The organism is Rudaea cellulosilytica DSM 22992, from assembly GCF_000378125.1.
GTDB classification, from domain to species: Bacteria; Pseudomonadota; Gammaproteobacteria; order Xanthomonadales; family Rhodanobacteraceae; genus Rudaea; species Rudaea cellulosilytica.
In genome coordinates, this window is record NZ_KB899244.1 from 286,915 (window position 1) to 343,243 (window position 56,329).

At 64.0% G+C, this 56,329-nt stretch carries 55 protein-coding genes and 1 pseudogene (2 of these 56 running past the window's edge); 15 read left to right on the forward strand and 41 right to left on the reverse strand.

The genetic code is table 11. The features are described 5' to 3' along the window. The 4 genes from F455_RS0117850 to F455_RS0117865 all read right to left on the reverse strand — a co-directional run. Positions 1–41: the beginning of a proteasome-type protease gene (locus F455_RS0117850; RefSeq protein ID WP_211212349.1), read on the reverse strand. It extends 685 nt beyond the left edge of the window; the window shows 41 of its 726 coding nt (coding positions 1–41); it begins with the start codon at positions 39–41; its stop codon lies beyond the left edge, outside the window. A gap of 119 nt (positions 42–160) precedes the next feature. Next, positions 161–1,150 carry an alpha-E domain-containing protein gene (locus F455_RS21355; RefSeq protein ID WP_018974685.1) on the reverse strand — a complete coding sequence of 330 codons (990 nt, stop codon included), beginning with the start codon at positions 1,148–1,150 and terminating at the stop codon, positions 161–163. A gap of 148 nt (positions 1,151–1,298) precedes the next feature. After that, positions 1,299–2,711, reverse strand: a complete 1,413-nt coding sequence (locus F455_RS0117860; protein ID WP_018974686.1) for a circularly permuted type 2 ATP-grasp protein — start codon at positions 2,709–2,711, stop codon at positions 1,299–1,301. 165 nt (positions 2,712–2,876) lie between these two features. After that, positions 2,877–3,536 (reverse strand): PadR family transcriptional regulator, encoded by a 660-nt coding sequence (locus F455_RS0117865; RefSeq protein WP_018974687.1) that lies wholly within the window; start codon positions 3,534–3,536, stop codon positions 2,877–2,879. A gap of 108 nt (positions 3,537–3,644) precedes the next feature. Here F455_RS0117865 and F455_RS0117870 point away from each other — a divergent pair, with 108 nt between their 5' ends. Beyond that, positions 3,645–5,069 (forward strand): MFS transporter, encoded by a 1,425-nt coding sequence (locus F455_RS0117870; protein WP_018974688.1) that lies wholly within the window; start codon positions 3,645–3,647, stop codon positions 5,067–5,069. A 117-nt stretch (positions 5,070–5,186) separates the two neighbouring features. Here F455_RS0117870 and F455_RS0117875 read toward each other — a convergent pair whose 3' ends face one another. The 3 genes from F455_RS0117875 to F455_RS0117885 form a co-directional block, all read right to left on the reverse strand. Further along, entirely contained in the window at positions 5,187–5,453 is a 267-nt protein-coding gene (locus tag F455_RS0117875) for a DksA/TraR family C4-type zinc finger protein (RefSeq protein ID WP_020684102.1), read from the reverse strand. A gap of 92 nt (positions 5,454–5,545) precedes the next feature. Continuing rightward, positions 5,546–5,800, reverse strand: a complete 255-nt coding sequence (locus tag F455_RS0117880) for a DUF3297 family protein (RefSeq protein WP_018974690.1) — start codon at positions 5,798–5,800, stop codon at positions 5,546–5,548. Positions 5,801–5,819: 19 nt separating this feature from the next. Beyond that, complete coding sequence (locus F455_RS0117885) at positions 5,820–7,307, reverse strand: WS/DGAT/MGAT family O-acyltransferase (RefSeq protein ID WP_018974691.1); 1,488 nt, start codon at positions 7,305–7,307, stop codon at positions 5,820–5,822. A 125-nt stretch (positions 7,308–7,432) separates the two neighbouring features. On the opposite strand from F455_RS0117885, the gene F455_RS0117890 reads away from it, so the two are divergent. After that, the gene (locus F455_RS0117890; protein WP_018974692.1) at positions 7,433–8,584 is read left to right on the forward strand and encodes a cation:proton antiporter; all 1,152 of its coding nucleotides are present in this window, start codon (positions 7,433–7,435) and stop codon (positions 8,582–8,584) included. Between the two features lie 200 nt (positions 8,585–8,784). Here F455_RS0117890 and F455_RS0117895 read toward each other — a convergent pair whose 3' ends face one another. The 7 genes from F455_RS0117895 to F455_RS0117925 form a co-directional block, all read right to left on the reverse strand. Then, positions 8,785–9,423 carry a Pr6Pr family membrane protein gene (locus F455_RS0117895; protein WP_018974693.1) on the reverse strand — a complete coding sequence of 213 codons (639 nt, stop codon included), beginning with the start codon at positions 9,421–9,423 and terminating at the stop codon, positions 8,785–8,787. A gap of 43 nt (positions 9,424–9,466) precedes the next feature. Continuing rightward, a complete protein-coding gene (locus F455_RS0117900) occupies positions 9,467–9,718 on the reverse strand; it encodes a formate dehydrogenase subunit delta (RefSeq protein WP_018974694.1) in 252 nt (83 codons plus the stop codon). Next, entirely contained in the window at positions 9,715–10,599 is an 885-nt protein-coding gene (fdhD, locus tag F455_RS0117905) for a formate dehydrogenase accessory sulfurtransferase FdhD (RefSeq protein ID WP_018974695.1), read from the reverse strand. Before fdhD ends, F455_RS0117900 begins: the two co-directional genes overlap by 4 nt. Then, complete coding sequence (gene fdhF, locus F455_RS0117910) at positions 10,596–13,526, reverse strand: formate dehydrogenase subunit alpha (protein ID WP_018974696.1); 2,931 nt, start codon at positions 13,524–13,526, stop codon at positions 10,596–10,598. The genes fdhD and fdhF overlap by 4 nt, the downstream gene beginning before the upstream one ends. 58 nt (positions 13,527–13,584) lie before the next feature. Next, positions 13,585–15,117, reverse strand: a complete 1,533-nt coding sequence (locus F455_RS0117915) for a formate dehydrogenase beta subunit (protein ID WP_018974697.1) — start codon at positions 15,115–15,117, stop codon at positions 13,585–13,587. Further along, a complete protein-coding gene (locus F455_RS0117920) occupies positions 15,114–15,644 on the reverse strand; it encodes a formate dehydrogenase subunit gamma (protein WP_018974698.1) in 531 nt (176 codons plus the stop codon). Before F455_RS0117920 ends, F455_RS0117915 begins: the two co-directional genes overlap by 4 nt. 129 nt (positions 15,645–15,773) lie before the next feature. Beyond that, the gene (locus tag F455_RS0117925) at positions 15,774–17,435 is read right to left on the reverse strand and encodes an OFA family MFS transporter (protein WP_026293514.1); all 1,662 of its coding nucleotides are present in this window, start codon (positions 17,433–17,435) and stop codon (positions 15,774–15,776) included. A gap of 147 nt (positions 17,436–17,582) precedes the next feature. Here F455_RS0117925 and F455_RS0117930 point away from each other — a divergent pair, with 147 nt between their 5' ends. Next, positions 17,583–18,695 (forward strand): substrate-binding domain-containing protein, encoded by a 1,113-nt coding sequence (locus tag F455_RS0117930; RefSeq protein WP_018974700.1) that lies wholly within the window; start codon positions 17,583–17,585, stop codon positions 18,693–18,695. Between the two features lie 15 nt (positions 18,696–18,710). Here F455_RS0117930 and F455_RS0117935 read toward each other — a convergent pair whose 3' ends face one another. The 10 genes from F455_RS0117935 to F455_RS0117980 all read right to left on the reverse strand — a co-directional run bounded on the left by F455_RS0117935 (position 18,711) and on the right by F455_RS0117980 (position 31,807). Next, on the reverse strand, positions 18,711–19,724 hold the full coding sequence (locus F455_RS0117935; protein WP_018974701.1) for an AraC family transcriptional regulator: 1,014 nt from the start codon (positions 19,722–19,724) through the stop codon (positions 18,711–18,713). Positions 19,725–19,729: 5 nt separating this feature from the next. Then, positions 19,730–20,365, reverse strand: coding sequence for an SDR family NAD(P)-dependent oxidoreductase (locus tag F455_RS21360; RefSeq protein ID WP_018974702.1), 636 nt, complete (start codon positions 20,363–20,365; stop codon positions 19,730–19,732). 123 nt (positions 20,366–20,488) lie between these two features. Continuing rightward, positions 20,489–23,197: a magnesium-translocating P-type ATPase gene (gene mgtA / locus F455_RS0117945; RefSeq protein ID WP_018974703.1), complete on the reverse strand. Its 2,709-nt coding sequence runs from the start codon at positions 23,195–23,197 to the stop codon at positions 20,489–20,491. Positions 23,198–23,461: 264 nt separating this feature from the next. Then, positions 23,462–24,454, reverse strand: a complete 993-nt coding sequence (gene lpxK / locus F455_RS0117950) for a tetraacyldisaccharide 4'-kinase (RefSeq protein ID WP_018974704.1) — start codon at positions 24,452–24,454, stop codon at positions 23,462–23,464. Between the two features lie 52 nt (positions 24,455–24,506). After that, a complete protein-coding gene (gene msbA / locus F455_RS0117955) occupies positions 24,507–26,264 on the reverse strand; it encodes a lipid A export permease/ATP-binding protein MsbA (protein ID WP_018974705.1) in 1,758 nt (585 codons plus the stop codon). Then, positions 26,261–26,701 carry an ExbD/TolR family protein gene (locus F455_RS0117960; RefSeq protein WP_018974706.1) on the reverse strand — a complete coding sequence of 147 codons (441 nt, stop codon included), beginning with the start codon at positions 26,699–26,701 and terminating at the stop codon, positions 26,261–26,263. Before F455_RS0117960 ends, msbA begins: the two co-directional genes overlap by 4 nt. Next, positions 26,702–27,373, reverse strand: coding sequence for a MotA/TolQ/ExbB proton channel family protein (locus F455_RS0117965; protein ID WP_245540020.1), 672 nt, complete (start codon positions 27,371–27,373; stop codon positions 26,702–26,704). It lies immediately after the preceding gene. 122 nt (positions 27,374–27,495) lie between these two features. Then, complete coding sequence (locus F455_RS0117970) at positions 27,496–29,820, reverse strand: DNA internalization-related competence protein ComEC/Rec2 (protein ID WP_018974708.1); 2,325 nt, start codon at positions 29,818–29,820, stop codon at positions 27,496–27,498. A gap of 45 nt (positions 29,821–29,865) precedes the next feature. Next, positions 29,866–30,558, reverse strand: a complete 693-nt coding sequence (lolD, locus tag F455_RS0117975; protein ID WP_026293515.1) for a lipoprotein-releasing ABC transporter ATP-binding protein LolD — start codon at positions 30,556–30,558, stop codon at positions 29,866–29,868. Between the two features lie 4 nt (positions 30,559–30,562). Then, positions 30,563–31,807 (reverse strand): lipoprotein-releasing ABC transporter permease subunit, encoded by a 1,245-nt coding sequence (locus F455_RS0117980; protein ID WP_018974710.1) that lies wholly within the window; start codon positions 31,805–31,807, stop codon positions 30,563–30,565. A 362-nt stretch (positions 31,808–32,169) separates the two neighbouring features. Here F455_RS0117980 and F455_RS0117985 point away from each other — a divergent pair, with 362 nt between their 5' ends. Next, positions 32,170–32,748 (forward strand): porin family protein, encoded by a 579-nt coding sequence (locus F455_RS0117985; RefSeq protein ID WP_018974711.1) that lies wholly within the window; start codon positions 32,170–32,172, stop codon positions 32,746–32,748. Between the two features lie 151 nt (positions 32,749–32,899). On the opposite strand, the gene F455_RS0117990 is transcribed toward F455_RS0117985, so the two are convergent. The 8 genes from F455_RS0117990 to F455_RS23515 form a co-directional block, all read right to left on the reverse strand. Next, entirely contained in the window at positions 32,900–33,328 is a 429-nt protein-coding gene (locus F455_RS0117990) for a protein YgfX (RefSeq protein ID WP_018974712.1), read from the reverse strand. Next, entirely contained in the window at positions 33,300–33,500 is a 201-nt protein-coding gene (locus F455_RS0117995; protein ID WP_425413748.1) for an FAD assembly factor SdhE, read from the reverse strand. The genes F455_RS0117990 and F455_RS0117995 overlap by 29 nt, the downstream gene beginning before the upstream one ends. Positions 33,501–33,538: 38 nt before the next feature. Continuing rightward, on the reverse strand, positions 33,539–33,958 hold the full coding sequence (locus F455_RS0118000; RefSeq protein ID WP_018974714.1) for an MAPEG family protein: 420 nt from the start codon (positions 33,956–33,958) through the stop codon (positions 33,539–33,541). Positions 33,959–34,086: 128 nt separating this feature from the next. Then, complete coding sequence (locus tag F455_RS0118005; protein ID WP_018974715.1) at positions 34,087–34,872, reverse strand: succinate dehydrogenase iron-sulfur subunit; 786 nt, start codon at positions 34,870–34,872, stop codon at positions 34,087–34,089. A 56-nt stretch (positions 34,873–34,928) separates the two neighbouring features. Continuing rightward, on the reverse strand, positions 34,929–36,719 hold the full coding sequence (sdhA, locus tag F455_RS0118010; protein ID WP_018974716.1) for a succinate dehydrogenase flavoprotein subunit: 1,791 nt from the start codon (positions 36,717–36,719) through the stop codon (positions 34,929–34,931). Positions 36,720–36,741: 22 nt separating this feature from the next. Next, positions 36,742–37,128: a succinate dehydrogenase, hydrophobic membrane anchor protein gene (gene sdhD, locus F455_RS0118015; RefSeq protein WP_018974717.1), complete on the reverse strand. Its 387-nt coding sequence runs from the start codon at positions 37,126–37,128 to the stop codon at positions 36,742–36,744. Next, positions 37,125–37,520: a succinate dehydrogenase, cytochrome b556 subunit gene (gene sdhC / locus F455_RS0118020; protein WP_018974718.1), complete on the reverse strand. Its 396-nt coding sequence runs from the start codon at positions 37,518–37,520 to the stop codon at positions 37,125–37,127. The genes sdhD and sdhC overlap by 4 nt, the downstream gene beginning before the upstream one ends. Before the next feature lie 51 nt (positions 37,521–37,571). Next, positions 37,572–37,757 (reverse strand): DUF1674 domain-containing protein, encoded by a 186-nt coding sequence (locus tag F455_RS23515; RefSeq protein WP_245540021.1) that lies wholly within the window; start codon positions 37,755–37,757, stop codon positions 37,572–37,574. Between the two features lie 306 nt (positions 37,758–38,063). On the opposite strand from F455_RS23515, the gene ygfZ reads away from it, so the two are divergent. Further along, positions 38,064–38,939 (forward strand): CAF17-like 4Fe-4S cluster assembly/insertion protein YgfZ, encoded by an 876-nt coding sequence (gene ygfZ / locus F455_RS21365; protein ID WP_018974720.1) that lies wholly within the window; start codon positions 38,064–38,066, stop codon positions 38,937–38,939. A gap of 403 nt (positions 38,940–39,342) precedes the next feature. Beyond that, positions 39,343–39,780 carry a cell wall hydrolase gene (locus F455_RS0118035; protein WP_018974721.1) on the forward strand — a complete coding sequence of 146 codons (438 nt, stop codon included), beginning with the start codon at positions 39,343–39,345 and terminating at the stop codon, positions 39,778–39,780. A gap of 76 nt (positions 39,781–39,856) precedes the next feature. Here F455_RS0118035 and F455_RS0118040 read toward each other — a convergent pair whose 3' ends face one another. From F455_RS0118040 to F455_RS21370, 3 genes are all read right to left on the reverse strand, one after another. Next, entirely contained in the window at positions 39,857–40,351 is a 495-nt protein-coding gene (locus tag F455_RS0118040; protein WP_018974722.1) for an MgtC/SapB family protein, read from the reverse strand. Further along, positions 40,348–41,571: a DUF2252 domain-containing protein gene (locus F455_RS0118045; RefSeq protein WP_018974723.1), complete on the reverse strand. Its 1,224-nt coding sequence runs from the start codon at positions 41,569–41,571 to the stop codon at positions 40,348–40,350. Before F455_RS0118045 ends, F455_RS0118040 begins: the two co-directional genes overlap by 4 nt. A gap of 152 nt (positions 41,572–41,723) precedes the next feature. Next, positions 41,724–42,233: an outer membrane lipoprotein gene (locus F455_RS21370; protein ID WP_018974724.1), complete on the reverse strand. Its 510-nt coding sequence runs from the start codon at positions 42,231–42,233 to the stop codon at positions 41,724–41,726. Positions 42,234–42,414: 181 nt separating this feature from the next. Here F455_RS21370 and F455_RS0118055 point away from each other — a divergent pair, with 181 nt between their 5' ends. Together F455_RS0118055 and F455_RS0118060 are read left to right on the forward strand one after the other, a co-directional pair. Then, positions 42,415–43,620 carry a magnesium transporter gene (locus F455_RS0118055; RefSeq protein ID WP_018974725.1) on the forward strand — a complete coding sequence of 402 codons (1,206 nt, stop codon included), beginning with the start codon at positions 42,415–42,417 and terminating at the stop codon, positions 43,618–43,620. A gap of 23 nt (positions 43,621–43,643) precedes the next feature. Continuing rightward, complete coding sequence (locus F455_RS0118060) at positions 43,644–44,414, forward strand: TatD family hydrolase (protein ID WP_018974726.1); 771 nt, start codon at positions 43,644–43,646, stop codon at positions 44,412–44,414. A 58-nt stretch (positions 44,415–44,472) separates the two neighbouring features. On the opposite strand, the gene F455_RS0118065 is transcribed toward F455_RS0118060, so the two are convergent. Beyond that, the gene (locus F455_RS0118065) at positions 44,473–45,309 is read right to left on the reverse strand and encodes a tRNA threonylcarbamoyladenosine dehydratase (protein ID WP_018974727.1); all 837 of its coding nucleotides are present in this window, start codon (positions 45,307–45,309) and stop codon (positions 44,473–44,475) included. A gap of 120 nt (positions 45,310–45,429) precedes the next feature. Between F455_RS0118065 and F455_RS22270 the strand changes: the two genes are divergently transcribed. Beyond that, complete coding sequence (locus F455_RS22270; protein WP_018974728.1) at positions 45,430–45,828, forward strand: cytochrome c; 399 nt, start codon at positions 45,430–45,432, stop codon at positions 45,826–45,828. Positions 45,829–45,939: 111 nt separating this feature from the next. On the opposite strand, the gene F455_RS0118075 is transcribed toward F455_RS22270, so the two are convergent. Next, on the reverse strand, positions 45,940–46,812 hold the full coding sequence (locus F455_RS0118075) for a pirin family protein (RefSeq protein ID WP_018974729.1): 873 nt from the start codon (positions 46,810–46,812) through the stop codon (positions 45,940–45,942). Between the two features lie 146 nt (positions 46,813–46,958). Here F455_RS0118075 and F455_RS0118080 point away from each other — a divergent pair, with 146 nt between their 5' ends. Beyond that, on the forward strand, positions 46,959–47,828 hold the full coding sequence (locus F455_RS0118080; protein WP_018974730.1) for a pirin family protein: 870 nt from the start codon (positions 46,959–46,961) through the stop codon (positions 47,826–47,828). A 175-nt stretch (positions 47,829–48,003) separates the two neighbouring features. Here F455_RS0118080 and F455_RS0118085 read toward each other — a convergent pair whose 3' ends face one another. After that, positions 48,004–48,213 carry a cold-shock protein gene (locus F455_RS0118085; protein WP_018974731.1) on the reverse strand — a complete coding sequence of 70 codons (210 nt, stop codon included), beginning with the start codon at positions 48,211–48,213 and terminating at the stop codon, positions 48,004–48,006. Between the two features lie 406 nt (positions 48,214–48,619). Between F455_RS0118085 and F455_RS0118090 the strand changes: the two genes are divergently transcribed. Together F455_RS0118090 and F455_RS0118095 are read left to right on the forward strand one after the other, a co-directional pair. Next, entirely contained in the window at positions 48,620–49,705 is a 1,086-nt protein-coding gene (locus F455_RS0118090) for a GNAT family N-acetyltransferase (RefSeq protein WP_018974732.1), read from the forward strand. Next, complete coding sequence (locus tag F455_RS0118095) at positions 49,702–50,562, forward strand: arginase family protein (RefSeq protein WP_018974733.1); 861 nt, start codon at positions 49,702–49,704, stop codon at positions 50,560–50,562. The genes F455_RS0118090 and F455_RS0118095 overlap by 4 nt, the downstream gene beginning before the upstream one ends. A 5-nt stretch (positions 50,563–50,567) precedes the next feature. Here F455_RS0118095 and F455_RS0118100 read toward each other — a convergent pair whose 3' ends face one another. From F455_RS0118100 to F455_RS23695, 3 genes and pseudogenes are all read right to left on the reverse strand, one after another. Then, complete coding sequence (locus tag F455_RS0118100) at positions 50,568–51,023, reverse strand: RidA family protein (RefSeq protein ID WP_211212351.1); 456 nt, start codon at positions 51,021–51,023, stop codon at positions 50,568–50,570. Between the two features lie 2 nt (positions 51,024–51,025). Further along, positions 51,026–52,099 (reverse strand): dipeptidase, encoded by a 1,074-nt coding sequence (locus tag F455_RS0118105; RefSeq protein ID WP_018974735.1) that lies wholly within the window; start codon positions 52,097–52,099, stop codon positions 51,026–51,028. Between the two features lie 9 nt (positions 52,100–52,108). Next, positions 52,109–52,186 (reverse strand): annotated as a pseudogene (locus F455_RS23695) (twin-arginine translocation signal domain-containing protein); the annotation flags it as partial. Between the two features lie 169 nt (positions 52,187–52,355). Between F455_RS23695 and F455_RS0118110 the strand changes: the two are divergent. From F455_RS0118110 to F455_RS21380, 3 genes are all read left to right on the forward strand, one after another. Next, on the forward strand, positions 52,356–53,261 hold the full coding sequence (locus tag F455_RS0118110) for a protein-L-isoaspartate O-methyltransferase family protein (RefSeq protein ID WP_026293517.1): 906 nt from the start codon (positions 52,356–52,358) through the stop codon (positions 53,259–53,261). A gap of 157 nt (positions 53,262–53,418) precedes the next feature. Continuing rightward, positions 53,419–56,190 (forward strand): hypothetical protein, encoded by a 2,772-nt coding sequence (locus tag F455_RS0118115; protein ID WP_026293518.1) that lies wholly within the window; start codon positions 53,419–53,421, stop codon positions 56,188–56,190. 30 nt (positions 56,191–56,220) lie between these two features. Further along, positions 56,221–56,329: the beginning of an alpha/beta hydrolase gene (locus tag F455_RS21380; RefSeq protein WP_157579030.1), read on the forward strand. It continues 947 nt past the right edge of the window; only the first 109 of its 1,056 coding nucleotides appear in the window; its start codon is at positions 56,221–56,223; its stop codon lies beyond the right edge, outside the window.

A 56,329-nucleotide genomic window follows, 5' to 3' on the forward strand; every position in this document is an offset into this window, starting at 1 on the left:
CGCGTATCGGACGCGAACACCATGCCGGCATCGAGCTTCATGGCAACACAGTAGGTCATCGGCAGACGAATCGGGAAACCGGCTGCGAATTCTACCAGTGCGCGGTGCAACGCAGCGCAAGCGTGCTTGGCACAAGCCCGGATTGCGCACACGCCCCTGATCAGGCTTGGCTCTGTTCCTGCGCCTGCTCGACGATTTCCGGGGTCAGCAGGAAGTGCCGGTTGACCTGCTGCCCGAGCGCGAACAGGCGCGTCATCACGCGCTGCAGCCAGACTTCCATGCCCTGCGCGAGCACGTCGTCGATGCAGCCATAGCGCGTCTCCGCCATCAGCGCACCGGCTAGGCGCACGACCTCGTGATTGCCGGGCCCGGCGAGCGCAATCAGAGTCTTGTGCACGACCTCGGTGCAGGTAGCGAGCGAGCGCGGCGAATCATGATTGAGGATCATCAGCTCGGCCACGCGCTCCGGTGAGATCGTCTCGCGATAGTGGCGGCGGTAGGTTTCCATCGCGGACAGTGCATGCAGCAGCGCGCTCCATTGGTAGTAACCGACCGCGGAGCGCGCATCGCCCGCCTCGGCGGTCGACGGCTCCGAATACTTCACGTCCATCAGGCGCACGCCCCAGTCGGCGCGCTCGAGGAAGGTGCCGAGCTGCAGATAGTGGTAAGCGGCGTCGCGCCCCATCGTGCCGACGGTCATGCCGCGGAACGAGGCTGAGCGCGTCTTCACCCATTCGACGAAACGCGGCACGCCCTCGTCCTCGAAGCGCTCGGCGCTGAGCTTGCGCATTTCCAGCCACGAGGTGTTGAGGTCCTCGTACATCTCCAGCGTGATCGCGCCGCGCTGCGCACGCGCCGACTCGCGCGCGGCGCGGATGCACGAGTAGATCGACGACGGATTGGTCGCATCGAGGCACAGGTAACGCAACACCTTTTGCGCGACGATCGGTCCGTTGATGCGCGAATATTCCTCCACCAGGCCGAGTGCGTCGAGTGCGCGCCGCCAGGTGCCGGCGTCGTGGCGCCAGGGGTCGAGGCGCTCCGGCAGCAGCGCGATGCGATGAGTCACGTCGATCAGGCGCGCGGTGTTCTCGGCGCGCTCGATGTGACGCGAGGTCCAGTACAGGTCGTTGGCGGTTCTGCACAGCATGATCAAAGTGCCTCGGAAAATCGTCGTGAGCGAAGGCAGTTTGCGTTTCGCCTGAGCGCAGGACGCGGAGTGTACAAATCAGTACATGAGCATTCCGAGCACCGCCGGAACGCAAAATGCCGAGCGCAGCAGATTTTCTGAGGCACTTTCAGCCCTCCAGAACCCAAGTGTCCTTGGTGCCGCCGCCCTGCGAGGAATTGACGACGAGCGAGCCTTCGGCCAGCGCCACGCGGGTCAGGCCGCCGGGCACGATGTGGATCTCCTTGCCGCTGAGCACATAGGGGCGAAAATCCACGTGCCGCGGCGCGAGCCCGCTGGCCACGTAGGTCGGGCACGACGACAGCGCCAGCGTCGGCTGGGCGATGTACTTGGCCGGCTCGGCGAGGATACGTTCGCGGAACTCGGCAATCTGTTCCTTCGTCGACGCCGGCCCGACCAGCATGCCGTAGCCGCCGGCGCCGTGCACTTCCTTGACGACGAGCTCGGGCAGATGGTCGAGCGCGTAGGCGAGATCGTCGGCATCGCGCAATTTATACGTTTGTACATTGTATAAAATGGGCTCTTCACCGAGGTAGAAGCGGATCATGTCGGGCACGTACGGGTACACAGACTTGTCGTCGGCAATGCCCGCGCCGATCGCGTTCGCGAGCGTCACGCGACCGGCCTTGTAGGCAGCGAAGATACCCGGTACGCCGAGCATCGAGTCCGGGTTGAACACGGTCGGATCGAGGAAGTCGTCGTTGATTCGGCGATAGATCACATGCACGCGCTGCGGGCCCTGCGTGGTACGCATGTAGACGGTGTCGTCGCGCACGAACAGGTCCTGGCCTTCGACGAGTTCGACGCCCATCTGCTGGGCGAGGAAGGCGTGCTCGAAATACGCCGAGTTGTGGAAACCCGGCGTGAGCACGGCCACGGCCGGCTCGTCCACGCCCTCGGGCGCGACCGAACGCAGCACGTCGTGCAAACGGTCGGGATAGTGCTCGACGGGCGCAACCGCATGCATCGCGAACAATTCAGGAAACAGGCGCATCATCATGCGCCGGTTCTCGATCATGTAGGACACGCCCGAGGGCACGCGCAGGTTGTCCTCGAGCACGTAGTACTCGCCCGCGCCCGCGCGCACGATATCGACGCCGGAGATATGCGAGTAGATGCCGCCGGGCACGTCCATGCCGCGCATCACCGGCTTGTACTCGGCATTGTTGAGAATGAGATCGCTCGGCACCTTGCCCGCGGCGAGAATTTCCTGGTCGTGGTAGACGTCGTGCAGGAACAGGTTCAGCGCCTTGACGCGCTGGCGAAGGCCGGCGTCGAGCATCTTCCATTCATCGCGCGGGATGATGCGTGGCACGATGTCGAACGGGATCAGGCGCTCGGCGCCTTCCTTCTCGCCATACACGGCAAACGTGATGCCGACGCGATGGAACAGCACTTCGGCTTCGCGTCGCTTCTGTTCGAGCCGTTCCTGCGGCGTGGCCTTCAACCAGCGGTCGAAACCACCGTAATGCGGTCGCGCCGCGCCTCCCATATCGAGCATTTCGTCGTAGCTGACCGGCATGCGTTTGCCTGCTGTGCGGGGTAGCCGCGCACTCCGTTTCGCAACATCCGAATAAGGAGAACGTCGGTTACCGCACTGCAACAAACTATTTGCCGTTCGTCAAGCGGGCAAACGCAAAATCGGTGTAGCGCGCACTCTGCCTGCAGCACGCGGCCGAAGCGACGACTATTCGTCGCCGCGAATCTCGGCCGCCGCGCGCTTGAGGATGTCGGCGATGCGCTTGGCTTCCTTGGTCCCCGCGTGGCGCTTGTCGCGCAGTGCGGCTTTGAGTTCGCGGCGCGCGAGCCAAGCATCGCGCCAGATGCCGCCTCGCGGGTCTTCGTCGTCGGCCGCGGAGAAGATCTCGCGCACGCGACCCATCTTCGCGCCGATGCGCGCGAGCTGGTCGAGCATCGCCTCGGCCGCCTCGCGATGCTCTTCCAGGTATTTGCGACCCGTGTCGGTCATCGAATACAGCTTCTTCGCACCTTCGGCAGCGACACTGGCGTAGCCAACTTCCTCGAGCCAGGTCAACGCCGGATAGACCATGCCCGGGCTCGGCGCATAGAAGCCGCCCGAGCGCTCCTCGAGCGCCTTGATCAACTCGTAGCCGTGACTCGGCTGTTCGGCGAGCAGCGCAAGCAGCACGAGCTGCAGTTCGCCCGAAGCAAGCTTGCGTCCCATGCGGAAATCGCCGCTGCCGAAACCGTGGCCGCCGAAAAAACCGCCGCCAAAAGCGCCGAACCCGTGCCGGCCGCGCCCGCGGCCGATGCACATCGCTTCGCCGATGCCATCAGCTAAACGATGCAGGCGGTCGTGCAGGCCGTTGTGGAAATGTGAATGCATGGCACTCTCCTATTTATCGTTAGTTGTATCTTACGATATATTTTTTCGATGTCAATAAACCTAAGACGAGAGCATGGCCATGCCCTGCCGTGCGACAATATGGCGGTCATGGATTCCCCCAATCCGCCTGAGGCTGGGACCTCCCCCGCCGATACCGTCGTCGCGCTCGACGCCCGCGCCAAGCGTAGCCTGCTCTGGCTGATCGCCTCCTCGTTCTTCATGCAAATGCTCGACTCGACGATCGTCAACACGGCGGCGCCGAGCATCGCCGCCGCGCTGGCCGTGTCGCCGCTGTCGATCAAGACCGCCCTGATCAGCTACACATTGAGCCTCGCCGTCTTCATTCCGCTGAGCTCGTGGCTCGCCGACCGCTTCGGCACGCGTCGCGTTTTCTGGGCGGCGATCGCGATCTTCACCGCCAGCTCGCTCGCCTGCGGACTCGCGCAGAACCTGACCATGCTCGTTGCCTCGCGCATCGTGCAGGGCTTCGGCGGGGCGATGATGATGCCGGTCGGGCGCCTGGCGATCCTGCGCAGCTTCAGCAAAGCCGAATTCGTCAGCGCGATGGCGTTCGCGACGATTCCAGGCTTGATCGGCCCGGCGATCGGGCCGTTCCTCGGCGGCGTGTTCTCGACCTGGCTGTCCTGGCGCATGATCTTCCTCGTCAACCTGCCGTTCGGTCTCGTCGGCTTGTGGATGACGCGCAGGCATATGCCCGACTACCGTGCGTCTTCGACCACACCGCTCGATCTCACCGGCTTCGCCCTCTTCGGCCTCGGCGTCGGTGGCCTGTCGTGGGGGCTGGAACAGGTGGTCGAGGGACAATACGTGCGGACCTTGCTGATCGGCGCGCCGGCAATCGCACTGCTCGTCGTCTATGCCTGGCGCAGCCTGCGCATTGCGCATCCGATCGTCGATCTGCATCTGTTGCGCATAGCGAGTTTCCGTATCGGCATCAACGGCAGCTTCACCACGCGGCTCGGCGTCGGCGGCATCTACTTCCTGCTTACCCTCTTGTTCCAGGTCGGATTCGGCTATTCGCCGGTCATGGCCGGCCTGCTGCAGACGCCACAGGCGATCGCCATGCTGTCGACCCGTTTCTTCGTCGCCTCGATCATCCGCCACCTGGGCTACCGGCGCGTATTGGTCGTCAACACCGCCCTCGCCGGCCTGATGATTCTCTCGTTCGCAACCTTCGATGCGAATACGCCGATCTGGCGCCTGTGCACGCAGGTGTTTCTGTTCGGCATGGTCATGTCGATCCAGTACACCGCGGTCAACACGCTCGGCTTCGTCGACCTCGTGCCCGCGCAGGCGAGCATGGGCTCGTCGATGTCGAGCACGGCGCAAAATCTTTCGATCAGCTTTGGCGTCGCTTTCGGCTCACTGCTGATGGCGGCGTTCCTGCCCGTCGGCGCCGGGAGCGGAGAATCCTACATCGGCGCATTTCACGCGACGGTGATCATCCTCGGCATCGTTACGATACTGTCGTCGGCGGTGTTCTATCGCTTACCGCGTGCTGCTGCGGCATGAGCGCCGTCAGAGTCTGGACGTCGGCAACGGTCAGTACCGAAAGGCGCGCAACACGACGACGGTCACGAGGCCCAGCCGCATCGATCAATGGCGTCCAGACCGATCCACTGCGTAACCTCAGCGCAGTTGGCTGTCCTTGCTTCCGCGCCGGTTGTAGCCGCTGAACGCCGCTTCCGCCTTGTCGTGTTCCGATTGGCAGGCCACACACAGGCGCACGCCGGGCACAGCCTTGCGCCGTGCTTCGGGGATGGCCGCGCCACATTCCTCGCAGCGCTTCAGGCTCGCTCCGCGCGGCACGCGGCTGCGCGCACGCTTGACCGCGTCCGCGACCGTCGCATCGATCTGGTCTTGCACGGCGCCGTCGCCGGCCCACCCGGTAGCCATCATGCCTCCTGATATCCGCAAAAGCCCAACGGCAGAACAATTGCGGCGCTCGCGGCAAAACTCAACCGTCGTTGTTGCGCAGAGCGTGGTACCTATTTTTCCTGCGCAGCCGCGTCGAGGAAATACGGTTCGACCTTGCCGCTGAATTTCAGCGTCATCGGCCGCCCGCGGCGGTCGAGCGCGCGCGGCACGGCCATGCGCACCCAGCCTTCACTGACGCAGTATTCCTCTACCGTGGTCTTTTCCTCGCCGTTGAAACGGATGCCGATGCCGCGCGTGAGGACGGCCTCGTCGTAGAACTTGCTGCGCGGGTCATTGGAAAGGTGGTCGGGAGGCGTATCGCTCATGTGTGGAACCAATGCGGAATCAGGATTGCGAATTGTAGTGCGCCAGCGTCGCCTGCGCATCGGCGGCGGCGATGTCTTGCTCCCAGTCTTCCATCAGCGTGATCAGCGCGATCTTTTCGAATTCGGCGGCGAAGCGGCGCACGATCGCGCCGGGATCGGCGACGCGCTTGCCGTCGGTGATCAAGCCGAAGTAGACGTGGCCGTGATAAGAAAGAATCGAGATGCCCATGCCGATCGAGCCGTTCTGCGGCACCCAGAACATCAACTCGCGCATTTCACAACCGGCGAGATAGAGCGGCATCTGCGGCCCGGGCACGTTGGTCGCGACCGCGGTCGCCTTGCGCGAGAACAGTTCGAGCGCCAGGCGCTGGATCGCCGCGGGCGCCATGCCGACCGCGGACAACAAGCCGAATGTCAGCGCGGCCTGTTTGGACTTCTTCAGCTCGCCCATGTTCGCAGCGACGCGTTCGAGCCTGCGCAGCGGATTCGCCTCGCCGATCGGCAGATCGAGAAACACCAGGCCGAAATGGTTGCCGAGTTTCTTCGCGTGTTCGAGCGGGCGCAGGTTGACCGGCACCGTGGCGCGAATGGTCAGGCCATCGACGTCCTCGCCCTGCTCGCGCAGATAGCTGCGCAGCGCGCCCGCGGCGCTCGCGAGCAGCACGTCGTTGACCGTGCAGCCAAGCGCCTTGCCGACGACCTTGACCTCATCGAGCGGCATCGGCTCGGCCCAGGCGACACGCTTGGACTTGCCCAGTTCGCCCTTGAATGCGGTCGGTGGATCGTCGGACAAAGTCAGCGCAACCGCGAGTTCGCGCGCAATTTCACCACCCTCCTTCGCGATGAGCGCGGCAACCTCGGGATGGGCGAGTAGTTCGCTGCCCTTCTCCAGCGCCTTCTCGCCGAGTTCGAGTACCTTCGACAAACCCGCGCTCGCCGGCTGCAGGAGGCGCTGCAACACGCTACCCTGATCCTTCTTCAGCCAGACTTGCGCAAGTTCGGCATGTTTCTTTTCCTTCGGACTTGCATCGGTCAGCGACAACAGCACCTGCACGAGCGCCATGCCGTCGGCGTAGCAGTGGTGGATGCGCGCGATCAGGACGCTGCCGGCGCGCTTGCCGTCAGGCGCATAGTTGTCGATCAGATGGAATTGCCACAGCGGCCGCGCGTGATTGAGCGGGGATGACGCGAGATCGCTGACGAATTCCTCGAGCGCGGGTTTGTCGGCTTTGCCGGGCAGCGCGACGAGGCGCACGTGCCAGTCGAGGTCGAGATCGCGATCGGTTTCCCAATACGCCGCGCTGGCCGCATCGACGGCTTTCTGCTGAAAGCGCTTGTAAGCGAGCCAGCGCTGCGCGATCAGCGCCTTCAATTTGCCGAGACCCATGCGCTCGGTGAAGATCATCACGCCGGTGATCATCATCAGGTTGGTCGGGCTTTCCATGCGCAGCCACGCCGTATCGACCTTGGACATGGCTTCCCGCGTCTCGCGCAACACTGCCGGCATCGCCGCTCCCCATGCATTTTTGTTTGCGTCCGTGCGAGCTAGATCAACAAGCGGGCTTCCTGCCCGCACTCTTCAATAATATTCTCCGCCTAGCATCCGGCCTCGCCGGGGAAAAGGCAACCGCAATGCAGCACAGCCACGACATCCTGCTCAGCCTGTTCGTCATCTTCGTCGCGGCACAAATCGGCGGTTTTCTGGCACGCGCCATCAAACTGCCCAGCGTGGTCGGCGAAATCGTCGCCGGCTGCGTGATCGGGCCGTCGGCGCTCGGCTGGATCGCACCGTCCGAGCCGCTCGAAGTCTTGTCCGAAATCGGCGTCGTGTTGCTGTTGTTCGCGGTCGGCCTGGAAACGCGCATCGAGGAAATGAAACGGGTCGGCCACAGCGCGTTCCTGGTCGGACTGTTGGGCGTGATCGTGCCGTTCCTGCTCGGCTCGCTATGGGCGCATGGCGCGGGCTACGATTGGGCGAAATCCCTGTTCATCGCCGCGGCCTTTGTCGCCACTTCCGCCGGCATCACCGCACGCGTACTGCAGGAACTCGGCGTGCTCCAGCGCGAGGAATCGCGCGTGATCCTCGGCGCCGCGGTCATCGACGACATCCTCGCGATGCTGCTGCTCGGCATCGTCACCGCACTGCAAGCCGGCGAAAACGTGCATATCGGCAAGCTCGCGATCGTGCTGGCCGAGGCGATCGGTTTCGTCGTCGTGATCGGCCTGTTCGGCACGCGCCTCGCGCGGCGTTCGGCGGCGAGGCTCGGCACGCGCGAGATCGATCTGCTGCCTGCGGCGCTGGCGCTGTGCGTGGGTCTCGCGTTCCTGTCGACACAATTCGGCTTGGCCGCGATCATCGGCGCCTTCCTCGCCGGCATGGTTGCCTCGGAGACGCCCCAGCACCGGAAACTCGAACACGATACCAAGCCGCTGCTGATGCTGATGACGCCATTCTTCTTCGTCCTGACCGGCGCCAAGATCGAGCTCGCGCAGCTCGCATCCACCGACGCCTTGCTGACGCTTGCGCTGATCACGTTGATCGCACTCGTCTCGAAACTGGTCGGCGGCGGCCTCGGCGCACTCGCGCTCGGCAAGCGCAGCGCGCTGATCGTCGGCGTCGGCATGATGCCACGCGGCGAAGTCGGCGTCGTGATCGCCAGCCTCGGCCTCGCCGCCGGCGTGTTTTCGCCGCACATTTACGCGCTGATCGTCGCGATGTCGCTCATAACTTCGATCGTCACGCCACCGCTGCTGGCGTTGCTGCTGAAGAACGAAAAAACCTGAGTGCGATTCTATCCGGATGTCGAATTGGATTGACGCAATGCAAGCGCAGGTAACGAACGGGCAATTTGCTGTGCCCGCTCCACTGCATATGTTTGTCCATCATGCTGCTCAGCGACTTGCCTGCGGGGGCGGACGCACCGTTGGCCTTCGGAATCGCTTCGAACCTTTCCTGCCCGGAAACAGCCCGCGTCCGGCGCCCCTCAGCGCTGCGATCGTCTCCTTGCGATCGCGACGAGCAGTGCGGCGATCGCGAAGAAAGCGATCAGGATCGCGAGCGCATTGACGATCACGCGCCCGGTGCCCAGCGTCGGCACATCGATGAATGGATACGGATAGAAACCGTCGACCGCACCGCGCACCATCGCGTAGGCGAAATAGGCGATCGGGTACGCGGCCCAGCGGATGATTTCTATATAGCGTAGCGGTTGCGTCAATGCGGCCAGCCACCACCAGCCGAGAAACAGGAGCGGATCGACGTTGTGCAACAACACGTCCGCAAGCAATTGCAGGCCTTGTGGATTCCAGGTGTTGCGCAGCAGCAGGTTGTAGGCGATGCCGACAAGAACGATGTTCGCGGCGATGCCGGTCACGATGCCAGGCGAAACCAGAACATTTGCGGATCGACGCAACGCCGCCGCAGCCAGCGCCGCGGCGGCGATCAGGTTGGTCAGGATTGTGAAAAAGGCGAAATACGTCCAGACGCCATTCCACGCACCACGCCCGTTCGTCTGCGCGAGTTCGATCGAAAGCCAAAGCTGCAACAGCAGCGCGAACCAGGCGGTCGCCGCTGCGGCACGCGCATACCAAAGCTTGTGGTCGTTTCGCTGCAGTGTCCGCATGGCGCGATTCTACGCACCGCAGCGCGCCCGCGCAGCAGCAATATCAGGCTGAGGTCTTCGCTGCTTCGGCAAGCCGCGCGATCGCGGCACGCGCAAGCTCATTGAGCCCCTCGCCGCTGTGTCCGGCGAAGTGCGCAAGGATCTTCTTGCGCATGCGCGGCTCCCAGAAACGTGTGATGTGATTCACGATGCCGTCGACCGCGAGCTTGCGATCCGGCTCCGAATGAAAGTAGTCGGCAATGTCGTTCGCCATCTTGACGAGTGCCGCCGAGCTGTCGTGCGCTTGCGTGGTCATGCCCCATGTTCCGCTGGTTGTCTGCCTGCCCGCTGCGGCGGGCCGGATGCCTGCGCCGCAGCCGCGATCAATCGCCGACCGTTGGCGTAGACGCCGTAGCCGTCCGCGCGGGCAAAGCCGATGAGGGTGACATCCGCCTCCTGCGCCAGCGCGATCGCCAGCGCAGTCGGCGCCGAGATCGCGACGAGGAAGCCGATGCCGACCGTGGCTGCCTTCATCACCATTTCGTAGCTGGCGCGACTGGTGACGACGAGGAAGCCCTCGTGCGGATCGACCCCGGCACGCTGCATCGCGCCGATGAGCTTGTCGAGTGCGTTGTGACGGCCGACGTCTTCGCGCAGCAGCGCCACGCTGCCGTCGAGATTCGCCCATGCTGCCGCATGCACTGCGCCCGTGGCCGCGTTGACGACCTGGCGCTGCTGCATCTCGCCTAGCGCCTGGCGCAAAGCGCCTTCGTGCACTTCGGCAGCGCCGTCCACCGCCGGCGGATGCCGCACAGCTGCGTCCAGCGTCTGCGCGCCGCAGAGGCCGCAGCCGGTGCGCCCGGTAAGCTCGCGCACGCGGTCCTCGAGCACGGCGGCCTTCACCTCGGGGATGGCAATGTGCAGCTCTATGCCGGCCAGGGCTTCAGCCACTTCCACTTTCTCGAATTGCGCGGCGCTGTCGATGATGCCCTCGCTCAACGAGAACCCGAGCGCGAAGTCCTCCAGATCGACCGGCGTCGCCATCATCACCGCGTGCGGGCGTTCGTTGTAGACGAAGGCGATCGGAATCTCTTCGGCGATCGCGTCGCGCACGCGCACGGCGACGCCGTTGCGATGGCGCTCGACCTCGCGTGCGACGGCGCCACGGGGCAACGCTGTTGCGGACTTGTCGTTCAAACCGCGGTCGCTCCGGATTCGCGCAGCAATTCCTGCTGCTGCTCACTGAACACGCGATAGCGCTGTTGCCATTCCGAGGGCTGGCTCACGCGCGTGATCTGCACCGCGGTGACCTTGTATTCGGGACAGTTCGTCGCCCAGTCGGAGTTGTCGGTCGTGATCACATTCGCGCCCGAGAACGGGAAGTGGAACGTCGTATACACTACGCCCGGTTGCATGCGCGCGCTGATCGTCGCGCGTAGCACGGTCTGCCCGGCGCGGCTTTCGATGCCGACCCAGTCGCCCTCGGCGATGCCGCGATCCTCCGCATCCTGCGGGTGGATGTCGAGGCGGTCCTCGCTGTGCCAGCGGCTGTTCTCGGTGCGCCGCGTCTGCGCACCGACGTTGTACTGCGAAAGGATGCGGCCGGTAGTCAGGATCAGCGGATACTTCGCATTGACCTTTTCCGCGGTCGGCACGTACTCGGTCAGCATGAAGCGGCCCTTGCCGCGGACGAATTCGTGCACGTGCATGGTCGGCGTGCCGAGCGGCGCCTCTTCGTTGCAAGGCCACTGGATGCTGCCGAGCTCATCGAGCTTCTTGAAACTGACACCGGCGAACGTCGGCGTCAGCCGCGCGATCTCGTCCATGATTTCGGACGGATGCGCGTAGTTCATCAAATAGCCCATCGCGTTCGACAGCAACTGGGTGATCTCCCAATCGGCATAGCCATTCTTCGGTTGCATGACCTTGCGCACGAGCGAGATGCGGCGCTCGGCATTGGTGAACGTGCCGTCCTTCTCGAGGAACGACGAACCGGGCAGGAACACGTGCGCGAACTTGGCCGTTTCGTTGAGGAACAGGTCCTGCACGACGACGCACTCCATCGCGGTCAACGCCGCGGTGACGTGCTGCGTGTTCGGATCGGACTGGGCGATGTCCTCGCCTTCGATGTAGATACCCCTGAACTCGCCGTCGAGCGCAGCTTCGAACATGTTCGGTATGCGCAGCCCCGGTTCGTTTTGCAAATGCACGTTCCATGCCTGCTCGAACGTCGCGCGCACGGCGTTGTCGGCGACATGCCGGTAGCCGGGAAACTCGTGCGGGAACGAACCCATGTCGCAGGACCCCTGCACGTTGTTCTGTCCGCGCAACGGATTGACGCCGACGCCTTCGCGGCCGATGTTGCCGGTCGCCATCGCGAGGTTGGCGATGCCCATGACCGTGGTCGAGCCTTGCGAATGTTCGGTCACGCCGAGGCCGTAGTAGATCGCGCCATTGCCGCCGGTAGCATACAGCCGCGCAGCGGATCGAACCTGCGCTGCAGGCACGCCGGTCACGCTTTCCATCGCCTCGGGCGAGTTGCGCTGCTCGCTGACGAACGCACGCCACTTCGCGAACGCGTCGGCCTCGCAGCGCGTGCGCACGAACTCTTCGTCGACCAGGCCCTCGGTCACGATCGCATGCGCGAGCGCGGTCACGAGCGCGACGTTCGTACCCGGCTTGAGCTTGAGGTGATAGTCGGCCTGCACATGCGGCGTGCGCACGATGTCGATGGAGCGCGGATCGACGACGATCAGCTTCGCGCCCTGACGCAGCCGCCGCTTCATCTGCGAGGCGAACACCGGATGACCGTCGGTCGGATTGGCACCGATGACCATGATGACGTCGGCTTGCATCACCGAATCGAAGTCCTGCGTGCCGGCGGATTCGCCGAGCGTCTGCTTGAGGCCGTAGCCGGTCGGCGAATGGCAGACGCGCGCGCAGGTATCGACGTTGTTGTTGCCGAAGCCGGCACGCACGAGCTTCTGCACGAGATAAGTCTCCTCGTTCGTGCAACGCGAGGAGGTGATGCCGCCGATCGAATCGCGGCCGTATTTCGCCTGGATGCGCTTGAACTCGGACGCGGCGTGTGCGATCGCTTCCTCCCACGAAACCTCGCGCCACGGATCGGAAATCTTCGAGCGGACCATCGGCTTGAGGATGCGGTCCTTGTGCGTGGCATAGCCGATCGCGAAGCGACCCTTGACGCAGGAATGGCCGTGGTTCGCGCGGCCGTCCTTGTTCGGCACCATGCGTACGATTTCCTCACCGCGCATCTCGGCGCGGAAAGAGCAGCCAACGCCGCAGTAGGCGCAGGTCGTGGTGACGCTGTGCTCCGCTTGGCCGATCTTGATCAGCGATGTCTCGCTCAGCGTCGCGGTCGGGCACGCCTGCACGCAGGCGCCGCACGAGACGCATTCGGAATCCATGAAACCTTCATCCTGGCTTGCGGCGACTTTTGAAGCGAAGCCACGCCCCTGGATTGTCAGCGCAAGCGTGCCCTGCTGCTCGTCGCAGGCGCGCACGCAGCGCGAGCAGACGATGCACTTGGAGGGATCGAAGGTGAAGTACGGATTTGATTCGTCTTTAGCGGAAAAAAGCGGGTTCTTTCCGTTTTGCGTGCGCACCGCGGTGATTTCGCCGAAACCCTTCGGCACCGGTTGTCGGCTTTCTGCATAGACGTGATTCACACCATCATAGCCATAGCGCACGTCGCGCAGGCCGACTGCGCCGGCCATGTCCTGCAGCTCGCAGTGGCCGTTCGCCGGACAGGTCAGGCAGTCCAACGGATGGTCGGAAATGTACAGCTCCATGACGCCGCGGCGAATGTCGGCGAGCTTCGCGTTCTGCGTCGTCACCTTCATGCCGGCCGCGACGGGCGTCGTGCACGAGGCCGGATAGCCCTTCATGCCTTCGATCTGCACGAGGCAGAGCCGGCACGAACCGAACGCATCGAGCAACTCGGTCGCGCACAGTTTCGGAATCTGGACGCCCGCCTCGGATGCCGCGCGCAGCACCGAGGTACCTGCCGGCACGCTCACTTCGCGTCCGTCGATCGTCAGCGTGATTTGCTGCGCGGACTTGGACTTGGGCGTACCGAAATCGAGTTCGACTATGGATAGCATGGTTCACCTCTCAAAAGCATCGCCGTCATTCCGCAAGAGACTGTCGGCGTGGCGGGCATCAAGCAAAATCCTGCGGAAAATATTTCAACGCGCTGACGACCGGATCCGGGGTCAGCCCGCCGAGTGCGCACAATGAACCGTAGCGCATCGTGTTGCACAAGTCGTCGAGCAGCGCGAGATTCTTCTCGCGCTCGATGTTCGCGCGGATGCGGTCGAGCACTTCCGTGCCGCGCGTCGACCCGATCCGGCACGGCGTGCACTTGCCGCACGATTCAACCGCACAGAACTCCATCGCGTAGCGCGCTTGCTCGAACATGTCGACGGTATCGTCGAAGGCGACGATGCCGCCGTGGCCGAGCATCGCGCCGATCGCGGCGAAGGCCTCGTAGTCGACCACGGTGTCGAACTGCGATTCGGGCAGGTAGGCGCCGAGCGGACCGCCGACCTGCACGGCGCGGATCGGTCGGCCGCTCAACGAGCCGCCGCCGTAGTCGTAGAGCAATTCGCGCAAGGTCGCGCCGAACGCTTTTTCGACCAGGCCGGTGCGCTTGAGGTTCCCCGCGAGCTGAATCGGCAGCGTGCCGCGCGAGCGGCCGGCGCCATAGTCACGATAGAACTGCGCACCCCTGTCGAGAATGATCGGCACCGAAGCGAACGAGATCACGTTGTTGATTACAGTCGGCTTGCCGAACAGGCCCTGGATCGCCGGCAGCGGCGGCTTGAAGCGCACCTGGCCGCGCTTGCCTTCCAGGCTGTCGAGCAACGATGTTTCCTCGCCGCAGATGTAGGCGCCGGCGCCGAGACGCACCTCGAGATCGAAATTCTTGTCGCTGCCGAGGATGTTCGTGCCGAGCCAGCCGGCTGCGTAAGCGTTCGCGATCGCCGCGTTCAGCGCACGATGCGCATGCGGATACTCGCTGCGCAGATAGATGTAACCCTGCGTCGCGCCGACCGCGACGGCGGCAATCGTCATGCCCTCGACGAGGCAGAGCGGATCGCCTTCCATCAGCATGCGATCGGAGAACGTGCCCGAATCGCCTTCGTCGGCATTGCAGACGATGTACTTCTGCGTGCCTGCCGCGCCGAGCACCGTGTTCCATTTGATGCCCGTTGGGAACGCCGCGCCGCCGCGGCCGCGCAGGCCGGAATCTGTCACGGCCTTGACGATGTCGACCCCGCTCATCGCCAGCGCATTGCGCAAGCCGGCGTGACCGCCGTGGGCGACGTAGTCGTCGACGCTGAGCGGGTCGGTGACGCCAACGCGCGCGAAGCACAGGCGCTGTTGGTTCTTGAACCAAGGTTGGTCCCCGACCGCACCGACACGCAGTGCGTGTGCCTCACCCTGCACGAAATTCGCAGCGAACAGAGCGGCCACGTCCGCAGCCTTGACCGGGCCATAGGCAATACGCCCGGCCGGCGTCGCGACTTCAACCAGCGGTTCGAGCCAGAACATGCCGCGCGAGCCGTTGCGCACGAGTTCGATTTCGATGCCGCGTTGCTTGGCTTCATCGACGATGGCCCGTGCGGTCGCCTCGGCGCCAAGTGCAAGCGCAGTCGCATCGCGCGGCACGAATATCTTCACGCCGCTCATGGCGCCGTCCTCGCCGTCTTCAGCAACTCGTCGAATAGGGCCGGCGTCACGCGCGCATGCAATTCGTCATCGCCGATCAGTACCGATGGACCGCAGCCGCAGTTGCCGAGGCAGTAGACCGGCTCGAGCGTGATTGCGCCGTCGCTCGTCGTCTCGTGGAAGTCGATACCGAGCGCTTTCTTGGCATGCACCTCGAGCGCGCGTGCGCCGAGCGCCTGGCAGGCCTCGGCGCGACAGATTTGCACGACCTTGCGTCCCGGCGGCGCGCTGCGGAAGTGGTGATAGAACGTCACCACGCCGTGCACTTCGGCGCGAGTCAGGTTGAGGCTCTGCGCGATCAACGCGAGCGAATCCGGCGGAACGTATCCGAGCGCATCTTGCACGGCGTGCAAGACCGGCAGCAACGCGCCGGGCTTCGCATGGTGCATATCGATCGCCTGCGCTACCGCTTGTCGCACCGGCGCCGGCAAGTCGGCGGACTTGCGCTTCGCGCCATCGACGAGCACATTGATTTTTGCTGGCTTCATAGGCTTGCCGTCATCGAGTTCATTGCACCGCTTCCATTCGTCGTCCCGGCGACCATCGCGATCGGAATCGCACCTGCTTCGACCCGGAGTCCGGCCGCCGGGTTCCGGCTATCGCGGGATGCGAAACGTTCAAAATAGTGCCGCCACTTTTTGCAGGGTAATCCATACGCCCCACGCCACCGGAATGCCAATCGCGACCCATGCCGCGTAGACCAGAACGATCGGCGTCGGCGAACCGCCGTTGCCGCGCGCGGGTCCGACCGCGTTCGCGATCGCGGCGTCGTGCGCGAGCTTGCGTTCCGCGGCGAGTTCCGCGTCGGTCATGAACCACTTCGCCGCCACAGGCCGCACCAGCGCGTTGCAGATCAGGCCGACGACGAGCAAGCCGACCAGCACATACATGGTCGTGTCATAGACCTGGTTGCGCGCCACGCCCGCGGCAATCTGCGCGTCGCGGAACGAGCTGATCAGCAGCGGACCGATCACGCCGGCCGCGGACCACGCCGTCAGCAGGCGCCCGTGGATCGCGCCGACCATTTGTGTACCGAACATGTCGGCGAGGTAGGCAGGGACCGTCGCGAACCCGCCGCCGTACATGGTCAGGATCACGCAGAACGCCGCGACGAACAACGCAACCTGCCCGGCATGGCCGAGGCTCGGCACCAGGCCGTAGAGGACAATGCCGAGGACAAAGAAGATGAAGTACGTGGGCTTGCGCCCAAGATAATCCGACACCGAGGCCCAGCCGAAGCGGCCGGCGATGTTGAACAGGCTGAGCAGGCCGGTGAACCCGGCGGCGATCGCCGCGATTGCGCCTTTCTGCACCGGGTCGAGTTCACTGAAGCCCGCACCGACACCGATGAGCTTTCCGCCGAACACTTCCTGCAGCATCGGCGAGGCCATCGCGAGTACGCCGATGCCGGCGCTGACGTTCATGCACAGCACGCCCCAAATGCACCAGAACTGCGGCGTCCTCCAGGCCTTGTCGAGATGCACCTGGCCGCGCGTGATCATTGCCTTGCCGGCGGCGTCCACAGGCAGTGTCCAGCCCTTCGGCGACCAGCCAGCCGGCGGGATGCGGTAGCCGAAGGCGCCGATCAGCATGACGACAAGATAGATCGCTCCCATCGCGGCGAAGGTTTCCCAGACGCCGACCGAGGTGGGCGTCGCGAAGTGCTTCATCAGCTTGTCCGCAAGCGGCGCGCCAATCATCGCACCGCCGCCGAAGCCCATGATGGCCATGCCCGTGGCCATGCCGCGCCGGTCGGGAAACCATTTGATCAGCGTCGATACGGGCGAGATGTAGCCCAAGCCCAGGCCGACGCCGCCGATCACGCCAGTGCCAAGCCAGATCAGCCAGAGCTGGTGGACGTAGATGCCGAGCGCGCCGAGCAGAAAGCCGCCCACCCAGCAGCATGCCGAAACAAAACCTGCCTTACGCGGACCGACGCGTTCGAGCCAACCGCCCCACAGCGCGGCGGAGACGCCAAGTACGACAATGAACAGCGTGAAGGTGAACGTGAGCGACGACACCGACCAGTCGCAATTCGTCACGAACAATTCGGAAAACCAGCTCGTGCCCGCGGGACAGGCGATCGGTTTGGCGATGCCCAGCGCTTTCGACAGCGGCAGCCAGAACACCGAAAACCCATACGCCATGCCGATACACAAATGTATGCAAAGCGCTGCGGGTGGCACCAGCCAACGGTTGAAGCCGTCAGCGGCGACCGTGCGCTCCTTGTCGAGCAGGCCCGTGGAATTGCCAGGAATTGCGTCTATTGCGCTAGCCATCTCCCCTCCTGTGCGCCGCTCGAGCGGCTTGTCGATGTCGATCGGGCCGCGCTCACAGCCGGCATCCGTCGCACTTTTGCACCATAGCGGAGCGCTCGAGAACAGAATATGCTTTAGAAAGCCTATTTGTCCTGCCACCCAGACGCCATGTTCAAAGTCACGATCAAGCCGCAGTGGCAGGTGCAGGCGCCAAGCGGCGAGCCGGCGCTGCTGCGTCTGGTCGAACTGCTCGTCGGCATCCATGAGACCGGCAGCCTCGCCCGCGCCTGTGCGCTTGCGAATCTCTCCTACCGTTATGCCTGGGGCATGTTGCAGACGGGCGAGAAGACGCTCGGCGCCGCCCTCATTGAAGCGCAGCGTGGCAGCGGCACCAAGCTCACTCCGCTCGGCGAAAAACTCGTATGGGCCGACAAGCGCATCGCCGCGCGGCTGTCGCCGCTGCTCGACAGCCTGTCGTCCGAGATCGAAGTCGAGTTCGAGCATGCGTTCGTGCCGAGCGAGCGTGTCCTGCGCGTCCACGCCACGCACGGTTTCGCGGTCGAGTCGCTGCATCGCTTCATGAATCGACGCCAGATTGCCGCCGACGTCAAATATCGCAGCAGCATGGACGTACTCGCGTCGCTCGTGCACGACAGCTGCGACCTGGCCGGCCTGCACATCCCCATCGGCGAATTCGAAGCGCCGATGCTGCGGCTCTACGCGCCATCGCTGAAGCACGGCGATTTCGTCATCATCGACCTGGTCACGCGACGCCAGGGCATCTTGGTCGCGCGCGGCAATCCGAAGAAGATCCGCCGCATGCGCGACCTCACCCGCCGCGGCGTGCGCTTCGTCAACCGTCAACACGACTCGGCCACGCGAGCCGTGCTTGATCTCGTGCTCGCCAGGGAGAAGATCGACGTAGGCGCCATCCAGGGCTACGACAACGTCGAATTCACCCATGCCGCCGTCGCCGCGTTCATCGCGAGCAACATGGCCGATGCCGGCTTCGGCCTGGAAACGCCAGCCCAGCGTTTCGGTCTCGACTACATCCCGATCCTGCGCGAGCGGTATTTCTTTCTCTGCCCACGCGCGATCTACGAAACTCCGGCGCTGGATCGTGTGCTCGCCATTCTGCGCAGCAACGAGTTCCGCAAGATTGCCAACGCGCTGCCCGGCTACGACGCCGAGCACTGCGGTCGCGTGCTCGACCTGCACGACGCGTTCCCAGCGCTGAAAGCCGAACCGCGCATCGATGCGCGAGCGCGTTCTCGGAAATAGGCGAGGAACGTTCGGCTACGACACCTTCGCCGTCTCGCGCCAGCGACTCGGCGTCGTGCCTTCCCAATGATGGAATGCGCGGGTGAAGGAGTTGATTTCTTCGAAGCCGAGGAAAAAAGCGATTTCGCCGGCCTCCAGCTCGGTCGAAACGAGCAGACGACGCGCGGTCTGCTGGCGCACGAGGTCGAGCTGCTGCTGATAACTCGTGCCCTCGTCGGCCAGCCGGCGCTGCAAGGTGCGCGAACTCATGTGCAGCTGTTTCGCCACCGCCTCGACGCTCGGCCGCTCGCCGCGCATGCTGCGACCGAGGATCGCCGCGACCTGTTCGGCCAGCGACGCGGCCTTGGCGTAATCGTGCAATGCCGCTTCGAGCCCCGGCAGCAGCAGGTCGAGCAGATCCTCGTTATGGGTGAGGAACGGTTCGCGCATCGTTGCCGCGTCCCAAACGAGAAGGTCGCGATCCGCACCGAAAAACACGTTGCAGCCGAAATAGTCGGCGTACATCGCGGCGAGCGCGTCTGCCGGCCGGCGCCGGGTGAACTCGACTCGCCGCGGCGTGATCGCGCTATTGCCGGTGCCGCGACGGACCAGCCCCAGCGCCGAAGCGAACATTGCGTCCGTCAACGTAGCCGGTGCGTGGTTTTCCGCGGCGGTCCAGCGATAGTGAGCGATGGCCATCCTGTCGACGTATTCGAGCGTGATTTCCTCGGGACAGACCAGGCGTTTATAGCGCGCGATCTTTGCCATCGCCTCGTGGAAGTCTGCCGAATACAACGCCACGAGCAGGATCGCTTCGGCATGCTCGATCGCATTGTGCTCACCCATGCGCAACCCCGTCGCCGGATCGCCGCCAACCTCGCCGATGGCCTGCCACAATCCGAAGAACTGGCGCGTGCTGAAACGCGGTCTCGCACTGCGGTACAACGCCGGCGACACGCCGGCCAACTCGAGCACGCGCGCTTCGTCGATGCCGAGCTCGCGCATGCGCAGGCGTGAGATCTTCGACAAGGGGATCAGATCTGCGCCCATCGCAGTCACGCCGCCGAGCGAGCAGGGAAGTCGACGACGCGGCCGCGCGGCGCCGGCTCGCCAGACTTCCTCCGCGCGTCCTGCGCGGCCAACCCGCTTTCCCGGGTCGGCATCCCGTCCGTTTCGATCACGCTGACCTCGATTCCGTGGGGCGCGATTTCGCGCGCCAATCCTTCGAAATAGCCGCGGACCGCATGGCTCGCTGCAAGACTGGCGGGATGACTGTCGTCATCGCGGAGCGCGACATGCACGATCCTGCCCCCGCCTTGCTCGTGCAGGATCGGCAGTACCGCGTGGGCGAGACCGACGACCCCGAAAAAATCCCTCTCGAACTGTTTGCGCAAGGTCGCATCGTCCATCTCCGCGACCGGCGGGGCTTCGACCTTGTCCACCAAATTGACGACGACATCGAGCCTGCCGAACGCGGTCAGGGCGGCATCGATCGCTGCATAAACGGTCGCTTCGGCGGCCAAATCGAGCGGCACGGCCAGCACTCGCCCGTCGTGGCGGGCGGCAAGCGCCGTCAATCGCGCCGGCTCGCGCGCGCCGGCGACGATCTGCGCGCCGGCTTTCAGCGCTGCCTCGGCGAGCGCGAGTCCAGCGGCGGAGGCGGCATTGGCAATCAACCAGACTTCGGACATGGCAACTCCTCAGGATTCGCAACGCGGCACAAGGCCGCGCTGTGAACTATAGGAGTCAGGCCCCGATAGGGAAAATCCGATCGCGCCAAGCAGTCATCTGATTACGCCACGCCGATCCGGCGCTCAGAGCAATCCGTAACGCCTGACCATCCAGCTCTTCACTACCTGGGTCAGCGCCATATAGGCAACGAGGATTGCAGCGAGGATCGGCCACCAAATGGCCGGCAGCGGCGAGAAGCCGAACCAGGCGCCGATCGGCAGCGCGGTCAGCAGGATGCCGACGATGCAGATCACCACGCCGGCGACAGTGAGCGGCAGGCTCGCGCGGCTCTGCAGGAACGGAATTCGGCCGGTGCGGATCACGTGAACGACCAGGGTCTGCGACAGCAACGACTCGATGAACCAGCCGGTCTGGAACAGGCTCGCGTGGGCGCTCGTGTTCGCGCCGATGACGAACCAGAGCACGGCGAAGGTGACATAGTCGAAGATCGAGGAGACCGGACCGATGCCGACCATAAAACGCGCGATGCCCTTCAGGTCCCATTGCCGCGGCTTGGCAAGGTATTCCTGGTCGACCTCGTCCGAAGCGACCGCGGTCTGCGAGAAATCGTAAAGCAGGTTGTTGAGCAAGATCTGCACCGGCAGCATCGGCAGGAACGGCAGCAGGATCGACGCACCGATCATCGAGAACATGTTGCCGAAGTTCGACGACGCGGTCATCTTGATGTACTTCAAGATGTTGCCGAACACCTTGCGGCCTTCAAGCACGCCTTCCTCGAGCACGAGCAGGCTCTTTTCGAGCAGGATGATGTCGGCCGACTCCTTGGCGATATCGACCGCGGTGTCGACGCTGATGCCGACGTCGGCCGCGCGCAGCGCCGGACCGTCGTTGATGCCGTCACCCATGAAACCAACGACATGGCCGTCGCGGTGCAAGGCCTCGACCACGCGCACCTTCTGCTGCGGGTTGAGGCGCGCGAACACCGGCGTGTCGCGCGTGGCGAGCATGAGCTCCTCGTCGCTCATCGCCTCGATCTTCGGCCCGGTCAGCCACTTGTCCACTTGTATGCCGACCTGGCGGCAGACATTGCGCGTGACCGTGTCGTTGTCGCCGGTCAGGATCTTCACCGCGACACCGTTCGCGTTGAGCGCCGTGATCGCATCGGCCGCCGAGTCCTTCGGCGGATCGAGGAAGGCGACGAAGCCCATCATCGTTAGGTCCTTCTCGTCGTCGCGCGAATAGGCGGCCTTGGCCTCGATCTCGCGTACGCCGATTGCAAGCGCGCGGAAACCGTCCTCGTTCATCTCGTGAGCGACATCCTTCACTTCCTTGAGTCGCTGCGGACTCAACACGTAGTAGTCGTCCTCGTGCGCCAGGCTCGAACACACCGCGAGCATCTCGGCGACCGCACCCTTGGAGATGATGAAGTGCTTGCCGGTGCTGTTGGCCTTGACGATCACCGACATGCGCCGGCGGGTGAAGTCGAACGGCACCTCATCGACTAGGGCGTATTCGGCATGCAGATGCTGCACAGTATCCGCATCGTGCACCGCATCGAGGACAGCCTCGTCGAGCAGGTTGCGTAGGCCGGTCTGATGGAAGCTGTTGAGCCAGGCGAACTCGAGCACCTTCGCGTTTTCGTCGCCGTAGATGTCGGTATGGCGTTCGAGGATGACCCTGTCCTGGGTCAGCGTGCCGGTCTTGTCCGTGCACAGCACGTCGATCGCGCCGAAATTCTGGATCGCGTTGAGACGCTTCACGATGACGTCCTTCTTCGCCATCTTCAGCGCACCCTTGGCGAGGTTGATCGCGACGATCATCGGCAGCATTTCCGGCGTCAGGCCGACCGCCACCGCGACGGCGAACATGAACGCTTCGAACCAGCTGCCCTTGGTGACGCCGTTGATCAGGAACACGATCGGCACCATCACCGCCATGAAGCGGATCATCAGCCAGGCGAAACGCGACACGCCCTTGTCGAAACTCGTCTGCACGCGTTGACCGACAAGCGAACCTGCGAGTGCGCCGAAATAGGTGTTCGCACCAGTCGCGGCGACGACCGCGGTCGCGCTGCCCGAGACCACGTTCGAGCCCATGAAGCACAGTGACTTCGCTTCGAGCGCGTTCGGCGCCTTGGCGTCGGCTACTGCGAACTTCTCGACCGGCATCGACTCGCCAGTCAGCGCGGATTGGTTGATGAACAGATCCTTGGCCGCGATCAGGCGCAGGTCTGCGGGCACCATGTCGCCCGCAGACAGGAACACGAAGTCGCCCGGCACGAGTTGATCGATCGGCACTTCGAGCTTCTTCACTGCGCGCACCGGCGCGGCATCTTCGTCGCTACCCGGCGCGGGCTCCTCGACTTCGCGCTTCGCCGTCGCCGTATTGCTGACCATCTTGCGCAACTGCTCTACTGCATTGCTCGAACGCGCCTCCTGGAAATAGGCGACGAACACGGCCATGACGACCATTGCGAACATGATCACCGCGCCGATCTTGTCGCTGGTTTCCTCGCCCGTGAACCAGGTGATCAGCGCGAGCGCAGTCAACAGGATGTTGATCGGATTGGTGATGAAACGCTCGCCGATTTCGAGCAGGAAAGGCTTTTTCTTTTCCTGGGCGACGACGTTCGGCCCGTATTTTTCCAGGCGTTCGGCAACCTGCTCCGGATTGAGCGCCTGCCCGCCCGGATTGAGCCTGGCCAAGGCGTCGTCGGAATTCAGCTGCGCGAGCGCAGTCAGTTCCGCGGCGATACGCGCGGCCGCTTCGTTGCGCGCGCCGTTGCGGCCGTTGCCGCCGATCAGCATCGCCGCGATCGAGAATTTCAGCATGAGAGGCTTCCCGTCATACAAATCGCACAAATCGAGCAGTTTGCCCGGACTTTGTGGCAGTTCGGCGACGGGAATGCCAGGAGAGGCGTTGGCGTCGGCAAGCTATCCGCAACGGGATAGCGCGCCGCAAGGGAACTATCCGCGTGGAAAAGTCGGGTTGACTGCAGTGGAGAATCTACTGCAAGGGTCCACGGACGGACGTCCTCGGCAAGAAAGGTGCGCGCAAGGTAGTCGCGCGGCCGAGGCTTGTCAATGGAAAAAACGTTAGCGTTTGTTGAAATCGACGAGGTGCGCGCAGACCGCGTCGAAAAAAGCTTGCGGGAGGTCAGCCCGCACCGGCACCTGCCAGTGCTCCGGGCGAGCAAACGCGCGGCATTTGACCGCATCCTTCGCGGTCATGAGCACGGGCGCATCGTCGCCAAAGTCGAGATCGCTCGCGACGTAGGCATGATGGTCGGCGAACGCGTGCTCGACGACCTCTATGCCCGCAGCGCGCAGCATCGCGAAAAAGCGCGCCGGGTTGCCGATGCCGGCGACGGCATGCGCGCGACGCCCGGCGAATTCGCGCAGCGGCTTCTGCGGTGCCGGAGCGAGCAAGGAAACCGCCGTGTCGCCGACGAGCTGCATGGGGACTTCGCCCGCCCATGCCTGGCCGCCATTGCAGACAAGGAAGTCGATCGAATCCAGCCGCGACAGTGGATCGCGCAGCGGCCCGGCCGGCAACAGCAGGCCGTTGCCGAAGCGACGCTCGCCGTCGATGACGCATATCTCGACATCGCGGAAAAGCGCGACATGTTGCAGGCCATCGTCGGCGACGAGCACGTCGCAATCGTGACCGGCAAGCAGCAGGCGTCCCGCCGCGGCGCGGTCGCGACCGACCGCGACCGGCACGCCCGTCGCCTCACGGATCAACAGCGGTTCGTCACCGACGCGCGCGGCGTCGCTGTCCGCATCGAGCACTTCGACAGCAATGGCCGCGCCGCCGTAGCCACGGCTGATCACGCCGGGTCTGTGCCCGCGCGCACGCAATGCCTCGACGAGCGCAATCACGAGTGGGGTCTTGCCCGTGCCGCCGACCGTAATGTTGCCGACGACGATGATCGGTACGGGCAGGTGCTGCGGTTTTTTCCGACCCAGAGTGTATGGTGCACGATGTAGCGCGCGCAGCACGCGATAAACGGGCACAAGCGCACGCAGCCAGAAGGGAGAAGATTCGGCGCCGTACCAGATTTCGGGCAGTCGCTGCGATGGTTTCATCACGCCGAGAGCAAGAGCAGAGATAAACGGAATGCCGGCATCGCCGGCATGATTAAGTTGTCGACTCGTGGAACTGCAGGCGATGCAGCGCCGCATACTTGCCGCCGGCCGCGATCAGTTCCGCGTGCGTGCCGCGCTCGACGATGCGGCCTTCGTCGAGCACGGCGATCTGGTCGGCATGCTCGATCGTGGAAAGACGATGGGCGATCACCAGCACCGTTCGACGTGTCATCAGGCGGCTGAGTGCGTCCTGGATCAGACGCTCCGACTCGGTGTCGAGCGCACTCGTCGCTTCGTCGAGAATCAGGATCGGCGCGTCCTTGAGGATCGCGCGCGCGATCGCGATGCGCTGACGCTGGCCGCCGGAGAGCTGCGCCCCACCCTCGCCCACCGGCGCATCGAGGCCGAGCGGCAGGCGTTCGATGAATTCCATTGCGTTCGCCGCACGCGCCGCGGCTTCGATCGCCTCGCGCGAGGCGCCGGCGAGCGCGCCATAGGCGATGTTGCGCGCAATCGTGTCGTTGAACAGCACCACATGTTGACCGACCCAGGCGATTTGCGCGCGCAGCTCGGCCAGGCGGTAATCGGCGAGCGCGACTCCATCCAGGCGGATCTCGCCCGCCGTGGGCTCATGGAAGCGCGGCACCAGACTGACCAGGCTGGACTTGCCGCTGCCCGAGCGCCCGACCAGCGCGGTGACCGTGCCCGGCGCGCAGCGCAGATCCACGCCATCGAGCGCGTCGCTGTGCTGGCCCGCATAGCGGAACGAAACGCCACGCAGATCGATCTCGCCGCTGCACTGTGTGATCGACCGTGTACCCGTATCGGGCTCGCCTGGCGCATCGAGCACGCCGAACAGGTCTTCGGCCGCGACGATGCCACGCTGCATGTTGGCCTGCACCGTGGTGAGCTGCTTGATCGAAGTCAGCATCACGCTCATCGCCACGATGATGGACATGAATTCGCCGGCGGTGATATGCGCGATGATGCCGGGGCGCGTCGCGACGAAAATCACCGATGCGATCGCGAACGCGGCGACGATCTGCACCGTGGACGTCGACAGCGCATTCGTTGCCGCGATCTTCAGGTTGAGTCGACGATTCTCATTCGCCACCCGGTCGAAGCGCTCGCGCTCGTAGATCTGGCCGCCGTAGATTTTCACCTCGCGCTGGGCGCTGACGACCTCGTCTATCGTACCGGTGACCTCGCCCATTGAGTGCTGAATGCGCGGCGCGATGCGACGGTAACGCTTGCTGACCGTGGAGACGATCAAGGCGATGATCGGCGCGAGCACGAACAGCGCGGCGGTCAGGCGCACGCTCATGCTGAGCATGACGACGACGTAACCGATGATCGTCAGCGAATGCAGGATGAGGATTTTCAGGGAATCGGTGCAGGCCGACGCGACCTGTTCGACCGTGAAAGTCAGGCGCGAAATCATCTGCCCCGAGGTTTCGCTCGCGAAATGCGCGGCAGGCAGTTCGAGATAACTCGCAAACACTTCGTTGCGCAGGCGATGCACGATGCCACGCGCGACGCGCGCCATGCCGTAGTCGGTGAGATAGGTACCGATGCCGCGCACGGCGAAAATCGCGATGATGAAAAACGGCATCCAGAACACCCAGAACTTGTCGTGTTCGGTGAATACCTCGTCGACGATTTTCTTGATCGAATTGGCGAACAGTGCCGAGCAGGTCGCATCGAGCGTCATGCCTAACAACGCGAACGCGACCACGCGCCATGACGGCCGCAGATAGCCGAGCAAGCGCCGATAGGTCGCGAGGAACGACGGTTTCGCGGCGTCGCTCATGGGCCGGCAGGCTTGCCCGTGGCGTCCTTACTGCGCGTCGTCGCGATCGAGAGGTGGGTGAAGCCGAGCTGGCCGAGCGCGTCCATCGCGGTGACCACGGCCTGGTGCGGCGTCATCGCGTCGGCGCGCAGCACGACCTGGCGGTCGCGATTGTCTCCGCCGATGCGCGCGATCGCTTCCTTGAGCGTGTCGACCGCCGGATTGAGTACTTCGTTGTTGTCGACGAAGTAGTGGCTGTTCGCGTCGACCATGATGATCAGAGCCTCGCGCTGCGGCTCGCCCGCCGTCTCCGACGCCTCGGGCAGAGTCACCTTCATCGCCGAATGCTGGACGAAGGTCGTCGTCATGACGAAGAACATCAGCAGCGTAAGCATGACGTCGATCAGCGAGATCACATTGATCTCGAAGTCGTCGTTGCGGGTGGCACCGAGCCGCATTCAGGCGGTTTCCTGGGCGACCGTCACGGCGTCGCGCGGACGCGCGGCGCGCGCCGCGGCCACGCTTTCGGAATGCGCGGAAAGTTCGTCCATCAGCACGATCACGTCCTTCTCCATGTCGACGACGTAGTCGGTGACGAGGCCGCGAAAATAGCGGTGGAAGAAGTACGCCGGGATCGCCACGCACAGGCCTGCGGCCGTGCACACCAGCGCCTCGCCGATGCCGCCGGCCATCTTGAGCGGATCGCCGACGCCGGAAACCATCACCGCAAAGAACATGCGGATCAGGCCGAACACGGTGCCAAGCAGGCCGAGCAGTGGTGAGATCAGCGCGATCGTGCCGAGCGTGTTGAGGAAGCGCTCGAGCCGATGCACTACGTGGCGACCGGTATCCTCGACCCGCTCCTTCATGATCTCGCGCGAGCGCATGCGCACGCTCAGCGCCGCGGCGAGAATCTCGCCGAGCGGCGAGTTGTCGCGCAGCGTCTCCACGTGCTGCGGATCGAGCTGGCGGTTACGCGCCCACTCACGCACCTGCGTCGTCAGGCCGGGCGGAATCACCGAGCTGCGCCGCAGGGTCCAGAAGCGTTCGAGGATGATCGCGATCGCGATCGCCGAACAGATCACGATGGGCAACATCGCCCAACCGCCGGCCATCAGAATTTCCAGCACGCAACATTCCTCTCAGGCTTCCGCTTCGACTGCGAATCATACCAGCGAAACGTATTGGCTTAGCGCGTTTGGTGACGGACTCGACGATTCCCCTTTTTCCGCTCGATCCTCGTCATCGGTACTCATTCGCGCCAGTACGGATGTCGGTCGATCCGACCCTGCTCGATCAGTCGCGGTGCGGCGTCCGCGGCGAAACGGAAATCGGCAAAACCGCTGTGCGGCGTGTCCAGCAACGACACGCCCGCCGCGCGATAGCGCGCGACGATCGCGGGACTCGGATGATTGAAATGATTGCGGTAGCCCGATGAGACCAGGGCCAGTTCCGGCTCGAGCGCGTCGATGAACGCAGGGCTCGACGACGTCTTGCTGCCGTGATGCGGCACCTGCAGCAGCGTATGCGCCGCGACCGGCGCCAGCGCCGCGGCTACCTCGGCTTCCACGGTCGCGGTGATGTCGCCGGTCAGCAGCAGGGCGCTGTCGCCGCTGCGCACTTCAAGCACGCAGCAGCGGTCGTTGTTCTTCGCGGACAGCGGCTCGTGCGGATGCACGATGCGGAAGGTCACGCCGTTCCAGCTCCACGCCTCGCCGGCCAGGCACTGCGTCGCCGCCACGTGCAGGCGCTCCGGCTCGCCACCGCTCACGGCCGCATGCGGAAATGCGGCGAGCACCGCCGCCGCGCCGCCGGCGTGATCGTTGTCGCCATGGCTGACGATCAGCTTATCGAGGCGCGTGATGCCGATCGCATGCAATGCCGGTACCACCGCGGCCTCGCCGAGATCGAAACCCGAAGGAAAACGCGCGCCGGCGTCGTAGACGAGGGTGTGGTCGCGCGTGCGCACGACGACCGACAGGCCCTGCCCGACATCGAGCATCAGCGCTTCGAATTCGCCATCGGCCAGCACATGGCGCGCGGGAACCAGCAGCGGCAGGAACAGGACGAAGCCGAGGCCACGCGCCGGCATGCCGCGCGGCAACAGCAACCATGCGGCGCCGAGCATCGCCAGCGCGAACGCCCAGGCGCTCGGCTCCGGGAAATACCACAGCGCGCCAGGCCAATCGGCCATTTGTTCGAGCAGCCGCCACAGCGCGAGCATTGCGTATCCCGCCAGCGTGAGCAGCGGAGCGCCCAGCGCGGGCACCACCAGCTGTAAAAGAGCGCCGGCAACGCCGAACGGCAGGATCAGGAAGCAGACCACCGGCACGGCGATCAGGTTCGCCAACGGCCCGATCAGCGAACTCTGGCCGAAGAACCAGATCGTCAGCGGCAGCAGGCCGAGGCTGGCGACGCCTTGCGCGCCGATCATCTCGCGCCACCAGGACCGACGCTCGCCGCGGCCGCCGAGGCAGAACATCAACCAGGCCACACCGACGAATGACAGCCAGAATCCTGCGCTGAGCACGCATAGCGGATCGAACGCGAGCAGCGCGATCACCGCGAACGCGAGTCCGTGCACGGGCGCACGCGCGCGGCGCACGAGGTTTGCGGCAAGCAGCATGCCGATCATGACCAACGCCCTGCGGGTTGGCAGCCCGAGCCCCGAGATCGCTGCGTAGCCAAGTGCGAAGGCGATGCTTGCGAGCGCCTCGATCAGCGGCGCCGGCCAGCGCAGGGTCAACCGCGGCGCGAGCTTCCACAGTCCGCGCACGAACAGCACGCCGAAGCCCGCGAACAGCGCGATATGCAAGCCGGAAATGGCGATCAGGTGCGGAATACCCGTCGCGCGCGCGACGTTCCATTCGTGCTCGTCCATCGCGCGCTGATCCCCGAACGCGAGCGCCCGCAACACATCGCTCTGCGGACCGGTTCCGAGCGTGTCGGCGATGCCTTGCGAGATGCGTCGGCGCAGGTGCTCGACGCAAAACGTGCGCTCGCCCGTCGCCGCGTTGAGCGTGTCCTCGCGCACGTAGCCGGTGGCGTTGATGCCCTCGGCCAGCGCATAACGTTCGAAGTCGAACGCGCCTGGATCGATCAGGCCGCGCGGTCGTTTCAGGCGCACATGCAGGCGCCAGCGCGAGCAGGGTTCGATGTCGGGAACGACAGTCTTTTCGCTCGCGTACCAGTGCAGGCGCAGCGTGCCGGAGAGCGGAACCGACTGACCGGCGCGCTCGGCCGCGGCGACGGCGAGATCGAAACGGGTGGCGTCGTCCTGTGCATACGGCAGGCCGAGCACGGCACCGGTGACGACGATGTCTTCGCCCTCGAGCGCCGCAGGCAACCGCGCCGACAGCGCGAGGTCCGCGCGCCAAACGGTCCATGCCGCGCCGAGCAATACGTAGCCGAGCCAGCGCCAGCGGCTATGCCGCGAGGCCAGAATGAGGCCGGCAATCGCAACGGAGATCGTCAACCAGAGCGAAGGCAGCGCGGTCAACGCCTGCACCGCGACCGCACCCGCGAGCAGCGCAACGGCAGTCGCGACGCTGAACAATTGCGGCAATGGAAACCTCATGTTTCCCCTCCCGTCCCCGGGGGAAGGATACTTGTTCGCAGCGGCTTACGCCTGCAAAGGTTCGGTCAGACCGCCGCCATGCAGTTCGAGCACGCGATCCATGCGCCGCGCGAGCGTGCGATCGTGGGTGACGAGGACGAAGCTCGTGCCGATCTCGCGGTTGAGCTCGAGCATCAGCGCGTAGACCTGCGCGGCATTTTTCTCGTCGAGATTGCCGGTCGGCTCGTCGCCGAGCACGCAGGCCGGGCGCGTGACCAGTGCGCGCGCAACTGCACAGCGCTGGCGCTCACCGCCGGACAACTCGCCCGGCTTGTGCGCGGTGCGATGCGCGAGGCCGACGCGTTCGAGCAGCTCGTTGGCGCGCTGCTTCGCCTCGGCGACCTTCGTGCCGCGGATCAAGAGCGGCATCGCCACGTTCTCGAGCGCGGTGAATTCGGGCAGCAGATGATGAAATTGATAAATGAAGCCGAGCGAACGATTACGCAGCTCGCCGCGCTCGCGGTCGGACAGCTTCGACATCGCACGGCCCTCGACTTCGACCTCGCCGGAACTCAAGGTATCGAGTCCGCCGAGAATATGCAGCAGCGTGCTCTTGCCCGTGCCTGAGGCGCCGACGATCGCAAGCGTCGAGGCACGCGCGAGCTCGAAGCTCACATTGCTCAGCACCGGAGTGTGCAGCTTGCCTTCGGCATAGGTCTTGGCGACGTTGCGCGCGCGCAGGACAATGTCGTTGTTCATCGCATCACTCATAGCGCAGCGCCGCTGCCGGTTGCGTACGCGCCGCGCGCCAGGCCGGGTACAAGGTCGCGAGCAGGCAGAACACCCACGCGATCGCGGCAACCCAGCCGACATCGCTCCAATGCAGGTCGGACGGCACCTCGTTGATGTAGTAGATGTCCGCCGGCAGGATCTCGAAGTTGAATGTGTGCTCGAGCCACTTCGCCACGACCGGGATGTTCCACGCGAGCAGCACGCCGCCGACCAAGCCCAAGAGAATTCCGAAGCTACCGACGATCACGCCCTGTACGGTGAAGATGCCCATGACCTTGTTCGGCGAGATGCCGAGCGTGCGCAAGATCGCAATGTCGGCCTGCTTGTCGGTGACGAGCATGATCAGCGTCGAGACGAGATTGAACGCGGCGACGCCGACGATCAGCGAGAGGATGATGAACATCACCGTCTTCTCCATCTTCACCGCGCTGAAGAAGTTCTGGTGGCTCGTTTCCCATGTCGTGATGCGGAAGTATTGTCGTTCGAATCTATCGCGCAAGCCGGACGCGATCTTGTACGCATCGAACATGTCGTCGAGCTTGAGGCGGATCCCGCCGGCCCCCTCGGCGCGCAGCAAGGTCACTGTGTCGTCCAGGTTCATCAGCGCGACGCCAGTGTCGTACTCGGCGAAGCCGACTGAGAATACGCCGACGACCTCGCAGTTCTTCGAACGGGGTACCGCGCCGACCGGCGTGACGCTGGCCTCGGCCACAATCATCGTGACTTTGTCGCCGACGCGCACGCCGAGCTGCATCGCCAGCTCGTTGCCGAGGATGACGTGGAAACTGCCAGGCGTGAGCTGCGCAAGCGAGCCGGAAAGCAACTTGTCCCCGACGTTCGACACCTTCGGCTCCTGCTCGGGCACGATGCCGTGTACCACGGCATAGCCAGTGCGCCGCCCACGCAACATCGCCTGCGCATCGAGATACGGCGCCGCGCCGACTACATGCGGGCTGTTCTCCACTTTCTTCACGGTGTCGCGCCAATCTGCAATGCCACCGTCGACGCTCTCGATCGAGGCGTGCGCGACCATGCCGAGGATGCGTTCCTGCATGTCGCCCTGGAAACCGTTCATCACACTCATCACCGCGATCAACGCCATCACGCCGACCGCGATGCCGAGCATCGACACGAGCGAAATGAACGAGATGAAGTGATTGCGGCGCTTGGCGCGCGTGTAGCGCAGGCCGATGAACAGTTGCAGCGGATGAAACATGCAGTTGGAAATCCGTTTACGAAAAAGCTGCAAATTCGCAGAGGAGTCGACCGTCGGCGTTAGCGACCGGCTCTTGGGTCGCTTCAACGCCGACAGTTATTGCCGCGCGCAGCGTCGGCAATAACCGCAATTGTACGTTGCCACCCGCACGCGCGTCAGTTCGACCGCGGCCGCGCAGACAGGTTCCTGTACGCGCTTTCATCTACTTGAACATTTAATAAACCGTTCGGTGTTGAAATTAAACTCCGCAGCCTTACTTGGTATCCGAGCATGAGGCGGTCACAACGACCGCCGATGCGACGCGGCCTTCGGGCGCGCTTTGTCGATTCACTACGCAACAACAAAAGCAACGGAGACACCCCATGAAAAATACGCTGTTCGCTATCGCCCTCGCTACCGCTTCGCTGGCTGCTTTGCCGGCTGTCACCCATGCCGCCGACGGCGCCGGTGGCGCCTTCGTCAACGGCAACATCGGCCGCTCCAGCCTCGACAAGGGCTTGTACGACGACAACGACACGGGTTACGGCATCAATGCCGGCTATCGCTGGCTGCTCAATCCGAACGTCGCGCTCGGCGTCGAAGGCGGCTACACCGACCTGGGCAAGTTCGACACCAAGGGTGCCTACAGTGGACTCGGCCTCGGCCACGCTTCAGTGAAGGGTTGGACCGCCGGTGTCAACGGTCGCTTCAACGTGGCCCCGCAGTGGTATGTATCCGGCCGCGCGGGCCTGTTCCGTGCCGACACGAAAGGCTGGACCAACGAGACCGTGTCGACCTACGTCGACGACAGCAGCACCAAATGGTATGCCGGTGCGGGCTTCGGCTACGATTTCAGCAACAACCTCTCGCTCGGCCTGAACTACGACTACTACAAGACGAGCACGAACCGGTTGAACCTCGACCCGAGCCTGTTCTCGGTCAGCGCGGAATATCGCTTCTGAGGCTTGAAATTCCTCTTTACCCCACCATTTCCGATTTAACTCCAACGCAGGGATGCACACAGGGACAACCGGCCTCGCAAGAGGCCGGTTTTCTTTTGCCCGGGACTTTTCTCTTCGCACTGATGCACAGCGGATCGCACAGCCGATATCTTCAATGACCTGCGGTCGAATTGGCGCGCGCCAAGCGCACACGCAGGCGTCGCCGGATTTCCTCGTCGACATTGTCCGGCAACAGCACGAACGAGCAGATTCGTTTCGGATCGACGCGCAGCATGAGCACGATCAGCGCGCCGAGCACCACCGCATGGTGGAGCTCGCCGACCTGCTCGCGTTCGGCGACATCATGCAGCCGCCAATGGCCGGCGGAGTGCCACATGATGTGCACGAACGGCGGACGCAGGAATCTCCGCGACGAATGCAGTGCGTAAGCTGCCACCAGCGCGGCCAGCACGAGCTTGATCCAGGCATTCAGCCCGCACAGCGCGATCGCGATCAGCGCGAGCGCGGCGATCACGACGAGGGCGAGCAACAGCCAGCGCGACGGCCGGTAGTCAAACGCGATCGCGGGTACGGATTTCATCGATGATGCGACGGAAACGCAGGTCGTCCGGCGCGCCGTGCCCCTGTAGCCAACGCCACAGCTCCGGGTCCGGCTGTTCGAGCAGTTCGGCGAACGCCGCCTTCGCCGTCTCGTCTGCCCGAGCGTAATGCGTATCCAGCCACCCGCCGAGCAGCTGGTCGAGTTCGCGCATGCCGCGCCGGCAGCGCCAACGCAGGCGACCCGTTTCGCTCACCTGAGCAGCCCCCAGGCAAGCACGCCCCAGAGTATCCATAGCGCAAAACTGCTCGCCACATAGGCGTAGAAACGGTGCATCACCTTGTTGTAGCCGCACTGGATCGCGCTGTGGGCGACGCGCAGCGCGACGAATGCCCATGCCAGCCCCAAGGTGACGGCATTGACTTGCGCAGAGAGAACCGCGACAGCCAGGGCCGCGTAGAACAGCACCGGCATCTCGAACAAATTGCGGAAATTATCGGCGGCGCGCGTGTCCGTGAGCCGCGCCGCCGCCTGCGCAGAGTTGGCGATCGACTGCGGATGAATGCGTTCGCGTTTCATCTCGCCGATGCGCGTGGCGTACATGCGCATCTGCACGACGAAAGTCAGTGCGACCATGGCCACTGCGGGCCAGAAGATCAAACGCGCATCCATCGGCCGCCCCTATGAACTAAAAACCGTCGCGTGCTAAGGCAGATTGCGTCGACGGCACGCAGGAAGCGGAGTGTACATGCGTGTACCTGGATTCCGAGCACCGGCGGCGCGTAACGTGCGCAACCGTTTTACACGCCCTTGCGCTCGACCATCAATTTCTTGATCTCGCCGATCGCCTTGGCCGGGTTCAAGCCCTTCGGACAGGTGTTCGTGCAGTTCATGATCGTGTGGCAACGATAGAGCTTGAACGGATCTTCGAGCTCGTCCAGGCGCGCACCGGTCTCCTCATCGCGCGAGTCGGCGATGAATCGATACGCCTGCAACAGCGCCGCGGGGCCGAGGTACTTGTCGCCGTTCCACCAGTAACTTGGGCAGGCGGTAGAGCAGGATGCACAGAGAATGCACTCGTAGAGACCGTCGAGCTTGGCGCGGTCCTCCTTCGACTGCAGGCGCTCACGGTCGGGCGGCGGCGGCGTCTGCGTGCGCAACCACGGCTTGACCGCGGCGTACTGCGCATAGAAGTTGGTCAGGTCAGGCACGAGATCCTTCACCACCGGCATGTGCGGTAACGGATAGATCTTCACGTCGCCCTTGATCTCGTCGCAGGCCTTGGTACAGGCCAGCGTGTTGCTGCCGTCGATGTTCATCGCGCACGAGCCGCAGATGCCCTCGCGACAGGAACGACGGAAAGTCAGCGTCGAGTCGATCTCGTTCTTGATCTTGATCAGCGCGTCGAGAACCATCGGCCCACATGAATCCATGTCGACTTCGTACTCGTCGATGTGAGGGTTTTGGCCGTCGTCCTCGTTCCAGCGGTAGACGCGGAACGTGCGCACGTTCTTCGCGCCCGCCTTCGCCGGGTACTTCTTGCCCTTCTGGACCTTGGAATTCTTCGGAAGAGTGAACTCAGCCATGTCTGCTACCTATTATCGATTCGGCGACCGGCTCGCGCCGGGATGACGGGCAAAAATCAATAAACGCGCGCCTTCGGCGGCACTGGCGCCACTTCGTCGGTCAGCGTGTTCATATGCACCGGCCGGTAGTCGAAGCTGCAGGCGCCCTTGGCGTCGACCTTGACCAGCGTATGCTTCATCCAGTTGACGTCGTCGCGCTCGGGGAAATCCTCGCGTGCGTGCGCGCCGCGCGATTCGTGGCGCTGCTCGGCCGAGTTGATCGTCGCAACGGCGTTGTACAGCAGGTTCTGCAACTCGTAGGTCTCGATCAAGTCGGAGTTCCACACCAGCGAGCGGTCGCTGACGCGCACGTCCTCGAACGAGGTGAAGATCTTCGCCATCTTCGCGCAGCCTTCCTGCAGGCTGGATGCGGTGCGGAACACCGCGGCGTCGCTCTGCATCGTGCGCTGCATGTCGAGGCGCACGTCGGCAGTCGCGCGCGAGCCCTTGGCGTTGCGCAATTTGTCGAGATTGGCCAGCGCCGCGTCGCAGGCGTCTGCGGGCAGCTCGACGTGCGAGGCGCCCGACTTGATCGTCTCGGCGGCGCGGTTCGCGACCGCACGGCCGAACACGACCAGATCGAGCAGCGAGTTGGAGCCGAGGCGGTTCGCACCGTGGACCGAGACGCACGCCGCTTCGCCGATCGCGTACAGGCCTTCGACGACCTTGTCCGGGTCGTCGCCGAATTTCTGCACGACTTCGCCGTGGTAGTTGGTCGGAATGCCGCCCATGTTGTAGTGCACGGTCGGCAGCACCGGGATCGGCTGCTTGGTCACGTCGACGCCCGCGAAGATGCGCGCGCTCTCGGCGATGCCGGGCAGCTTTTCATGGATGACTTCGGGGCCGAGGTGGGTCAGGTCGAGCAGGATGTGATCCTTGTGCTCGCCGACGCCGCGACCTTCGCGGATTTCGATCGTCATCGAGCGCGAGACGACGTCGCGCGATGCGAGATCCTTGTAGTGCGGCGCGTAGCGTTCCATGAAGCGCTCACCGTTCGAATTGCGCAGGATGCCGCCTTCGCCGCGCACGCCTTCGGTGATCAGGCAACCGGCGCCGTAGATTCCGGTCGGGTGGAACTGCACGAATTCCATGTCCTGCAAGGCCAGGCCGGCGCGGGCCGCGAGGCCCGTGCCGTCGCCCGTGCAGGTGTGCGCCGAGGTCGCGCTGAAGTAGGCACGGCCGTAGCCGCCTGTGGCGAGCACGATGCCGTGCGCGCGAAACAGGTGCAGCGTACCCTCGGCCATGTCGAGCGCGAGCACGCCGCGGCAGGCGCCGTGGGCATCGAAGATCAGGTCGAGTGCGAAATATTCGACCTTGAACTGCGCGTCGTGCGCTAGCGACTGCTGGTACAGCGTGTGCAGCATCGCGTGGCCGGTGCGATCGGCAGCGGCGCAGGTGCGCTGCGCCGGCGGACCTTCGCCGTAGCGCGTGGTCATGCCGCCGAACGGACGCTGGTAGATCTTGCCTTCTTCCGTGCGCGAGAACGGCACGCCGTAATGTTCGAGCTCGACCACCGCAGCCGGCGCGGTCTGGCACATGTACTGGATCGCGTCCTGGTCGCCGAGCCAATCCGAGCCCTTGATGGTGTCGTAGAAGTGGTAGCGCCAGTTGTCCTCGCCCATGTTGCCGAGCGCAGCCGAGATGCCACCCTGCGCCGCCACCGTGTGCGAGCGCGTCGGAAACACCTTGGTCAGGCAAACGGTCTTCAAGCCCTTCGCAGCGAGGCCGAAGGTCGCGCGCAAGCCCGCGCCGCCGGCGCCGACGACGACCATGTCGTATTTGTGTTCGGTGATCTTGTAAGCCGACATTGTTGTTCGTTTCCTGTTGCTGCTAGGCGAGAGCGACGCGCACGATCGCGAACACGCTCGTGATCGCGCCGGCGATGCAGAAGAATTTCACCGCAAGCTGCGAGACGACTTCGAGCCACGGCGTGTGCACGTAGTCTTCGATCACCACCTGCAGGCCGAGTTGGGCATGCCAGAACATCGCGATCACGAATGCGCTGAGCCATACCGCGGCGAAATGGTGGTGCAGCATTGCGCGTGCCTGGGCGTAGTCGGCATGCACGAGCGCGAGGGCGAGGAAGATCGCCCACAGCGACAGCGGAACGAGTGCGACCGCGGTCACGCGCTGAACGATGAAGTGCTGGGTACCGCTCTTCGCGGAACCGAGTCCGCGCACGCGCTTCAACGGAGTGCGGAAATCCTGGCTGCTCATTTCGCGCCTCCCTGGGCAATCACGCAGGCCCAGATCAGGCCGGTGAACACGAGGCTCACGATGACGACGACCCAGCCGGAGCTGCGCGCCTGCTGGATGGAATAGCCTTTACCGACATCCCAGAACAGGTGACGAATGCCGTTGGCGAGATGGAAACACAGCGACCAGCTCCAGCCGAAAAGCAGGACGAGGCCGAGCGGCGAGCCGCAGAACGCACGTGCGCCGGCCCAGGCCTCGGCGCCATTCGCGAGCGCAAGCAACACCCATACGAGCAGCAAGGTGCCAGCGGCCAGCGCAATGCCGGTCGCGCGGTGCACGATCGATAGTGCCATAGCGAGCGGCCAGCGATAGATTTGCAGGTGCGGTGAAATCGGGCGGGCATTTTGCGGCATACGGAACCTTGTATGTGGCTACTTCGGGTTGAATCGGGATGCGGCGCGCAGTCAGAAGTCGACGCAACGACCGTTCTTCTCCCAGTCACCGTAGCGCGTGGGCTCGAGTCCCTTGCGCCCGCCGATCTCCTTCGGCAGCGGCTTCGCCGGGGGCGACGGCACCGCGGATGATACCGTCTCGGCACGATCGTACGGTGTTTGCGCGACCGGGGTGGTTTCGATTGGCTGAGTCGGCATGATGTGAGGCTTGCCCATGTTCGCTTGACAACGCGCGGGAAATCTCCATGTTTCCCGCAATGCACAATTATAACGCTTGGCCTCGATTCCTGACATGCTGCGCGCAGCGATCTGCCCGATTACAGGGATCACGACGGAATCGGGCCAGCGCCCCTCGAAAACCTACAGCGCTCGATAATTTCCGCGCCGGCGGCGCTCGGAATCCTCAGATACTGTTTGTATGCTCTGGTTCCTGCGCTCCGGCGATCCAAATTCCCGTCGCTCGTCACGGTTTTTGAGTGCCCCAAAAAATCGGAACCCATACCCATGAGCACTTTCAACCGCGTCGCGCTGCCTGCTCTGCAGATCGTCGAAATTGCTGGCCCCGATGCGATTGCGTTCGCCCAAGCTCAGTTCTCCAGCAATCTCGATGAGCTGGCGAGCGGGTCCTGGCAGTGGTCCGCGTGGCTGTCGGCGCAAGGTCGAGTGCGTGCGTTTTTCCACCTGCTGCGCGACGACGACGAGCATTTACGTCTGATCCTGCGCGGCGGTTCGGCGGCGAGTTTGCGCGACGCGCTCGCGCGCTACGTGTTGCGCGCCAAAGTAACACTGCGCGCAATCGAACACGGCGGCGCATTCGTCGAACGTCTGTCGCTCGACGACGATGACAAGTCGGCGCAAGCGAAACGCATCGAATACAGTCTCGACTCCCGCGCAATCATTCTGCCCGGCTCGCTTCCGCGTCGACTGACGCTGACCAAAGCCGACACCGCCGCCGACGCGGATGCTTCCGAAGTCGCGCGCAACGCAAACGCTCTGGCCGACATCGAGGCCGGTCTCGTCACACTGGCGCCCGCGCTCGAGGACAAGCTGCTGCCTGCCTGGATCGGACTCAATGCGCTCGCTGCGACGAGCACGAACAAGGGTTGCTATCCCGGCCAGGAAATCGTCGCCCGCCTGCATTTCAAGGGCAACAACAAGCGTCATTTGCACCGCATCGTATTCGGCGCGACGCGACTGCCCGAGCCAGGAGCGTCGCTGGGCGAAGGCGCAATTGTCGTCTGCTCCGCGCGCGCCGACGGCGAGCGAGGCGTCTCGCTCGCGGTGCTCGATGAGCACGCTGCCGGCACTACCGGCAATCTCACTGCACCCGGAATCTCGGTGCTTGCGATCGAGCGCGTCGACGCAAACAGTAAAAAGTAAACTATTTTCAAATTACACTTTGTATACCTGTTTACAAAGATACTTTGAGACAAAACAGCTTTTTACCATTTTATCTTTTGCTTAATCCATTCTGAACACGCTCGTTCAGGTTTCTGCATTCTTAACATTTGCGCGTTGTGTGCAACGCACAAATCGACTAACCTGCCGGCACTGAATCTTCGCGCTGCCCTCATTCTTCCGGCGCGCACGCGCCGACAACGCAGAAGTGCGTCGGCGCAACGGAATCGAACGATTCCGCACATCTTTCACTGTTTGAGCGCGCGATTACTCGCCGCTTGCTCACGGTGTAACGAAATCCCGCTCGAAATTCCGCTTGGCGCGCCTTTTGTTTCGCGACATGGAATTGCGCTAACGAATTCTCTTGTTGTCGTGAAGCTCGCTGATGAAATTGTCCTTCCTTCTCTGGCTCGCCTCGATCTTGCCGCAACCCGTGGCCGATCGCGCCTGCCTCGCCGGTGCGATCTATCTCGAAGCACGCAGCGAACCCGTGGCCGGCCAGCTCGCCGTCGCCGAGGTCGCGCTGCGCCGTGCCGACAGCGGTCAGTGGGGCAACTCGGTCTGCTCGGTACTGACTGCACCCGGCCAGTTCGCGTTCTCGGTCGCGCCGCGAAACTACGTGATGAGCGAATCCGACGCGCTGCAGCGCTCGTGGGCGATCGCGAACATCGCCATGGTGAACTGGTCGCTGCCGCCTAATCTGCGCTACTCGGTCGTGCCGAAGGCCGACCATTTCTACGCAACCAATACACCGATGCCGGACTGGGCGCACGGCTATCCGCTCGCGCGCATCGGTGACCACAGCTTCTATCGCGCGGACTGACCCCGGCGGTCGATGCGCACATCGGGCGCGTCGGAAAAAGTATAGGTTTATCTTTTTTTATTTTTCCCGCGGCCGGCTATGCGCTGCCGTCGCGATCGGACGGACTGCCCGTGTCGGGCGGATCGGCATTCTTTGCGTGCAGCCCGCGCTCGATGCGCCCGCCGAGCAGCAGTACGACCAGCAGCATCGCCGCGCCAACTACGGCCACATCGATGCGCCCGTGGCCGCACAGCGCGCCGAATACGGCCGTGATCCAGATCAGCGCCGCGCTGGTCAGACCGTGGATGCGATGCTTGCCCGCGGCATGCAGAATAACGCCGGCACCGAGAAAGCCGACGCCAGTGAGGATTCCCTGCAACACGCGGCTCTGCGCATCGGCCTGAGTGGCGCCCGTGGCGGAGATCGGCGCGACGATGAGTACTGCCAGGGCCGAAGCCATCGCCACTACCGCGTGCGTGCGCAAACCCGCGGCCTGTCCGTGCAGATGGCGTTCGATGCCGATCGCCGCACCGATCACAAGCGCCACGAGCAGACGCAGCACGATCAGGCCGAGGTCGTCGTGTACGCTCATTTTTTCTTCCCCCTCATGTGTACAGATGTCGTCTCACGCGCCTGCCAGGCCGCGCGAAACGCGCGCCAGTCGGCGATCACGCGCGGCGTGTAGTCCTCGACGTATTCGATCAACGGTTTGGTCCATGTGGACAACTGGGCGAAAGCGATCAGGTCATCCGCATTCGCGGCACCGCGGCGTCCGCTCGTGCGCAAAGCCGACCAGGCGACAAGCTTGCCCATCATTTGCATTGTCGCGCCCAGGACCGCCGTATTCCCGTGAACCGCAGCCAAGTCGAGCCGATCCTGCACGGGCTGCAATTCCTTGAGGACGAATTCGCGCCCTGCATAGTTCACCGCGCTGATGAAGGCCGGTGCGATGGCCTGTGCACGCCACTGCACGTCGACGATGCGCGCGGCTTCATTCGCCCAGCTCGGTTGCCGCTTCGCCAAGCGTCGCGCAACCGAAGATGTGCCGGCCAGCTTGAGATCGAGCAGGTAGTTGCCGTTCGGGCGGCCACCGCCGCGCACGAGAAGCGCATAGCGCGCGAGGCCGAGGCTGCCGGTACCGGCAACTCGGCGCGCGGCGTCGAGCGGCTCGAATACGCCGCCGTCACTCTGCCTTCGTGCATACCGCCGGCACCATGCCAACAGCGCTTCGCGCTCGTCCTTGTCGAGCCGCAGCAGGTGTTTGCCGTCGATCAACAAGCGACGGCGTTTGCCGTCCCTTTCCGTATGCCTGTTGAGGAAGTCCTTGCGCCGGCGCTGCTCGACCTGGGCGAGCAACGCTCCGATCATGCCGGTGGCGATCGAGCGCTCTATCCAGCGCGGCTTGCCGTCGACCAGCGCGGCGACATAGGCGTCGAGGAAACGGCGTGACAGCGCGCGCGCTTCGCGCAGATGCAAGCCGAGCGAACGCGCGGCGACGTGCAGGCTGACGAGGAAGCGCGCGATCTCCCAGGTACACGGCGCCAGCGCAGCCTCGTCGAAATCGTTGAGGTCGAAGTACGCGAGCCGGTTGTCGCCCTTGTACGAACCGAAATTTTCCAGGTGCAGGTCGCCGCAAATCCATGCGTTTGGCGCCGCGTCCAGCGCACGCCCACCGTGCCAGTCCGCATAGAACAGATGGCAGGTGCCGCGCAGGAAAGCGAACGGATCGGCCGCGATGCGCGCGTACTTGAGTTCGAGCAAGGCCGGATCGCGTCCGGCGTTGTAGCGGAAGATGCGCTGGGCGATGTCCATTGCGGAAATGTAGCACTCTCACGCCCGCCGCAATGTCAGGAATATGCAAGGACATGGACCGGGCAAGCCGCGGCGCCGCGATGATGCCACAGGCAACAAAAAAGCCGGACAAGCTCACGCCTGCCCGGCTTTTGCGTTGATACGATTGCGTACTAGCGCATCAATTCAAGGCGACCGTCGTTGCGCCCGCCGCGGATGACCACGCGGTCGCCGATGCGGAAGCCCGGATTGTCGTACTGGCCGACCCAGGCTTCATGGCCGTCGTCGAGTTCGACGTAGTAGCGCCATGCGTAACCGGAGGCTGCACGGGCGTTGTTCGACTCGACTGAATTGCCGACAACCGCGCCGCCGACCGCGCCGACGGCCGTCGTCGCCGCGCGACCGCTGCCGCGGCCGAACTGGTTGCCGATCAAGCCGCCGATGATTGCTCCGAGAATCGCGCCGCCGCCGGTGGTCTGCTGGTCGACACGCACCTGTTCGATCTGGCGAATCGTGCCGCAGGTACGGCAGACGCCGTTGTCGCGCCGGTCATAGCCGCCACCCTGGTTGTAGCCGGCCGGATCGCGATAGACCACGCGCTCGCGCGGCGGCGGCGCAACGCAGGCCTGTAGGCCGAACAGCGCAACGAGCGCCAATACGATGAGTCCGCGGTGCTTGAACATGATCAATTCCTCTGGCTGGGATTCAAGCAAGCATTTTCCACGCTTGCCTAGTGATTTTGCGAGCCGCCGTGTGAACATTTGCAGAACCCCGATCCGTCATACATGCCGCCCATCTCCACCCGAATCTGGCCTCGCCGGGTTAGCATTCAGCCTACGGACAAACGCACGACAGGGGAAACCGATGACAGCCTCGCCTTCGACCCAGCTCAGCGAACGCATCCGCAATCTCGATGCCATCGCCGCGACCAGCAAGCTCGAAGCGGCGGCGGATGCCGATATCGCCGCGGCGCTGGCTGAGCTGCGTCCCGGCCAGGCGGTCGACATCCTGCAGCACTTCGCACCGGCGCGACGCGATGCGATCGCCGCTGCGGCAGCGACCGGCGAAGGCGAGCAATGGTTGGCGCGCATGCGCTATCCCGCCTCGACGGTCGGTCGGCTGATGGAGTCGACCGCGCAGCCGCTCGCTCCCGCGACCACGGTGCAGCAAGCGATCGATGCCCTGCGCGACACGGTCAAGGCGCGCCTGGTCACCTATCTCTATGTCGTCGACGCCTCGCAGCGTCTGATCGGCGTGGTCACGTTCCGCGAGATGCTCTATGCCGAGCGCACGCAGACGCTCGGCGAGATCATGGTGCGCGATCCGTTCTCGCTGCGCCCGGACAGCAAACTCGTCGACGCAATGCGCGAGGTCGTCACCCGCCACTACCCGGTCTATCCGGTCTGCGACGACGAAGGCAGGCTCGTCGGCCAGGTGCGCGGCCAGATTCTGTTCGAAGAACAGGCGTTCGAGATCAGCGCACAGGCCGGTGAAATGGTCGGTGTCGAGAAGGAAGAACGCACGACGACGCCGTGGCTGCGCGCGCTCAAGCTGCGCCATCCGTGGCTGCAGGTGAACCTGTTGACCGCATTCGTTTCCGCAGCCGTGGTCGGGTATTTCCAGAACGCGATCAATGCCATCATCCTGCTCGCGGTATTCCTGCCGGTGGTGTCGAGCCAATGCAGCAACTCGGGCTGCCAGACTCTCGCCGTGACGCTGCGCGGCATGACCCTCAACGAATTGCGCCCCGGTCGCGCCGGCAAATTGCTCGCGAAGGAGGCCTGGGTCGGCTTTCTCAACGGCGCGCTCGTCGGCGTGGTCGCCGCACTTGGCATGTACGTGATTGCGCGCATTCAGCACAACGTGCATGCGCTGCCGCTCGCACTCATCACGCTCGCCGCGACCGCACTGTCGAGCATCGCCAGCGGCGTTGCCGGCGCCGGCGTGCCGATGATGCTCAAGCGCGTCGGCGCCGATCCGGCGATGGCATCGAGCATCTTCCTGACCACGGCTACCGACGTGGTCAGCATGGGCCTGTTCCTGGGCCTGGCGCAGTGGCTTCTGCTGTAGAGAATCTTTCGGCTTTTCGACGCATGCTCGCTCTGATCGACAGCCACGCGCATATCGATGTCGCCGAGTTCGACTCAGACCGCGCGGCCGTGCTCGCGCGCGCGCGCAACGCCGGCGTCGCGCAACAGATCGTGCCCGCGATTGCGCTGGCCGGGTTCGACAAGCTGCGTGCGCTGTGTCGTGATGAAGTCGGGCTCCATCCCGCCTACGGGCTGCATCCGATGTATCTCGCCGAGCACCGGCCGGAACATCTCGACGCGCTGCGCGATTGGATCGAGCGCGAGCGGCCCGTGACAGTCGGCGAATGCGGACTCGATTTCTTCGTCGAAGGCCTCGACGCGGAAGCGCAGCGGCTCTACTTTCGCCGCCAGCTCGAACTCGCACGCGAGTTCGACCTGCCGGTGATCCTGCACGCGCGCCGCGCGCTCGATGAGGTGATCGCCACGCTGCGCAGTGTCGGCAATTCGAGCGGCGTGGTGCACAGCTTTTCCGGCAGCGAGGAGCAGGCTCGACAGTTGTGGAAGCTCGGCTTCTGCGTCGGCCTCGGTGGCCCGATTACCTACGAACGCGCGCGGCGCCTGCGCGGCATTGCCGCGACGATGCCGCTCGAATTCCTGCTGCTTGAAACCGACTCGCCCGATCAGCCGTTGCACGGTCATCAGGGAGCACGCAACGAGCCCGCACTGCTGCGTGAGGTTTGTGATTGCATCGCCGCCTTGCGCGGGGTATCCAGCGAGGAAATCGCCGCGGCGACGACGCGCAACGCCGAGCGCCTGTTTCGCCTGCCGGCCTAGTGCGATGACGTAGAAGCCGCATCGATCGCGCACGAGCGGCTCCTTACTGCGCTGCGCGCTATGCGGCCGGCCTAGCTGAAAGGACTTTCTCGAGCACGCGCGACACCGCGACGAAAGCGAATGTGCCGGTCACGTGCGTCGCCGCGCCCAGGCCGCCCGAGCAATCGAGTTTCAGCGAACTGTCGCTGGGCACGCGTGTCTCGCAGGACACGCCTTCGACGCGACCGCTCTGATCGGCTACGCCGCTCGCGTTCTCGCGCGAGAACACGGCCTGTACGCCGAAATAGCGCTTCGGGTTGCGCGTCCAGCCGTAGTCGTCGCGCAGCTTCTGGCGCACCAGTGCGAGCATCGCATCGTGCTCTGTCTTCGACAGATCGCGCGCGGTGACCAGGGTCGGATCGATGCGCCCACCGGCCGAGCCGGAAACGACGATCGGAATCTTGCGCCGCCGACAGAACGCGATCATTTCGACTTTCACCTTCATCGCATCGCAGGCATCGAGCACCGCGTCGAACGGCTGATTCTGCACGCCTCGCGCAGAATCAGTTTCAGGCGTCTCTCGCCCGAGCAGTTTCCACAGATTCGACGAAGTCAGGAAGTCGGCGATTACGTGCACCTTGATCGCCGGATTGATCGCGCGAGCGCGTTGCGCCATCACATCGACCTTGGCCTTGCCATACTCACCGTCGAGTGCGTGCAGCTGACGATTGGTGTTGGAGACGCAGACGTCGTCGGCGTCGATCAGGGTCAGCTCGCCGACGCCGGAGCGCGCGAGTGCCTCGACCGCCCACGAACCGACTCCGCCGATGCCGACCACGCACACGTGCGCCTGCGCGAGCCTTTCAGCCGCGCCCATGCCATAGAGCCGATCGATGCCTGCGAAACGTTCTTTCATCCGCCTGATTATAGCGATCGTCCCGATCGCGAAGACCCAGGGACTGTCATGCTCGATGCATTTCTTGTTCGTGCAGCGGCGTGAGATATGCTTCGCGCTCCGTCATTTCAATCGGTAGCCATGAAGCAGATCGTCTTGTTGCTGGTCGGGTTGTTCGTCGGCGCGGTCGGCGCCGTGATCGTCGCCAACGCGCTGCGCGCGCGCGACGCCTATGCGCGCGGCACGATGGACGTGATGCAGCATCACTACGGATCACTGCGCGAGGGCTTGCGCGCGAAACAGTGCAAAGCGGCGGCGAACACGATTGCGCTCGGCCAGCTGCGCGCGTTGAGCAACGAGATCGAGCCGGCCGTTTATGCCGATGCGACGCCCGAATCAGCGTTCCGCGAATTCAGCACGCGGCTGCGCGATGCGCTCGATGCGGGGATCGCCGCCGCTCCGGGTGATTGCGCTGCGCTCGCGCCGATCGTGGAGAAGGTCGGCAAGGTTTGCGACGAGTGCCATCAACAATATCGGTGAGACGAGTGTAGGTTGGTGGTGAGCGCTTTTTGCGAACCCCAACATCTTCCATCACCCGGAGATCATGCGTTGGGGTTCGCAAAAAAACGCTCACCCCAACCTACGCGGGCTTCATGTCGGTAAGGGAATAAACTCGGTTTCGCCCGGCACCTTGGCAAACCGCTGCGCGACCCAGTCCTGGCGGGCCTGTTCGATGCGCTCGCGGCTGCTCGAGACGAAATTCCAGTTGAGGTGACGCTCGCCGTCGAGCGGCGCGCCGCCGAAGAACACCGCGTGGCCGCCGTTCGGGGCAACGATCTCGACCTCCCCGCCCTCTGCCAGCACCGCCATGCGTTGCGCCGCAAGCGGCTCGCCGCCGACGAGCAGGTCGGTATCGACGGCGTAGACGCCGCGTTCGGCATGCTCCGCCGGCAGCGTGAAGCGCCCACCGGCGGCAAACTCGGCGGCGAGATAGAACATCGGCGCGAAGATGCGTACCGGCGCATGCAGCCCCAGGGCATCGCCGGCGACCAGACGCAGGCGCACGCCGTCGCGCTCGATCACCGGCAGGCTCGAAACCGGATGATGGTGGAATTCCGGCGCAACTTCTTCGGCCGATTTCGGCAGCGCTATCCAGATCTGGATGCCGTGCAGCTTCTGGCCGGAAGCGCGCTCGGCATCGGGCGTGCGCTCGGAATGGACGATGCCGCGGCCGGCCGTCATCCAGTTGACGTCGCCAGGACGAATGTCCTGCACGCTGCCGAGCGAGTCGCGATGGCGGATCGCGCCGTCGAACAGATACGTCACCGTGGCCAGGCCGATATGCGGGTGGGGGCGCACATCCATGCCCTTGCCGGGCGCCATCGTCACCGGCCCCATATGGTCGAAGAACACGAACGGACCGATGTGGCGCGCATCGATGTGCGGCAACAGGCGGCGCACGACGAAGCCGTCGCCGAGGTCGTGGACGCGGCCGTCGATAAGGTGGGAGATGGGGTGGCTCATGATGCTGCGAATCCGGCGGTGGTCGATGGCGAAGAGTGTAGTCTCCGTGTCGTTCCAAGTGCAGAACGATGAGTCCGCGCCACACCGGCTGGTTTCCGCGCCCGGCAAGCATATATTGCGTGCATCGAAATCTATTGGAGCACGTCATGGCCAGTGTCAATCCCGTTTCTCACACCGAGACCCATCGCCAGGTCGCGCGCATCGTGCGCGGCTTGCCGACCAGCGACGGCGCCGGCGTCAAGCTCACGCGCGTCATCGGTCAGCCGGCGCTGGACATGCTCGATCCGTTCCTCATGCTCGACGAATTCCGTTCGGACTCGGGTGCGGATTACATCGCCGGCTTTCCCGAGCACCCGCACCGCGGCTTCGAGACCGTGACCTACATGCTGGCCGGGCGCATGCGCCATGGCGACAACCAGGGCAATTCCGGCCTGCTCACGCCGGGTAGCGTGCAGTGGATGACCGCCGGCCGCGGCATCGTCCACTCGGAAATGCCCGAGCAGGAGGACGGCCTGATGCAAGGCTTCCAGCTCTGGGTCAACCTGCCGGCGAAGGACAAGATGACCGCACCGCGCTACCAGGATATCGCGCCGGAACGCATTCCCGAGGTCCAGCTCGCGCCTGGAGTGAAGGCGCGCGTTCTCGTCGGCGAACAAGCCGGCGTGCGCGGCCCGGTCGACAACGTCGCCACCGACCCGCTGTACCTGGATCTGCACCTGGATGCCGGTGCCGCCGCCGAGGTCGACATCCCGGCCGGGCACAACGGCTTTGTTTACGTCTACGAAGGCCAGGTCAAAGTTGGCGATAGCGCTTCGAGTGCGTTGCTGCGCGGCGATCTCGGCGTGTTGAGCCGCGATGGCGAGAAGCTGCGCATCGAAGCTCCCGTCGCCGCTCGCGCGATCTTCGTCGCCGGCCGGCCGCTCAACGAGCCGGTCGCGAAGTACGGCCCGTTCGTCATGAATACACAGCAGCAGATCATCCAGGCCGTCGAGGACTTCCGCGCCGGCCGCTTCTGAAGCACCGGGTCGGGAAATCGCTTCAAGCCGGCAAGGGCGCCCACGCGGCGCCCGGTTTTTCACGACGGTAAAGTCCCGGTCAGCGACAAAATGTAATCGTTTTCATCGACAAATAAAAACGCCCCGGCGAAAGCTCGTTCGCCGGGGCGCGGAAGTTAGTTGGCTCTGGAGAAAATCAGGCGGGAGCGACTTCGTCCGCCTGCAGGCCCTTTTGGCCCTGAACGACTTTGAAGCTGACCTTCTGGCCTTCCTGCAGGGTACGGAAACCGGTCCCCGTGATCGCGCGGAAATGCACGAACACGTCCGGGCCGTTTTCACGGCTGATGAAACCGAAACCCTTGCTGTCGTTGAACCACTTGACGGTACCTACCTCACGATCCGACATAAAAACTCCACAAAAACAGAAAGACAAATCCGCAAGCGCAACACGAGCGGACGACTTACTGGAATGCAGGAAGCTTAAGTTGACGATGTAGCGATCGAAGGACCAGCGTACGCGGACTCAGGATTCGCCGGTCACAACTCACAACAGCCGTGCAGACACAGTGCTTTGAGCATAACTCAAAATTTACAAAAAGCGAGCGCAAGCCGACAGCAATTCAAAAAAATGCATGGTATCGGGAACATCACGCCAATCGACCCGATAAGGCATTGAGTCCGCCGGAGGCTCGAAGCTGCGCGAGCGGCAAAGGCCCGAATACTTCAGGCGAAAGCGCCACCGCTGCTTTATGCGAAAATCTCCAATTCACGCCGCGCATCCAGCGGGCGCTTCCGGCACACCGCACTCCCCGATGGACTCCACCGACCGCCCGGCCCCGCCCTACTTGAATCTGCTCGAACCGGCCGGTCTCGTGGCGCAGTTCCTCACCCATCCGCCGCAGGATTTTTCCGCGGGCGCGGCGCGCGACGGCATGCCCTGGTTCGTCGCCAAGTTCGACCTGCTGACGACGATGGAACCCGCAGCGAAGCGGCGCATCAGCGCGCTGCCGCTGTATCGCTGGTGGGGCGGATGGCTGAAGCCGCTGACCTGCTTCGTCGGCACCACGGTAACCGAGTACGCGCCGCTACCCGCGCGGTTCGATGCGCCGATCCTGATCGCGGGGATCAAGGCGCAGCATGCGCGCGACTATGCATTTCTTATCGTCAAGGACATTCCGCAGGACTCCCCCCTGCTGTCCACGGAAAGCAATGCCGCATCGAAAGCCCTCGTAGCCGCCTGTAGCGACAATGGTTTCGTCCTGCTCGAAGGCCAAGCGCTCGCCTACGTGACTATCGATTTTGCTTCGACCGAGGAGTATCTCGGCCGGCTTTCCTCGGGTCGGCGCAAGGACATTCGCCGCAAGCTGCGCAGCACGGCCGAACTCGAGTTCGAAACCGTGCCGACCGGCGATGCGCGCTTTGCCGACCCGGCTGTACGCGCGGAGTACTATTCGCTTTTTCTCAATGTATACAACCAAAGCGAAATCCATTTCGACCTGCTCACCGCGGACTATTTCGACGCGATCCTGCAGGATGCGGCGAGCGGCGGCGTCATCTTCGTCTACCGCCACGAGGGCCGCATGATCGGCTTCAACCTGTGCTACGTCTGCAACGGCAACCTGGTCGACAAGTATGTCGGTTTCGCCTATCCGCAGGCGCGCGAGCTAAACCTGTATTTCGTCAGCTGGATTCGCAACCTCGACTACGCATTACGGCATGGCCTCAGACACTACATTGCCGGCTGGACCGATCCCGAAATCAAGCGCTATCTCGGCGCGAAATTCACTTTCACGCGGCACGCGGTCTACGTGCGTAATTCATTGTTGCGCGCGATTCTGCGCCGCTTCTCGAGCGCGTTCGAAAGCGACCGCGCCGCGCTGGAAACCAAATCGGCATGAGCCTGCGGCCTGTTATCCTCGACTTCGACCACTCGGTCGGCGACCTGCCCGACGCGCTGATGATCGATCTCACCGATTGGCAGGAAGCGATCCGCTTCGGCTGCTCGAACCGTCGCATGGACGCGCTCGCACGCAAGCTCGACGCCGAGCTGCCGACCGACTACGGCACCGTATTCATGGGCAGCGGCGATTTCCATCATCTGAGTTTGCCGTTGATCCGCCGCTTGCGCGGCAAGAGACCATTCCAAGTCGTCGTGTTCGACAATCATCCGGACAACATGCGCTTCCCGTTCGGCATCCACTGCGGTTCGTGGGTACGGCGCGTCGCCGCACTGCCGTTCGTCAGCCACGTGCACGTGCTCGGCATCACCTCGAACGACGTCGGCGCCGCGCACGCATGGGAAAATTACCTGACGCCGTTGTATCACGGCAAGCTGACCAACTGGTGCATGGACGTCGACACGCGCTGGGCCACGCGCATCGGCCTCGGCCGTGCGTTCAAGGTCTTCACCACGCCTGACGAGTTGATCGACGCCTTCCTCGCCACGCTCGGTTCATCGGCCGCTCCGACCTACCTGACGATCGACAAGGATGCGCTGAGTCCCGAGGCCGCGCGCACCAACTGGGACCAGGGCCGCCTGCTCGAATCGCATCTTAACGCTGTGATCGACGCGCTTGCCGGCCGACTGGTCGGCAGCGACATCAACGGCGAAGTCTCGGCCTACGAATACTCGACGCCGTGGAAGCGCTGGCTGAGCCACGCCGACGGACAGGCACCGGTGCCGGAAAGCGAGCTCGCCGCGTGGCAGGAGCAGCAGCACGCGCTTAACCGGCGCCTGCTCGCGCGCATCCGTTAAATCCCCTACTTCGCCACCACCGCATTGCACTGCACCTCTACCTTCGCGCCGAGCGCGAGGCCGCCGGTCGCGTACGCCATGCGCGCGGGAAAGTGCTTGCTGAAATACCCACGGTAAATCTCGTTGAATGCGGGCCAGTCGGCAATATCGGCCAGCGCGACCGTACATTGCACCACGTGGTCGAACGAGGAGCCGTGGCGCGCAAGGTTCGCAGCGATGTTGTCCATGACCTGTTTCGCCTCGGCCTTGACGCCGCCGCCGACAAGCTTGCCGTCGGCGCCGACGCCGATATCCCCGGACAAATAGAGCATATCGCCGACGCGTACGGCTTCGGAGAACGGATAGCTCTGCCCCGGCGCGGCCTTGCGTGGAAAAAATTCCGGCTCGGCGGCAACCACGCCTGCCGCAGCGAACAAGGCGGCGAGCAACGCGGCAGACTTCATCGTCTTCAAAAACATCATCGTCATACCCCCCATACGTCGTTCAACAGGCGCGCGAAATTGCCGCCGAGAATTTTCGCGATGCGCGCGTCGGAATGCTTGCGCGCGGCGAGCAACTCGGCGATGCGATCAAAACGGTCGGCGCGATTCAAATCGGGAATGAAGGTGTACACGTTCGGATCCTCGCCCGGCGCGGAGATGCCGCGCTTGCGCCGGTCGGCGATCTCGTCGGCGAACTTCTTCTTGAACTCGGGCGTGACCGCGACCGGCGAGATCACGCCGTCGCTGCCGATGCCGACGTGGTCCTCACCGCAGACATCGATCGCGTGCTCGAGATGTGCGATCAGGTCGGCCGCCATCGGCTGACCTTTGCCGCGCAGGAACGGCATCAGGTAGATGCCGACGTAGCCGCCCTTGTCGGCCACCGCCTTCAACTCCTCGTCGGTCTTGTTGCGCGGGAACGGCGCGATCGCGGCGCAACCGGTGTGGGTGATCGCGATCGGCGCCTTCGACATGGCTGCCGCGTCGAGCGTGGTGCGCTGGCCCGCATGCGAGAGATCGATCAGCGCCTTGCGCGCATTCAATTTCTCGACGAGTTTGCGCCCGAACATGGAAAGCCCCGCGTTGGCCGGCTCGAGACAGCCGTCGCCGACCAGATTGCGCTTGTTGTAGGTGAGCTGGTAGATGCGTACGCCGAGGTCCCAGAACGTGTCGAGACGATCGAGGTTCTCGCCGAACGGGGCAGCATCCTGGAAACCGTAGATCAGACCGAGGCGACGGCTGCGTTTGGCTTCGGCGAGTTCGCTCGCGCGCCGCACGAGCAGCAGCGCGTCGGGATGCGCGGCGATCTGCGCGTTCCAGTAGGCGATCTCGCGCACCGTATCTTCGTAGTTGCGCGCGTAGTTGCCGACGCTGGCGCCATTGACGGTGAGATTGACCGCGGTCAAACCGGAGGCTTTCGCGTCGGCGAGCATGGCCTCGGTTAACGGCGTGTATGGCTCGGCGTCATAGGTACCGGGACCGCCGAGCGTATCGATCGCAATCGCATCGGCCAATCCCGCCCAGGCCGGCTTCACCGGAGCCGTGGCCGCGAACAAGGACCGATTCGGCGTCGGTAACAGGGCAGCTGCGCCGATCGCGGCAGCAGCAGAAAGAAAATTTCGGCGAGACGAAACGGCATTCATCGGCACCCTCTCCGCGGGAAAACCGGATTCTGCCGTGGCGATCGAGTCAATTGCCAGCGAACCGTCGCTGAATGGCCACGATGCGGCCACGCCCAGGGCGGCATTCGCGATCCATTTCCCGTATCCTATGGCATTGACCTTCAACTGTTTTCTCCAGGAGTTTGCCCCAGTGGATAGACGTCAATTCGTACTCGGATCGATTGCCGCGCTCGCCGCCGCCCCCGCCGTCCGGCTCGCGCGCGCCAGCATTTCCGGCGCGGAAAACAAGGTGCCGGTCCCGTTCACCTGGGACGTGAAAGTGCCGATCGACAATCGCGAGGAATTCGTCGCCTGGGCGGTGAAGAATCGCGGCGAGGATCCGAAGTTTTTGGCCCAGCGCTGGAACCGCATGTATGCGATGACCCAGAACAAGGACCTGACCGACGAGCGCAACAAGCGCGCATTCCTGCTCACGCCGCGCGAGGATTTCTGCCGCCCGGTCAACCGCGCGCATGCGTACGAAAGCGCCTTCCTCGACATCGGCTACGGCGTGACGATTTCCGGCCCGCACGCGGTCGGCCGCATGACCCAGGTGCTCAACGTGCAGACCGGCGAAAAGGTGCTCGAGATCGGCACGGGCTCGGGCTACCAGTCGGCGTTCCTCTCGCACCTGACCGACAAGTGCTACTCGATCGAGATCATCAAACCGCTAGCCGAGCGCACACGCAGCGTCTACGACGAGCTGATCGCCGACGGCTACAACGAATTCAAGGCGATCACGAGCAAGCAGGCCGACGGCTACTACGGCTGGGAAGAGAACGGCCCGTTCGACAAGATCGTCGTCACCTGCGGCATCGACCATATCCCGCCGCCGCTGCTCAAGCAGCTCAAGCCGAACGGCGTGATGGTGATTCCGGTCGGCCCGCCGGGCGCGCAGCGCGTGCTCAAGGTGATCAAGCATCAGGCCGAGGACGGCAGCATCACCGTGTCGCGCAGCGACATTTTCAACAAGGTCGTGCCGTTCGTGCCGTTCACCAAGCTCGTCGACGGCGAGATCAAGGGCGCGCACAACGGCGATGCAAAAGACACCAAGTGACGCACGCGTGCGTCATCCCGGCAGGGAATGCCGGGATCCAGACGGCATGGACGCCATAGCATCAATATCGCTCGGCCACAGATTGCCATCCGTGGAGTCTGGATTCCGGCAGTCCCTGCCGGAATGACGAGCAAGAGCAAACCCAACCATTGATCGAATGACCGCATCCACTCTCTCCACGCCGACCGCGCCACCGCGGTCGGCTTTTCTTTTTTATTTGGCCGTCGCCTTGATCGCCGGCAGCGTCATCGCGCTGCAGATTTCGATCATGCGCATCTTCAGCGTCGGCTCGTGGGCGCATTTCGGCTCGATGGTCGTCAGCCTGGCGATGATGGGCTTCGGCCTCACCAGCGTCGTCATGTGCGCGGCCAACGATTGGTTCGATAAGCACTGGCAAGGTGTCGCCAACGTGTCCCTGCTCGTGTTCGGCCCGCTGATCGTCGCGGCGAACCTGCTCGCGCAGCAGATTCCGTTCAACGCGATCTTCCTGATCTCCGATCCGGTGCAGAAGTGGAAGCTGTTCGGCAACTTCGTCCTCTATCTGACGCCGTTTCTCGCCGGCGCGTTCTTTCTCGGCGCGGTGTTCCTGCGCATGAAGGAGACGTTCGGCCGCATCTATTTCGCTGATCTCGTCGGCGCCGGCACGGGCGGCTTGCTGCTGCTCGGATGCCTCTATCTGTTCCGCCCGGAAAATCTCGTCGTCGTGCCGCTCGCACTGTGGTTCGCGGCCGGTATCGTCTGGTTCCTCGCGCAGGCGAAGCGCACCGGTTCCCTGATCGCGCTGATCACTCTCGGTGCGCTCTGCGTCTTCGGACACTTCTGGCTGCCGCAGCAATTGGCGATTCCGAAGCTTGCCGTGTCCGACTACAAGGGCGTGTCCTACGCGCGCAAGTTCCCGGACAACCAGCGCGTCTACGAGAACGCCTCGCCGTTCGGCTATCTCGAGGTGTATTCGAGCTCGTACCTGCACTTTGCGCCGGGCCTGTCCGACAACGCGGGCTTCAACCTGCCCGAGATGCCGGCGAACGCGTATCTCGGCATGTACATCGACAGCGAAGGCCCGATGGGCGTGATGCGTAAGCTCAACGATGCGGAAAGCGCGTATTTCCGCTACCTGCCGATGGACTATCCCTACGTCATCAAGCAGGAGCCGAACACCTTCGTCGTGCAGTTCGGCGGCGGCATCTCCACGCGCGTCGCTCTGCACAATTCGAAACACGTGACCGTGGCCGAGGGCAATCCGGAAATCCTCAACGCCTTCCGCAACGACAAGGGCCTGCGCGATTTCTCCGGCGACATCCTCAACGATCCCAAGCTCGACGTGATCGACTACGACGGGCGCCTGTACCTGGCCAATACCGACAAGCGCTACGACGTCATCGACCTCTCGCTCGCCGACTCCGCCGGTCTGTCGAGCCCCGGCGGTTTCGCCATCGTCGAGAAATACGCTTACACGCGCGAGGCGATGCGCGCCTACATGCGCGCGCTCGCCGATGGCGGCGTGCTTTCGGTGACGTTGTGGAACAAGGAAGAGCCACCGAAGTCGGTGCTCAAGCTCTATGCGACGATGGTCGACGCGGCACGCGATCTCGATCCGCAAGGCGACGTCTCGAAGGATTTCTACGCCGCCGCGAGTTATCTCTCGACCGCAACCGTGCTGTACAAACGCGGCGGCTTCTCTCCCGCTGATATTGAGAAGTTGCACGCCCACTCGCACGCGATGAGCTTCGATGAGCTGACCTATCCGGGCTACGAATTCGACACCAAGCAGATCGCGGATAGCCTCAAGTCGTATCGCGAAAGCATCTTCGGCGAGGACGAAACCGCGAAATCCGCCGCCGCAGCCGGCATCGCCAGCGGCGGCGCGAAGCCGAAGTCGGGCACCGAGATCGTGCCGACCGCGGAGCCGACGACGGCGCCGCAGGCCGATCCGACCGCACCGGCCGCCGATCCCACCGGGCCCGCGGCAGACCCGACCGGTCCCGCATCCGACCCGACCGGGCCGGATGCGAACGCCACCTCGCCCGATGCAACACCCGCTCCCGTTCCCGCGATCGTGATGGGTCAACTTGCCTGGCACTCGCTGCTGCACGGCAACGGCACCGATCTTTCGAACTACGTGTTCGATGCGCGTCCACTGACCAACAACCGCCCCTACTTCGCCGCGTACGTGAAGCCGGGCGATCTGACGCGTACGACCGATCGCCTCGAACTCTTCCAGGACGAATGGGGCTATTTGCTGCTCTGGGCCACGCTGGCCATCGCCGCGATCTCCGCACTCGTGCTCGTCGCGATCCCGGTGCTGCTCGGCTGGCGCACGATCTTCTCGCGCACGCCCGGTCAGCTACGCGTAATCCTCTACTTCGCCTGCCTCGGTCTCGGCTACATCATGGTCGAGGTCGCCCTGATCGCGAAGTTCGTGCTTCCGCTCGGCAATCCGACCGTGTCCGCCTCGATCCTGATCACCGGCATGCTCGTGTTCTCCGGCCTCGGCAGCCTGACCTCGGAACGCTTCATGGATCGTGCGAAGGTGACCATGCCGATCATCTTCGTCGCGATCGGCGCGCTGCTGATCGCCTACGGTTTTGTCATCGATCCGATCCTTGATGCGATCGGCCGCCTGCCGTATGCATTGCGCCTGGTCTGCTGCTTCCTGCTGATCGCGCCACCGGCGTTCCTCATGGGTTTTCCGATGTCGACCGCGATGACCTGGCTCGGCCGCCTAGGCAAGAACGCGATGTTCCTCTGGGCCTGGGGCATCAACGGCTCGTTCTCGGTGATCGGCGCGGCGCTCGTGCCGATCATCGCGACCTCGTTCGGCCTCGGCAGCGTGCTGCAGATCAGTGGCCTCGCCTACCTGCTCGCCGCGCCGGCGTTTTTTGCGATATTTTTGCCAATGCGCAACGCAGGAAAACCGACGGCGGCTTGAATGAAGCGCACTGAGCAGAAAAGAATCCGCTTGTCGTTCGCTCGAACGGCAGCGGTTCTTTTCTCGCTCGCTTTGGCTGCCGGGCCCGCGCTCGCCCAACCCAAGCTATCCGTCGCGGCGATCAAACCTCCGGCCGCAC

Coding starts and splice junctions, on each gene's coding strand:
- fdhF (WP_018974696.1), bottom strand. CDS start 13,526: ATGCTATCCATAGTCGAACTCGATTTCGGTACGCCCAAGTCCAAGTCC.
- F455_RS0118045 (WP_018974723.1), bottom strand. CDS start 41,571: ATGGACATCGCCCAGCGCATCTTCCGCTACAACGCCGGACGCGATCCG.
- F455_RS0117885 (WP_018974691.1), bottom strand. CDS start 7,307: ATGCCGGCAGTGTTGCGCGAGACGCGGGAAGCCATGTCCAAGGTCGAT.
- F455_RS0117890 (WP_018974692.1), top strand. CDS start 7,433: ATGCAGCACAGCCACGACATCCTGCTCAGCCTGTTCGTCATCTTCGTC.
- F455_RS21360 (WP_018974702.1), bottom strand. CDS start 20,365: ATGTCCGAAGTCTGGTTGATTGCCAATGCCGCCTCCGCCGCTGGACTC.
- F455_RS0117915 (WP_018974697.1), bottom strand. CDS start 15,117: ATGAGCGGCGTGAAGATATTCGTGCCGCGCGATGCGACTGCGCTTGCA.
- F455_RS21355 (WP_018974685.1), bottom strand. CDS start 1,150: ATGCTGTGCAGAACCGCCAACGACCTGTACTGGACCTCGCGTCACATC.
- F455_RS0117985 (WP_018974711.1), top strand. CDS start 32,170: ATGAAAAATACGCTGTTCGCTATCGCCCTCGCTACCGCTTCGCTGGCT.
- F455_RS0117865 (WP_018974687.1), bottom strand. CDS start 3,536: ATGCATTCACATTTCCACAACGGCCTGCACGACCGCCTGCATCGTTTA.
- lpxK (WP_018974704.1), bottom strand. CDS start 24,454: ATGAAACCATCGCAGCGACTGCCCGAAATCTGGTACGGCGCCGAATCT.
- F455_RS0117960 (WP_018974706.1), bottom strand. CDS start 26,701: ATGCGGCTCGGTGCCACCCGCAACGACGACTTCGAGATCAATGTGATC.
- F455_RS0117895 (WP_018974693.1), bottom strand. CDS start 9,423: ATGCGGACACTGCAGCGAAACGACCACAAGCTTTGGTATGCGCGTGCC.
- F455_RS0118100 (WP_211212351.1), bottom strand. CDS start 51,023: ATGATGTTTTTGAAGACGATGAAGTCTGCCGCGTTGCTCGCCGCCTTG.
- F455_RS0118000 (WP_018974714.1), bottom strand. CDS start 33,958: ATGGATGCGCGTTTGATCTTCTGGCCCGCAGTGGCCATGGTCGCACTG.
- F455_RS0117970 (WP_018974708.1), bottom strand. CDS start 29,820: ATGAGGTTTCCATTGCCGCAATTGTTCAGCGTCGCGACTGCCGTTGCG.
- F455_RS0118055 (WP_018974725.1), top strand. CDS start 42,415: ATGACAGCCTCGCCTTCGACCCAGCTCAGCGAACGCATCCGCAATCTC.
- F455_RS0117880 (WP_018974690.1), bottom strand. CDS start 5,800: ATGAGCGATACGCCTCCCGACCACCTTTCCAATGACCCGCGCAGCAAG.
- F455_RS0118035 (WP_018974721.1), top strand. CDS start 39,343: ATGAAATTGTCCTTCCTTCTCTGGCTCGCCTCGATCTTGCCGCAACCC.
- F455_RS0118075 (WP_018974729.1), bottom strand. CDS start 46,812: ATGAGCCACCCCATCTCCCACCTTATCGACGGCCGCGTCCACGACCTC.
- F455_RS0118040 (WP_018974722.1), bottom strand. CDS start 40,351: ATGAGCGTACACGACGACCTCGGCCTGATCGTGCTGCGTCTGCTCGTG.
- F455_RS0118005 (WP_018974715.1), bottom strand. CDS start 34,872: ATGGCTGAGTTCACTCTTCCGAAGAATTCCAAGGTCCAGAAGGGCAAG.
- F455_RS0117990 (WP_018974712.1), bottom strand. CDS start 33,328: ATGAAATCCGTACCCGCGATCGCGTTTGACTACCGGCCGTCGCGCTGG.
- F455_RS0117900 (WP_018974694.1), bottom strand. CDS start 9,718: ATGACCACGCAAGCGCACGACAGCTCGGCGGCACTCGTCAAGATGGCG.
- F455_RS0118060 (WP_018974726.1), top strand. CDS start 43,644: ATGCTCGCTCTGATCGACAGCCACGCGCATATCGATGTCGCCGAGTTC.
- msbA (WP_018974705.1), bottom strand. CDS start 26,264: ATGAGCGACGCCGCGAAACCGTCGTTCCTCGCGACCTATCGGCGCTTG.
- F455_RS0118115 (WP_026293518.1), top strand. CDS start 53,419: ATGACCGCATCCACTCTCTCCACGCCGACCGCGCCACCGCGGTCGGCT.
- F455_RS22270 (WP_018974728.1), top strand. CDS start 45,430: ATGAAGCAGATCGTCTTGTTGCTGGTCGGGTTGTTCGTCGGCGCGGTC.
- F455_RS0118095 (WP_018974733.1), top strand. CDS start 49,702: ATGAGCCTGCGGCCTGTTATCCTCGACTTCGACCACTCGGTCGGCGAC.
- F455_RS0118065 (WP_018974727.1), bottom strand. CDS start 45,309: ATGAAAGAACGTTTCGCAGGCATCGATCGGCTCTATGGCATGGGCGCG.
- F455_RS0117930 (WP_018974700.1), top strand. CDS start 17,583: ATGTTCAAAGTCACGATCAAGCCGCAGTGGCAGGTGCAGGCGCCAAGC.
- sdhA (WP_018974716.1), bottom strand. CDS start 36,719: ATGTCGGCTTACAAGATCACCGAACACAAATACGACATGGTCGTCGTC.
- F455_RS0118080 (WP_018974730.1), top strand. CDS start 46,959: ATGGCCAGTGTCAATCCCGTTTCTCACACCGAGACCCATCGCCAGGTC.
- mgtA (WP_018974703.1), bottom strand. CDS start 23,197: ATGCTGAAATTCTCGATCGCGGCGATGCTGATCGGCGGCAACGGCCGC.
- F455_RS0117920 (WP_018974698.1), bottom strand. CDS start 15,644: ATGAAGCCAGCAAAAATCAATGTGCTCGTCGATGGCGCGAAGCGCAAG.
- F455_RS0117875 (WP_020684102.1), bottom strand. CDS start 5,453: ATGGCTACCGGGTGGGCCGGCGACGGCGCCGTGCAAGACCAGATCGAT.
- F455_RS0117935 (WP_018974701.1), bottom strand. CDS start 19,724: ATGGGCGCAGATCTGATCCCCTTGTCGAAGATCTCACGCCTGCGCATG.
- F455_RS23515 (WP_245540021.1), bottom strand. CDS start 37,757: ATGCCGACTCAGCCAATCGAAACCACCCCGGTCGCGCAAACACCGTAC.
- F455_RS0117860 (WP_018974686.1), bottom strand. CDS start 2,711: ATGCCGGTCAGCTACGACGAAATGCTCGATATGGGAGGCGCGGCGCGA.
- sdhC (WP_018974718.1), bottom strand. CDS start 37,520: ATGCCGCAAAATGCCCGCCCGATTTCACCGCACCTGCAAATCTATCGC.
- F455_RS0118090 (WP_018974732.1), top strand. CDS start 48,620: ATGGACTCCACCGACCGCCCGGCCCCGCCCTACTTGAATCTGCTCGAA.
- F455_RS0118085 (WP_018974731.1), bottom strand. CDS start 48,213: ATGTCGGATCGTGAGGTAGGTACCGTCAAGTGGTTCAACGACAGCAAG.
- F455_RS0117980 (WP_018974710.1), bottom strand. CDS start 31,807: ATGTTTCATCCGCTGCAACTGTTCATCGGCCTGCGCTACACGCGCGCC.
- F455_RS0117995 (WP_425413748.1), bottom strand. CDS start 33,500: ATGCGCGAACTCGACCAGCTGCTCGGCGGGTGGCTGGATACGCATTAC.
- lolD (WP_026293515.1), bottom strand. CDS start 30,558: ATGAACAACGACATTGTCCTGCGCGCGCGCAACGTCGCCAAGACCTAT.
- sdhD (WP_018974717.1), bottom strand. CDS start 37,128: ATGAGCAGCCAGGATTTCCGCACTCCGTTGAAGCGCGTGCGCGGACTC.
- F455_RS0117870 (WP_018974688.1), top strand. CDS start 3,645: ATGGATTCCCCCAATCCGCCTGAGGCTGGGACCTCCCCCGCCGATACC.
- F455_RS0117925 (WP_026293514.1), bottom strand. CDS start 17,435: ATGGCTAGCGCAATAGACGCAATTCCTGGCAATTCCACGGGCCTGCTC.
- F455_RS21370 (WP_018974724.1), bottom strand. CDS start 42,233: ATGTTCAAGCACCGCGGACTCATCGTATTGGCGCTCGTTGCGCTGTTC.
- ygfZ (WP_018974720.1), top strand. CDS start 38,064: ATGAGCACTTTCAACCGCGTCGCGCTGCCTGCTCTGCAGATCGTCGAA.